A 52819-nucleotide genomic window follows, 5' to 3' on the forward strand; every position below is an offset into this window, starting at 1 on the left:
AGCGCCGGCACCACGCGCAACTACCTCTCGTCCGCGATGGCGAAACTGGGAACCGCGAACCGCTACGAGGCGGCCGTGCGGGCCCGCGAACTCGGCTGGATCCTGTAACCCTCGTCACGGTGTAACGTTCCCGGCGCCCGCGCCGATGGACCTCGGTGCGCGTATTACTCGAAAGCATCACTTTCCGCAGCGGACGTTGAGTCCGCGGTCCGAAGTGCGTAGACTTTCGGGATAATCTGGAACCGATCCAAACGTCGAAAGAGGAATGATGTCGACCCGCCAACTGACCCAGCTGGAGCTCCTGCAGGAGCTCTCCGGTGTCGCCGAGGACAACGTCAACCGCCATCTCTCGATGACGAAGGACTGGAGCCCCCACGACTACATCCCGTGGTCGGACGGTAAGAACTACGCGGCACTCGGCGGGACGGACTACGACCCCGAGGAGAGCCGGCTCGACGAGGTGGCCAAGGCCGCCATGATCACGAACCTCCTCACGGAGGACAACCTCCCGACGTACCACCGCGAGATCGCGGCGAACTTCTCCATGGACGACGCCTGGGGCCACTGGGTCGGCCGCTGGACCTCCGAGGAGAACCGCCACGGCATCGCGATGCGCGACTACCTCGTGGTGACCCGCGGCGTGGATCCGGTCAAGCTGGAGCAGGCCCGCATGATCCACATGACCAACGGCTGGGACCCGCAGGGCAAGGTGGCGCAGCACACCGAGCAGAAGATGACGATGCTCCACTCGGTGGCGTACGTGACCTTCCAGGAGCTCGCCACCCGCGTGAGCCACCGCAACACCGGCAAGGTCTGCCAGGATCCGATCGCCGACAAGATGCTGCAGCGCATCGCGGCCGACGAGAACCTGCACATGATCTTCTACCGCAACATCTCGGCCGCCGGCCTGGACCTGGTCCCGGACCAGGCGATCCGGTCGATCACCGACACCATCAAGCACTTCGAGATGCCCGGCGCCGGCATGCCCGACTTCCGCCGCAACGGCGTGCTCATGGCCAAGCACGGCATCTACGACCTGCGCCAGCACAAGGACGAGGTCGTCATGCCCGTCCTGCGCAAGTGGAAGATCTTCGAGCGCGAGGACTTCAGCGCCGAGGGCGAGCAGACCCGCGAGGAGCTCGCGAACTTCCTCGACGAGCTCGAGGCCGCGGCCGTGAAGTTCGAGGAGATGCGCGACCGCTCGCTGGCCCGCGAGGCCGCGAAGCGCGAGAAGGCCGGCCTGGCCGTCTAGTACCGACGCAACCGGAACCCGTCGTGCCCCGCCGAGGCACGACGGGTTCTTCTCGTTCGGGGCCGCCGCGGTTTGCCGGAACCGGCCGCCGCCAGCGATCATGGATACGACCACGGGAGGAGACCTCGGATGACCACAGCCGCCGCCACGCAGCCGAAGCTGCGCATCGGCCGGTTCGAGCTGGACTCCCCCGTCGTGCTCGCGCCGATGGCCGGCGTCACCAACGTGGCGTTCCGCAGCCTGTGCCGCGAGCTGGAGCGTGCCCGGACGGGCACCGTCGCCGGGCTGTACGTGTGCGAGATGGTGACGGCCCGCGCCCTCGTCGAGCGGCACCCGGTCACGATGCACATGACCACCTTCGCGCCCGACGAGGACCCGCGCAGCCTGCAGCTGTACACCGTCGACGCGAAGTGGACGTACGAGGCGGCGCGGATGATCGCGGAGGAGGGCCTCGCCGATCACCTCGACATGAACTTCGGCTGCCCCGTGCCCAAGGTCACGCGCCGCGGCGGCGGCTCCGCGCTGCCCTACAAGCGGAACCTGTTCGCGAGCATCGTCGACGCCGCGGTCCGCGGCATCGCCGACGGTTCGCCCGTGGGCGCCCCCGAGATCCCCGTCACCGTGAAGTTCCGCGTGGGCATCGACGACGAGCACCACACCCACCTCGACGCCGGCCGGATCGCGGCCGAGCAGGGCGCGGTCGCGGTCGCGCTGCACGCCCGCACCGCCGCGCAGCGCTACTCGGGCCAGGCCGACTGGGACGAGATCACGCGGCTCAAGGAGCACGTGCACCACCACTTCGGCGACGCCGTCCCGGTGCTCGGCAACGGTGATGTCTTCGCCGCCGAGGACGCCGTGACGATGATGGAGCGCACCGGTTGCGACGGCGTCGTCGTGGGCCGCGGCTGCCTCGGGCGCCCGTGGCTGTTCTCCGAGCTCTCGGCGGCGATCAACGGCACCCCGATGCCGACGCCGCCGCACCTGGGCGAGGTCACCGACATCATGTACCGGCACGGCGAGCTGCTGGCCGCGCACCACGGCGAGGACAAGGGCATGCGGGAGATCCGCAAGCACGTCGCCTGGTACCTGCGCGGCTTCCCCGCCGGCGGCGAGCTGCGCACCCGTCTCGCGACCGTGAAGACCCTCGCCGACCTGCGCGCGCTCCTCGACACGCTGCCGCAGGACGTACCCTTCCCCAAGGACGCCGAGGGCCCCCGCGGCCGGCAGGGCACGCCCGGCAAGGTCGTGCTGCCCGAGGGCTGGCTCGACGATCCGTGGGAGTCCGACGCGGCGGCGATGCCGGGCGCCGAGGAGGAGACCAGCGGCGGTTAACCGTCGTTCACCGGTCGTTCATCCAACGCTGCGGTCGCGTATGAAAAGGCCGATATACTGCGCGCATGCGTAATGCGTACATCCAGCAGATGGCTGCTTTCAACGACATCCTCGGCGACATCTGCGACAAGTCGGGCATCGCCATGGAGAAGGCGACCAACTCGCTGCTCCAGGCCGACCTCGCCCTCGCCGAAGAGGTCATCACCGAGCACGACGAGATCGTCCGGCTGAGCCGCCGCGCCGAGGAGGAGGCGTTCTCGCTCCTCGCGCTGCAGGCGCCCGTCGCCAGCGATCTGCGCGTCGTGGTCTCCGGCTTCCAGATCGTGGCCGACGTCGACCGGATGGGCGCGCTCGCCCTGCACGTCGCGAAGGTGACCCGCCGCCGCTTCCCGAACAAGACCCTCCCCGAGGAGGTCAACGGCTACTTCGCCGAGATGGGCCGCCTCGCGGTCGAGCTCGCGAACTCCGCCCGCGAGGTCCTGCTCACGCAGGATCCGAAGCAGGCCGCGGAGATCGAGGAGCAGGACGACGCGATGGACGACCTGCACCGTCACCTGTTCACCGTGCTCATGGACCGCGAGTGGAAGCACGGCGTCGCCGCGGCCGTCGACGTGACGCTGCTGGGCCGCTACTACGAGCGCTTCGCCGACCACGCCGTCGAGATCGGCCGCCGCGTGATCTTCCAGGCCACCGGCAGCCCCGAGCCCACCGCGGACGTCTCCAAGTAGGACCACCCGCACGAACGGCCGCCCTCCGGGGCGGCCGTTCCGCTGTCCGGGGCCGGGCCGAGCCGGCCGGGAATCAGGAACCCACGCCGTCCTGCAGCTGCAGGATCCGGCCGCCGAGGTGCAGGTCGGAGCCCACGCCGAGCGGCACCGGCTGCCCCGGCGGCAGGCGCAGGGGCTGCGCCGCGCCCGGGGGGCGCACCCACGTGCCGTTCGCCGAGCCCACGTCCACGGCGAGCACCTGCCAGCCGTCGATGCGGATCTCCAGGTGTGCGCGCGACAGCGCCCCCGTCCGGTCCGGCAGGACGACGGGCGCGAGCCTCCCCACGCCGCCCTGTGAACGCCCCGCGCGCTGCGCGACGAAGGCGGCGGGGTCGCGGCCGATCACCATGTCGTTCTCCACGACGAAGGCGGTGCCGTCGTCGGCGACGAGCAGGCCCAGCGGGGGCCGCGGGCCGCTCTCCAGCGGCAGCCGCCGGTCGACGAGGGCGCCGCACCGCGTGCAGTAGGCCGCGACCGGGGCGTTGAGGTGCCCGAACGCGCACCGCCGGCCCTCGACCATCGGCCCCGCCGCCACGGCCGCGCTCACGTCGCCGACCTCCACGTCGTAGTCGGTGGCGGCGAACAGCGGGCTCACGCCGGTCGGTTCCTCGTTGGTGGGCGCATCGGCGGGGAAGACGTCGGTCGCGATGTCGCCCTCGGGCGCGACGGAGGCTTCGGACCACAGCACGACGCCCGCGCCGGGCACCGCCCCGTCGGCGAGGCGCAGAGCGGTGGGCCCGCAGACGGGCGCGGGCGGGGGCGGCGGCCCGAGGGTGACGGTGACCACCGAGCCCGGCGCCAGGGGCGCGACGCGCTCCGCGAAGTCCGCGCCGGCGTGCAGCACGTGACCGGGGGAGGCCGCTGCGGCGGACGGGAAGATCGCGACGGTGACGGCGAGCTCGGCATCCGCACCGGCGACGCCGCGCAACAGCGCCCGTGCCGTGCCGCTCTGCAGCTCGACCACGGCGAACGCCGGGCCCGCGGCGACGCCCCGCAGGACGGGGGCGATGTCACCGTCGACGTCCAGCGCAGCACGCAGGTCCGCCACCGCGGCCGGGGCGCCCACGGCCGGCGCATCCACGAACAGGAACCGCCCGTGCGCGCGGGCCACGACGCGGTCGCCCGGCAGCACCGTGCTGTACCGGTCGCCGGTCGGGGTCTGCGATGTCATCCCCATAGGATACGGCTGATATCCGACAACACCGTGCCGGTGTGACCCGTCAGCCGAAGCGGCCGGAGATGTAGTCCTCGGTGGCCTGCTCCTCCGGGTTGGAGAACATCTTCTCCGTCGGGTTGATCTCGATGAGCTTGCCGGGCTTACCGGTGGCCTCGAGGTTGAAGAAGGCCGTCTGGTCGGAGACGCGCGCGGCCTGCTGCATGTTGTGCGTGACGATGACGATCGTGTACTTCTGCTTGAGCTCGCCGATCAGGTCCTCTATCGCGAGCGTCGAGATCGGGTCGAGCGCCGAGCAGGGCTCGTCCATGAGCAGCACGTCGGGGCTCACGGCGATCGCCCGGGCGATGCAGAGGCGCTGCTGCTGGCCGCCGGAGAGGCCGCCGCCCGGCTTGTTCAAGCGGTCCTTGACCTCGCCCCACAGGTTCGCGCCGCGCAGGGACTGCTCGGCCACCTCATCGAGCTTGGCCTTGCTGCGGATGCCCTGCAGCCGGAGCCCGGCCACCACGTTGTCGCGGATCGACATGGTGGGGAACGGGTTGGGCCGCTGGAAGACCATGCCGATGGTCTTGCGGACGCCGACGGGGTCGACGCCGGCGCCGTAGATGTCGGCACCGTCGAGGGTGATGTGCCCGTCGACGCGGGCGCCCGGAGTCACCTCGTGCATGCGGTTGATCGACCGGAGCACCGTCGACTTACCGCAGCCGGACGGCCCGATGAACGCCGTCACGGAGTTCGGCGGCACCGTCAGCGAGACGTCCTGCACCGCGTGGAACGCGCCGTAGTAGATGTTCAGGTCCTTGATGTCCAGGCGCTTCGCCATGACAGTTCTCCTTGTTACTTCGTCTTGGGGGCGAGCAGCCGGGACATGAGGGCGGCGAGGCCGCTCGCGATGCCCACCAGGATCACCAGGGTGAGGGCGGCGCCCCACGCCCGGTACTCGCCGACGGCGCCGGGGTTGTTGCGGTACTGGTCGTAGATGAACAGCGGCAGCGACGACATGTTGCCGTTGAAGAGGTCGTAGTTCATCCGGTCGCTGATGCCGACGAGCAGCAGCACGGGTGCGGTCTCGCCGACCACGCGGGCGATGGCGAGGAAGACGCCGGAGACCATGCCGGACGCGGCCGTCGGCAGCACGATCCGCACGATGGTCTTCCACTTGGGCACGCCGAGCGCGTAGGACGCCTCGCGCAGCTCGTTCGGCACGAGTTTGAGCATCTCCTCGGTGGAGCGCACGACGACCGGCACCATGAGCAGGATCAGGGCGAGGCTGACCGCGAACGCGGACTGCGGCATGCCGAAGGTGGTGATCCACACGCCGAAGATGAACAGCGTGGCCACGATCGACGGGATGCCGGCGAGCACGTCGACCATGAAGGTGGTGATCCTGCCGAGCCGGGTGCCCTCGGCGTACTCGACGAGGTAGATGCCGACCATGACGCCGATCGGCACGGAGAACAGCGCCGCGATGCCGGCCTGCACGAGCGTGCCGTACAGGGCGTGACGGATGCCGCCGGCGTAGGAGTCGGGCGCGACGCGGACCATCGACTTGGTCCACCACTCGGGATCGAGGATCGCCGGCAGGCCGTTGGCGATCACCATGTACAGCAGCGAGACCAGCGGCGCGAGGGCCAACAGGAAGCAGGCGCCGAACAGGAACGCGGCGGCGTTGTTCTTGATCCGCCGCGTGGTCGACGTGCGGTGGAAGACGGTGCCGCTCTTGGCGACGTCGTCGAGTTCGGTGGCGGTCATCCGTTCACCCGTCCCCCGCCGATCCAGCGGGCGACCGCGTTCACCACGAAGGTGAGCACGAACAGCACGAGGCCGGCGGCGATGTAGGCGCCGCGCTGGTCGACGTTGTCGAACTCAGCGGCGGCGGAGGCGATCTTCGAAGCGAAGGTGTAGCCGCTGTCGAACAGCGACCAGATGGAGGTCTTGGTGGCGGCGAACAGGATGATCAGCACCGCGATGGTCTCGCCGAGCGCGCGCCCGAGGGCCAGCATGGAACCGGCGACGATGCCGGACCGGCCGTAGGGGAAGACGGTGAGGCGGATGACCTCCCACTTGGTGGCGCCCAGGGCCAGCGCGGCCTCCTGGTGCGCGACGGGGGTCTGCCGCAGGGCCTCGCGCGTGATCGAGGTGATGATCGGCAGGATCATGATCGCGAGCACGATGCCGGCGGTGAACACGGTGGAGCCGAGGGAGAGCTCCACGTTGCCCGTCTTGAACAGGAAGAACCAGCCGAGGTTCTCGTTGAGCCACTTCTGCAGGGGCACCAGGAAGGGCGCCAGCACGAAGATGCCCCACAGGCCGTAGATGATCGACGGGACCGCGGCCAGCAGGTCGATCACCGCGCTGAGCGGCCGCGAGAGGCGCTGCGGCACGTACTGCACCAGGAAGGTCGCGATGCCCACGGCCACCGGCACGGCGAGGATCAGCGCCATGATCGAGGAGAGGACCGTGATCTTGAGCATCTCGAGGATGCCGAACCGCATGTCGGACGGGTTCGTCTGCCACTCGGAGCTGGTGAGGAAGTTCGCGTTGTTCTTGGTGAGCGCCGGGATCGCCTGGATCACGAGCTGCAGGAAGATCAGCGCGATCACGACGACCAGCAGCATGCCCGAGGCGTACGCCGCCCACTTGAAGATCTTCTCCATGCGGTCGTGACCGCCGGCGAAGGTCGTGCGGGTCGCCCCGTCGGTGGCTGCGGCGGCGCCCGCGACGCCGTCGGCGTCGTGGTCCGTCGAATCCTCAGTCGCCATGTTTCCCCGTTGTTCGGCCACGGATGCGTCGTCCTTCCGGCTGAGCCGGACGTCGTGCGAGTGCCATTGTGCCTGGCCGCCCGCACGACGCCCGGTGGTTCAGCAGTGTCTTACTGGATCGAGTCGATCGACTCGGTGAGCGTGGTGCGGAAGGACTCGGGGATCGGGGCGTAGCCCTGGCCCGCGAGCTGGTCCTGCGCAGGCTTGCCGGCGGCGACCTTGAGGAAGGTCTTCAGGCCCTTGCCGACCTCGGCGTCCGCGTACTTCGAGCACACGATCTCGTAGGTCGCGAGCACGATCGGGTAGGCGCCCGCCGCCGACGGCTTGTAGAAGCCCTCGGTGTCGATGACGAGGTCCTTGCTGCCGGGGGTCTTGAACTTGGCCGACTCGATGGTCTTGGCGACCGACTCGCTCGACAGCTTCACGGCCTCGGGGCCGGCGGAGGTGATGATGTTCGCGACCTGCAGCTTCTGCGCCTTGGCGAAGCTCCACTCGGCGTAGGTGATGGTGCCCTCGGCCTTGTTCACGGTCGCGGCGACGGCGGCGTTGCCGCTCGCGCCCTGGCCGGTGCCGCCCTTGAAGGCCTTGCCCTTCTTGTCGGCGGCCCACTCGGCCGGCGCGGCCGAGCCGAGGTACTTCTGGAAGTTCTCGGTGGTGCCCGACTCGTCGGAGCGGAAGACGACCGTGATCGGAGTGGAGGGCAGGGTCTTGCCCGGGTTCTCAGCAGCGATCTCCGGCGCGTTCCAGTCCTTGACGACACCGCTGAAGATCTTCGCGAGCGTCGGGGCCGACAGGTTCAGCTCGAGCCCGTTCAGCTTGTACGCGACCGCGATCGGGCCGAAGACGAGCGGGAGGTTCAGGGCGGGGGCGCCGCACTTCTCCTCGGCCTTCTTGGCCTGGTCGGCGTTGAGCGGCGAGTCGGAGCCGCCGAAGTTGGTCAGGCCCGAGGTGAACTCGGTGATGCCCTGGCCCGAGCCGTTGCCGCTGTAGTCGACGTTCGCGCCGTCGCAGTCCTGGGCGAAGGAGTTCTTGAAGACGGTCATGGCGTTCGCCTGCGCCGTCGAGCCGCTGCCCTTGAGCTGCAGCTTGCCGTCGCACTGCACGCCGGAGCCGCCCGCCGACGAGCTGCCGGCGGCGTCGCTCGACTCCTCGCCGCCGCACGCGGTCAGGGTCAGGGACAGGGCGGCCGCCAGGGCCAGGGCCGATACGGATCCACGCTTGAAGTTCACCGAGATTCCTCCGGGTCGAGTCAGGACTGATCACCCCGGCACTGCGGGTGTCATCCAGCAACATAGGGAGGCCGGGTGTCCGAATCGGGTGTCCCGGATGAACAACGGGGAAACACGCCCGGTCGAGTGGATTACCGTAGCGCGTACGCGACGTGTCTTTCGCGTTCCTCAAAACCCAGGCCGGTATAGGTGCGCAGCGCGGCGGCGTTGTCGCCCTCCACGTACAGCTCCACCTCGGCGAGGCCCCGTCCGGCGAGGTACTCCAGCCCGACCGCGGTCAGCAGCCGCCCCAGCCCGCGGCCCTGACCGGCGGGCGCGACCGCCACGATGTACACCTCGCCCAGGCCGGCGGCCGGGTCGGCGACCTTCGTCCAGTGGAAGCCCAGCAGTTCGCCGGCCTCGTCGACGGCGAGGAACAGCCCCGCGGGATCGAACCAGTCGGCGCCGGTCCGCTCGTCGACCTGCTCGCCGGCCCAGCCGCCCTGCTCGGGGTGCCAGGCGAAAGCGGCGTTGTTCACGGCGAGGATCGCGGCGTCGTCGGCCGACCCCGCGTAGGTCCGCACGGTCACGCCGTCCGGGGCCGACGGTGCCGGGTCCAGGCCCGCCAGCGGCCGCCGCAGGTTGAGCAGGGTGCGCACGGGGGTCAGGCCCAGGTCCGCGGCGAGCGCGCGGGCGCCGGGCAGGTCACCGTGCGCCCAGACGGTGCCGCCCTCCCCCACGAGGTCGAGCGCCCCGGTCACCAGGGCGCGGCCCAGGCCCCGTCGACGCCGGTCCGGTGCCACGACCACCTCGGCCGCGCCGGGCCCGCCGGCGGGCGGCACGACGATCCCCGCGTAGCCCGACGGTGCGCCGTCGGCGTCCCGTGCGAGCAGGTGCGGGCCGGGGCCCGTGACGCCGAGTCGGAACTGCTCCGAGAGCGCGCCGATGCCGTCGGCGGCCTCCGCGGCCGCGGCGATCGCCGCCACCGCTTCCGGATCGGCGACCGGACCGCGCACCACGTCGACCATCTACAGCTCCTCGAGATCCTCGTCCGTCGGTTCCATGTCCTCGACGGGCCGCTCGCCCTTGCCGCGCACCGGCCGCACCGCCTTGTAGCCCACGTTACGGACGGTGCCGATCATGCCCTCGTGTTCGGCGCCCAGCTTCGCGCGCAGGCGCCGGACGTGCACGTCGACGGTGCGGGTGCCGCCGAAGAAGTCGTAGCCCCACACCTCCTGCAGCAGCTGGGCGCGGGTGAACACGCGGCCCACGTTCTGCGCGAGGAACTTGAGGAGCTCGAACTCCTTGTAGGTGAGGTCGAGCGGCTTGCCGCGCAGCCGGGCGGTGTAGGTGCCCTCGTCGATCACGAGCTCGCCGAGCGTGACCTTGTCCGCCACCTCGTCCTCGCCGCCGGCGTCGCGGCGCGCGACGACGAGCCGCAGCCGGGCGTCGATCTCGGCCGGGCCGATCGTCGGCAGGAGGAAGTCGTCGAGTCCCCAGTCGGCACTGGCCGCGACGAGCCCGCCCTCGGTGAGCACCGCGACCACGGCCATCCGCCCCCCGCCCGTGCTGCCCAGCAACCGGCACAGCCCGCGCGCGGTCACCAGGTCGGTGCGGGCGTCCACGAGCGCGACCTCGGCCGGGCCGACGTCCAGCAGGGAGGACACGTCGGCGGGCAGGGTCCGCACCGTGTGCGGCAGCAACGACAGCGAGGGCAGCACCGTGTCCGGCTCCCGGTCGGACGTGAGCAGGATCAGATCCACATGCCCTCCCCACAGTGCGCGGCGGTCTCGAAGAAAACGTCGAATGTCACAATAGCGGTGGTCAGAACGCCGCGCGTGACGGCGTCGGTGTCGACGAAGGGGTACGGGCGTGGCGGAAGGGCAGGGACGGGCGTGGATCAGGCGGGTTCTGATCGCCCTGGCGACGCTCCTCGTGGTCGCGCTCCTCGCCGAACTCGGCTCCGCCGCAACCGCGGAGTACCGCCTGTCGCGCGAGCTGCGCGCGGCCGCCGGCCTGTCCGATGACCCCGAGGTGACCATCGGCGGCTTCCCGTATCTGACCTCGGGCGGGGAGCACCCGAAGCTGACGATCGCCGCGCCCGCGAAGGTGCACGACCGCAGCGCCCGCATCGAGGCCGAGATGGCCGACGTGCGCATCCCCGGCGGCCTGCTCCCGACGTTCGCGCCGGACACGCCGATCACCGCGGGGCACGTGGAGGCGCGGGTGCGGCTGGACCAGAAGGCCGTGGGCCGGTTCATGGACATCGTGGACCTGCGGGTGCACACGCCCGCCCCGAAACGGCCCGGCGCCGGCAGCCCCGCCGACGGCTACGTGAAGGCCGCGCAGGGCATCGTCCTCACCGGCACCGTCCCGCTGCCCACGCCCGCCGAGCCGACGCGCACCGTGCTGATCTCCGTGGCGGCGGACTTCGGATACGAGGGCGACGCGATCTCGGTCCGCGCCACCGGGATCTACTCAGGCCCCGAGGATCACGAGAAGGCCGACCTGCTGCCGGGCGAGGACCGCACCGTCCTGGCCGCGTTCACCCGGGTGCTGCCGCGGATGGCGCTGCCCTTCGGCATCGCGCCCACCGGGGCGCGGGCGGAGAACGCCGACGTCGTGCTGCTCGGGGAGGCCGACGGGGTCACCGTCACCCCCGGCGCCTTCTACCGGCCCCTGGCCTGAACCTGCCCGGGCCGAGGGTCCCGCGCCCCTCCCGTGACGCGACCGCGCGGGTTGGGTATTCTCGGTCCCATGCGCAACCGCTGTGAGCTGCTGCTCACCCGCCGTCTGGCGGTCGACCTGTGCCGTATGGCCGGTTGTCGCTGTCTGGGCTAGTCCCGCCTCTCCCCGGGCCGGGTGCCCGAATCCCCGTGCATCCCCATGCCCTCCCAGCGCATCCGCGCACCCTTCGAAGTGGCGTTTCCGCCTCTCACTTCACGTCCATAGGTATCAACGAAAGGGATCCTCATGGCTCGCTCCGACGTCCTGGTCTCCGCAGACTGGGCTGAGCAGAACCTCGACACCCCGGGTGTCGTCTTCGTCGAGGTCGACGAGGACACGTCGATCTACGACGACAACCACATCCAGGGCGCCGTCCGCCTCGACTGGCGCAAGGACCTGCAGGACCCGATCCGCCGCGACTTCCTCGACCAGGAGGGCTTCAGCGCGCTGCTCTCCGAGCGCGGCATCGGCAACGACGACACCGTCGTGCTGTACGGCGGCAACAACAACTGGTTCGCCGCGTACGCGTACTGGTACTTCAAGCTGTACGGCCACCAGGACGTCAAGCTGCTCGACGGCGGCCGCAAGAAGTGGGAGCTCGACGGCCGCCCGCTGTCGACCGACGCGGTGACCCGCCCGGCCACGAGCTACCAGGCCAAGCCCGTCGACCTGTCGCTGCGCGCCTTCCGCGACGAGGTGATCGACTCGATCGGCAAGAAGAACCTCATCGACGTACGTTCGCCCGACGAGTTCACCGGCAAGATCGCGGCTCCCGCGCACCTCCCCCAGGAGCAGGCGCAGCAGCGCGGCCACGTGCCCGGCGCGATCAACATCCCGTGGTCGACCACCGCGAACGAGGACGGCACCTTCAAGTCGGACGACGACCTCGCCGCGCTGTACGCGGAGAAGGGCTTCGACGATTCCAAGGAGACCATCGCGTACTGCCGCATCGGCGAGCGCAGCTCGCACACGTGGTTCGTGCTGCAGGAGATCCTCGGTAAGAAGAACGTCAAGAACTACGACGGCTCGTGGGTCGAGTACGGCTCCCTCGTGGGCGCCCCGATCGAGAAGTAAGGAAGACCAACATGTGTGGAGCACCGAAGCAGGGCCAGGTCCTGCCCGCAGGCGTCGACGTCGAGAAGGAGACGGTCCTGACCGGCTCCGTCCTCGACGGTGCCGGTAACCCCGTCGCGGGCGCGTTCGTGCGCCTGCTCGACGGCACCGGCGAGTTCACCGCCGAGGTCGTGGCCTCGGGCACCGGCGACTACCGCTTCTTCGCGGCGCCGGGCACCTGGACGCTGCGCGCGCTGTCCTCCGTGGGCAACGGCGACATCCAGGTCTCGCCCGAGTCGAACGGCGTCTACAACCAGGACATCACCGTCTCGAAGTAGACACTCGCAGGACGGGGCGCGCATCCGGATGTCCGGGTGCGCGCCCTTTCCGTTTTCCGCTGCCCGGCGGAAAACGGACGGGTAGCGTCGACAAGCAGTACCGAATCGGTATTACGTCGCGCATCCGCTACCCGAGGAGTCCCCGTGCCCGCTCCCACCGACGCCGAGTACTTCGAACTCGGCGACCTCACGCTGCAGTCCGGCCACACCCTGCGCGGCGCCCGCCTCGCCTACAAGACCTTCGGCACGCTCAACGCCGAGAAGTCGAACGTGATCGTGTACCCCACCTGGTACTCGGGCTGGCACTCGGACAACGAATGGCTCGTCGGCACCGACAAGGCGCTGAACCCGGACGAGTACTTCATCGTCATTCCCAACATGCTGGGCAACGGCCTGTCGACGTCCCCCTCGAACGCGGGTGCGCCGTACGACCACGCCCGGTTCCCGCTGGTCACCTTCTACGACCAGGTGCAGGCGCAGCACCGGCTGCTCACCGAGAAGTGGGGCGTCTCGACGATCGCGCTGGTCACCGGCTGGTCGATGGGCGCGGGGCAGACCTACCAGTGGGCCGTGAGCCACCCGGAGATGGTGCAGCGCGCGGCGCCGTTCTGCGGCTCCAGCCGTACCGCCCCGCACAACCAGGTGTTCCTGGAGTCGCTGCGCACGGCACTGGAGGCGGATGCCGCGTGGGCCGACGGCGACTACTACCCCATCCGTCCGCCGATCAAGGGGCTGCGCGCGTTCGCCCGGATCTATGCCGGGTGGGGCTTCTCCCAGGCCTTCTACTGGCACGAGACGTGGCGCGAGCTGGGCTTCACCTCGCTCGACGACTTCCTCTTCGGTTTCTGGGAGAAATTCTTCCGCGACGGCCGCGACCCCAACAACCTCATCGCGATGATCCGCACGTGGCACGCCGGGAACGTCGGCAACACTCCGGGTTTCGACGGTGACCACGAGGCCGCGCTCCGGTCCATCAAGTGCCCCTTGCTGGCGATGCCGGCGGAGAAGGACCTCTACTTCCCGCCGGAGGACGAGGCCTGGGCCTCGCAGTTCATCGAGCACGGCGACGTGCGGGTGATCCCCGGCGTGTGGGGCCACTTCGCGGGTGGTGGCGCCAACCCCGTCGACACGGCCTTCATCGACGCCGGCCTGCGGGACCTCCTCGCCCGCCCCGGCTACACCGGGTAGCCGCACCGCTCCTGACGATCCGCGTCTCACGTTCCGCCCGCCCGCGGCGTCTACAGGGCAGGATCGAGACGAGGAGAGATCATGAGCACCAGGCACATCGTGGCGGAGACCACCCTCGGCGAGCTGACGCTCGTCGCCGTGGGACACGCCGTGACGGGCGTGTACTTCCGCCACCACATCCGCCGGCCCGCGGAATCGACGTTCGGGGAGCGCGTCGCCGGCGACGCCCTGCTCGACGAGGCGGCGCACCGGATCCGCGCCTACCTCGCCGGGGAGCGCCGGGACTTCGACCTGCCGCTCGCCACCACCGGCAGCGAGGTGCAGGAGGCCGTCTGGGCGGCGCTGCGGGAGATCCCGTACGGCACGACGACCACGTACGGCGCGCTCGCGGAGCGGCTCGGCTTCATCACGTCGGCGTGGGGCGTCGGGCAGGCCGTCGGGGCGAATCCGCTGTGCCTGCTCATCCCGTGCCACCGCGTGCTCGGTTCCACCGGCTCACTCACCGGCTACGCGGGCGGCCTGGGGCGCAAGCGGGTCCTGCTCGACCTCGAGGCCGCCGCCGACGGTGCGCCCTGGCTGCCCGGCATGGGGGCCGCGTGAAGCGACCGTTCGAGCGCGTCGTCGACGAGCACGCCGGCACGGTGCTGCGCGTCTGCCGCGCGATCCTCGGCCCGCACGACGCCGAGGACGCGTGGTCGGAGACCTTCCTGTCCGCGCTGCGCGCCTACCCCGAGCTGCCGGAGTCGGCGAACGTCGAGGCCTGGCTCGTGACCATCGCGCACCGCAGGGCCATCGACCAGGTGCGGGCGGCACGGCGGCGGGCCGTGCCCGTCGACGCGGTACCGGAGCGCCCCGTCGCGTCCGCCCTGCCCGACGGTGACCTCTGGGCCGCCGTCGCGGCCCTGCCGGACAAGCAACGACAGGCCGTCGCCTACCGCTACGCGGCGGACCTGCCCTACGCCGAGATCGCCGAGATCCTCGGCGGCACCGNCGACGCCNCGCGCCGCGNNNCCGCCGACGGCCTCAAGAAACTCCGAACCACGCGCACGAGGGAGGAACTCTCATGAGCGAGAAGATCACCGAAACCCTTTCCGCCCCCGCCGATGCCGAGGCCCTGGCGCGGCTCCGCGCCCGCCTCGCGGCGAGTGCCGACGCCGACGGCCTGCTCGACATCGCCTACACCGTGGTCGACTCCCCCGTCGGCGGTCTGCTCCTCGCGGCGACCGCCCGCGGCCTGGTCCGGGTGGCCTACGCCCGCGAGGATCATGACGCGGTCCTGGAGACCCTGGCGCAGAAGGTGAGCCCGCGGGTGCTGCGCGCGCCGCGGCGTCTCGACGCGGCGGCCCGCGAGCTCGACGAGTACTTCGCCGGCACCCGGACCGCCTTCGACCTGCCGCTCGATCACGCCCTCTCGCACGGCTTCCGGCAGGTGGTCCAGAGCCGGCTGCCCGACATCGGCTACGGCACCACGCTGAGCTACAAGCAGGTGGCGGAACTGGTCGGCAGCCCGGCGGCGGTCCGCGCCGTCGGCACCGCCTGCGCCACGAACCCGCTGCCCGTCGTCGTGCCGTGCCACCGCGTGGTGAAGTCCGACGGCGGCATCGGACAGTACGTCGGCGGCGTCGAGGCGAAAACGGCGCTGCTGGAACTGGAGTCGGCGGCATGACCGCGATCGCCGCCGACTGGAACGCGATCGCCGCCGAGCTGGACGCGGTCGGCGGGGCGCTGCTGCCGCGCCTGCTGTCCGACGAGCGCACGACGGAGCTGCGCGAGCTGTACTCGCGGGACGAGCTGTTCCGCAGCACGATCGACATGGAGCGGTACCGGTTCGGCGCGGGCGAGTACCGGTACTTCGACCGCCCCTACCCGGAGCCGATCGACGAGCTCAAGCACGCGCTGTACCCGCATCTACTGCCCATCGCGCGCGACTGGTGGGAGCGGCTGGGCCGGGAGGCGCCGTGGCCCGACGACCTCGACGAGTGGCTCGCGATGTGCCACGACGCGGGCCAGCGGAGATCGACGGCGATCCTGCTCAAGTACCGCGCCGGCGACTGGAACGCGCTGCACCGGGACCTCTACGGCGAGTTGGTCTTCCCCCTGCAGGTGGTGATCGCGCTCAACGATCCCGGCGTGGATCACGAGGGCGGCGAGTTCCTCCTGCTCGAGCAACGGCCCCGCGCGCAGTCCCGCGGCACGTCGTTCACCCTGCCGCGCGGGCACGGCTTCGTCTTCACCACCCGCGACCGCCCGGTCCGCTCCGCGCGCGGCTGGTCGGCGGCGCCGGTGCGGCACGGCGTCTCGACGGTCCGCTCCGGCGACCGGCACACGCTGGCCCTCGTCTTCCACGACGCGGCGTGACATGGGCTCGGAGATGCTGTTCCCGCCGGACCGGTCCGTGGTCGAGCTCGCGCCGGGGGCGTCCCTGATCCGCCGCTGGCTCGACCCGGACCAGCAGGCGTGGATCGTCCGGCGGTTCCGCGAGTGGGCGGCGGGGCCGGTGCCGATCCGCGCCGCCACGGTGCGCGGGCACCCGATGTCGGTGCGCACGGTGTGCCTGGGCTGGCACTGGCAGCCGTACCGGTACACCCGGGACGCCACCGACGTGAACGGCGCACGGGTGCTGCCGTTCCCGGACTGGCTGGTGCGGGCCGGCCGGCGGGCGCTGGCCGATACCGGGCACGACGCCGGCGAGGTGGAGCGGTACACGCCCGACACTGCGCTCGTGAACTTCTACGACGAGCACGCGCGCATGGGCATGCACCAGGACAAGGACGAGGTCTCCCGCGCTCCCGTCGTCTCGCTGTCGATCGGCGACAGCTGCACCTTCCGACTGGGCAATACGGACAACCGCAACCGCCCGTACACCGATGCCACGCTGGAGTCCGGCGACCTCGTGGTCTTCGGCGGCCCGTCCCGGCTCGCCTTCCACGGCGTCACCGCGATCCACCCCGGCACGGCGCCGCCGGGCTGCGGCCTCGACGCCGGCCGGATCAACCTGACCCTGCGGGAGACCGGCATGGCCGGCTGACGGCGCCCACCGCCTCCTGCGGCGTCACGACGCCGCGTCGGGCCCATCCGGCAGGGGCAGGGCGCAGATCCGCTCCGCCTCGGCGGCGTCGACGCCGAAGCCGACCAACAGGGTGCGGGTCATCGCGTCGGCGGCGGCCGCATCGTCGCGGTCGGGATCATCGACGAGGAGCTGCCCGAGCATGAGCATCGCCCCCGCCGTCGCGGCGAGCGCCAGGTCGGGGTCGGCCACCGTGAAGCGGCCCCGCTCGATCGCATCGAGCAGGTCGCGGCGGGGGAACTGCATGAGTTCTCCCCGGACGCTGAGCATCGGGGCGCCCGAGCGGAGCAGGATGCCGCTCAGTTGCGGCAGCCGGCGGTGCATCCGGCCGACCAGGCGCAGACACGCCGCGTAGCGTTCGACCGGATCGGTGATCCCCGCGGTGAGCTCGCCGAGCCCCGCCACGATCTCCCGCGCCGCGGTCTCGCTCGCCGCGGCGAAGAGCTCGTCCTTGGTGGCGAAGTGGTTGTAGAACGACCCCAGCCCCACGTCAGCGAGGTCGGTGATGGCGGACACCGCGACGTCGGTCCGCCCCTCGGCGAGGAGTCGCTGCCCCGCTCCGATCAGCGCCGCGCGCGTCCGCACCTTCCGCTGTTCGAGACGACTGGTCGGCGCCGCCGAACCCGTGCTGGCCATCGGTCCTCCTTCATCCGAGCGCAGTGATGAATACATCACTTCTGAAGCTGCTTCGTCACAAGTCTTGCACACCCGACGACGACTGTGTGATGATTTCTTCAGTTTTGAACAGAACATCAGTCGTTTTCGGAGGTAGCCCGTGACCATCCATTCCCCCGCCGCCGGCGCGCGGCCCGGCGAGCGCGCCGGGACCACCGGCGTCCTGTTCTCCATGTGCCTGGCGCTGGTCCTCGTGGTGGCGTCCGTGTCCGCGATCAATCTGGCGATGCCCGAGCTCGCGGTGACGCTGGGTGCCGACAACGCTCAGCTGACGTGGATCGCCGACGCGTACACCGTGGCGCTCGCCGCTCTCGTGCTGCCGCTCGGCGCGCTCGGCGATCGGCTCGGCCGGCGCAAAGTCCTCGTCGTCGGCACCGTCGTCTTCGCGGTCGGCGCTCTGTTCGCCGGGCTGTCGGACTCCGCCGACCAGCTGATCGCGTGGCGGATCGTGATGGGGCTGGGGGCGGCGATGATCATGCCCGGCACCCTGTCGACCATCACCGCGACCTTCCCCGAGGAGCAGCGGCCCCGCGGCGTCGCGGCGTGGTCCGGCTTCGCCTCGGCAGGAGCGATACTCGGCCTCGTCGGCGCCGGCGCGATGCTCGAGGTGTGGTCGTGGCGCTCGATCTTCTACGTCAGCGCGGCGATGGCCGTGGCCGCGGGGATCGCCGCGCTCCTGCTGGCCCGGAACACCCGCGAGGAGGAGACGCACCGTCCCGATCTGCTGGGCGCCCTCTTCACCACGGTGGGCATCGGAACGCTCGTCTTCGCGATCATCGAGGGCAACGAGACGAGCTGGACCGAACCGGTCGTCCTCGCCTCGCTCGCCGTCTGTGTCGTCGCCTTCGCGGGCTACGCGATCGCGGGGATGCGCACCGAACACCCCCTGCTCGACCCGCGCCTGTTCCGCATCTCCGGCTTCCGGGCCGGGGGCGTGGTCGTCGTGGTGCAGTTCATGGCGCTGTTCGGTTTCCTCTTCGTCGGCCTGCAGTACCTCCAGCTCATCCTCGGATACAGCCCGCTCCACAGCGCCGTGGCGCTGATCCCCGTCGCGGCCGTCGTCGTTCCCGTCTCGCTCGCCACCCCGAGGGTCGTCGACCGCCTCGGGATGAACGTGACGATGGGCCTGGCCCTGGTGCTCCTGGCCGCGGGATTCGTCACCGTCTCGCGGATGGACGCCGGCTCGGGCTACCTCCCGTTCCTGTGCGGCCTGATGATCGCGGGGGTCGGTATCGGACTGGCCAGCTCGACCGGGACCACCGCGATCGTCGGCTCCCTGCCGATCGCGAAGCAGGGCGTGGCCTCCGCCATGAACGACACCACGCGCGAGGTCGGATCGGCCATCGGCATCGCCCTCATGGGCGCGGTGTACAGCTCGACCTACACGGCGAATCTGCCCGACCTCACCGGACTTCCGCCCGAGGCCGCGGAGACCGCGCACGAGTCGGCCGCGGGCGGCCTGGCCGTCGCCGAACGGCTCGGTACCGCCGGCGCCCAGCTCGCCGACGCCGTCCGGACCGCCTTCATGGACGGCCTGTCCGCCTCCATGACCGTGGTCGCCGTCATCGTCGCCGTCGCGGCGGCCACGTCGTTCCTCTTCGCGCCGCGACGTCCGGCCGCCCCGGTCGACGCCGCTGCGGTCGACGCCCCGGCGGCCTCCGCGCCCGCGGAGCGCGCGCCGGCGTGAGCCGGGTGCGGCGGCGTCGTCGCCGGGGCTACGTCCCGTCGACGACGCGGTCGGCGCGCTCCGCCGTGGCCTCGATGAGCCGGGCGTTGGTCTCGTCGGTGCCGTCGGCCCGCGCGCGAGCCTCCTCGGGGCCGCGGCCGAATCGCATGTGCCGCGCGACGAGTCGCTCGCGGCGCAGCGCGGCGTCGATGCGCAGGAACCACACCTCGTCGAGCGCCGCCCGGGCGCGCGGCCAGGCACCGGTCCCGGCGAGCAGGTAGTTGCCCTCGGTGACCACGAGCGGGACGCGCGGCCCCACCTCGATGGCGCCGCCGATCGACGCCTCGAGGCCGCGGTCGAAGCGCGGCGCGTAGACGGTGCCCTCGGCCGCGCGCAGGCGGTGCAGCAGCTCGGCGAAGCCCGCGTCGTCGAAGGTGTCGATGGCTCCCTTGCGCTCCCAGCTGCCGTGCCGGCGCAGCACGGCGTCGTCGAGGTGGAATCCGTCCATGGGCACCAGCACCGCATCGTCGCCGAGCGCGGCCACGAGCCGCTCGGCGAGCGTCGACTTCCCGGACGCGGGAGCCCCCGCGACGCCGAGCAGTGCGCGGCCCGGCCGCGCGATCAGTTCCCGTGCGCGAGCGAGCAGCTCGCCGCTCACAGCGTCTCCAGCCACGCCCTCACCCCCGGATACCGGCACTTCGCGGAGGCGTGTCCCGCCGCGAACCGCAGTGCGTCGGCGACCGCGTCGCCCCGCGCGATCGCGAAGGCGTACGCGCCGTGCAGCACGTCGCCCGCCCCGAGCGTATCGACCACCGGCACCGCCGGTACGTCGACGGTGCCCTCCACTCCGTTGTCCCGGTACCGGATCGGCCCGGCACCGTCGGTCACGGCGACGACCGGAGGCGACGGGACGCCCTCGGGCAGGCGGAAGTCCGCGGAACACACGGCGTGCGCGGCGAGCGGTAGCAGGTCGGCGAAGACGGGGCGCCAGCGGCCGGCGTCGAGGACCGTGGGCACGCCCGCGGCGACGGCGCCGCGCATCGCGGATCGCGCGGCGGCGGGGCCGTGCCCGTCGAGGAGCATCACGTCGATGCCTTCGGCACCGATCGGCGGCACGGCGTCGGGGTATCCGGAGCCGTCGAAGGAGACCACCTGCCGGTCGCCCGTGGGGGCGTGGACCGTGACGGCCGAGACCGGCGGCGCGAAACCCGGCGGCGCGAAGTCGATGAGCTCGACGCCGCACGCGGCGAGGTCCTCGCGCACCAGCCGCCCGAGGGCGGTGTCGCCGACCGGGGCGGCGAGCACGGCGCGCCCGCCGAGCGCGGCGAAGACCGCCGCGGCGTTGAGCGCCGGGCCGCCGCCGGAGACGTCCTGCCGGAGCGCGGTCGCCTTGCCGTTGCGGGGCGGCGACTGGGCGACGCGGGAGATGACGTCGACGGTGGCGAGCCCGACGAACAGTCCCCGAGGCCCGTTACGGCCCACCGGCCGCCTCCTCGTCGGTGGGGGCCAGCGCGCCCGTCATCAGCGCTACCACCTCGGACATGCTGCGCTGCTTCGGATCCACGACCGCGGCGCGCCGACCGAGCCGGTGCACGTGGATGCGATCGGCCACCTCGAAGACGTGCGGCATGTCGTGGCTGATGAGGATCACCGGCGTGCCCCGGTCGCGGATCTGCCGGATGAGGTCGATGACCTGGCCGGACTCGCGCACACCGAGGGCCGCGGTGGGCTCGTCCATGATGATCACCTTCTTGCCGAAGGCGGCCGCCCGCACCACCGCGACGCCCTGCCGCTGCCCGCCGGACAGGGTCTCGACCGTCTGCGTCGGGGACGTGATGCCGATCTTGAGGTCCGCGAGGTGGCCGGCGGCGGCATCGCGCATCGCCCGGCGGTCGAGCTGGCGGAACACCGAGCCGAGGACCCCGGGCTTGCGGAGCTCGCGCCCCAGGTAGACGTTCGCGGCGATGTCGAGGGCGGGGATCACGGCGAGGTCCTGGTAGACGGTCTCGATGCCGGCGTTGCGGGCGTCGAGGGTGCTCCGGAAGTGCACGGGCGCACCGTCGAGCAGGATCTCGCCCTCGTTCGGGATCACCGCTCCCGACAGGGCTTTGATGAGACTCGACTTCCCCGCGCCGTTGTCCCCGATCACCGCCAGCACCTCGCCCGCGCGCAGGTCGAAATCGGCGCCCGCGATGGCCCGGACCTGCCCGTAGTTCTTGACCAGGCCGCGCGCCTGGAGCACCGGAACCCGCTCGCTCATTGCAGCCTCCTGCGGGAGATCTGGTCCAGCGCAACGGCGGCGATCACGAGGACGCCGGTTGCGATGTTCTGGTACAGGTTATCGATCCCCACCAGCGTGAGGCCGTTGCGCAGCACGCCGACGATGAGCGCGCCGACCAGCGTGCCCAGCACCGAACCGCGGCCGCCGAAGAGGCTGATGCCGCCGATGACGACCGCCGTGATGGTGTCGAGGTTGGCGGTCTGGAAGGCGTTCGGGTCCGCCGTGGGGATGCGGCCGAGCGCGGCCCACGCCGCGATCATCGCGATGAGCCCCGACGCCAGGTACACGCCGAAGACGGTCTTGGCGGTCTTGATGCCCGCGAGCGACGCCGAGACCGGGTTACCGCCCACGGCGTAGACGTGCCGTCCGGTGGCGGTGCGGTTGAGCACGTACCAGGCCGCGGCGTACACCACGAGGAGCACGAGTAGGCCCAGCGTGAGGGGGAAGCCCGCGACGTCGAAGCCCTTGCCCAGGAAGGTGAGCGGGCCGTCGGCCACGCGGTAGGTCTGCGAGCCCGCGTACAGCTGCGTCGCGGCCGCCACGATGGTGAACATGCCGAGCGTGACGATGAACGGCGGCAGCTTGAGCAGCGTCACGAGGGCGCCGTTGACGGCGCCGATCAGGAGGCAGACGCCGAGCGCGGCCGCCATCGCGAGAACGGGGTCGGTGCCCGCGACCTTCGCCAGGACGACGGTGCCGAGCACGCACGTCGCGCCGATGGACAGGTCGATGCCCGCCGTCAGGATGATGAGCGACTGTGCGACGGCGAGGATCCCGATCACCATGGACTGCTGCAGGATCAGCGAGATGTTGTACCCCGTCGCGAACTGCGGCGTGAGGATGAAGAAGACCACGCAGGCGACGACGAGGGCGGCGAGCGGTCCTGCGAGAGGTTCTCGCAGGACGCTCGCCAGGGAGGGCCGGGCCAGGCTCACGCCTGCCCCCAGCAGTTCTGCGCGCCCCACGCGGTGTCCTTCGATTCCACACCCGCGACCGGCTTGTCCGTCACCAGCTGGGAACCCGTGTTGGTGAAGCCGGTGGGCTTGGTGCCGTCCTTGGCGAAGGCGACCACGGCGTCCACCCCCTGCTCGGCCATCTTCGCCGGGAACTGCAGCACGGTGGCGCCGATGACGCCCTTCTTCACGTTGTCGACGCCCGTGCAGCTGCCGTCGATCGAGCCGATCGCCAGTTGCGCGGCCTTGCCCGCCTTCTTCGCCGCCTCGTAGCCGCCGGCCGCGGCGGGCTCGTTGATCGTGTACAGCGCGTTGGCGTCCGGGACGCGTTGCAGCAGGTTCTCCATCGCCGTCTGCGCCTTGGTCTGGTCACCGTTCGTGGTCTCCGTGCCCGCCACCTCGGGCGCGTTCTCCGCGAGCCCGATGCCCTGCAGGAAGCCCTGGTGGCGGAACTCGGAGACGGTGCTGCCCGGGGTCCCGTCGAGCATGAGCAGCTTCGCCGGCTTGCCGGCGAGCGCGCCCTTGACCCACGCGCCCTGCAGCCGGCCCGCCTCCTTGTTGTCGGTGGCGAAGGTCGCGTCGACGGCGCTCTCGGGATCGGTCGCGGTGTCGAGGGCGATGACGACGACGCCCGCGTCGCGGGCCTTCTTGATCGCCGCGAGGATGCCGGTGGACGAGTTCGGGGTGATGAGGATGCCCTTGACGCCCTGGCTGACCAGGTTCTCGATCGCGGCGACCTGCCCCTCGTTGTCCCCGTCGAACTTGCCGGCGAGCGCGACCAGGCTCGCGCCCTTCGCGTCGGCCTGCTTCTTCGCGGCCTCGCGGATCTTGACGAAGAACGGGTTCGTGTCGGTCTTCGTGATCAGGCCGACCTTGACGCCGCCCGACGAGCCGCCGTCGCGGTTGCAGGCGGCCACCGAGGTCAGGCTGACCGTGAGGGCGCAGCACGCCGCCGCGATGCGCAGGGTCTTCCGATTCGACATGGGGGACTCCGTTCGACTGTGTTGCGGATCACATGGCTCCGAGTGAGTGCGACGCTATACCCGCAGTTGAGAACCCCGCAAGGGTTTGCGCAAACGCTTGCGCGCCCGATTCGGGGGCGGGCAGACTGGGCGGATGGGAAACATGGCCGACGTCGCCGCCGCCGCCGGCGTGTCGATCAGCACGGTCTCCCACGTGATCAACGAGACGCGGCGCGTGGACCCGCGCACCCGGGACGCGGTCCTCGCGGCGATCGAGGCCACCGGCTACCGGCGCAACGCCCTGGCGGCCGCGCTCGCCACGTCGCGGTCGGGGGTCCTCGCGCTGAGCATCGCGGCGGGACGCAATCCGTACTTCGGCCCGCTCATGCGCGCGATCGAGTCCCGCTCCGGCGAGCTCGGCTACACGCTGATGATGGGCGACTCCCACGACGACACCGACATCGAGCACCGACTCGTCGGCTCGCTCCTCGACCGCCGGGTGGACGGGCTCATCATGGCCCCCGCTCCGGGGTCCGAGCAGCGGACCATCCCGACCGTCCAGGCGGCCGGGACGCCGCTGGTGCTCATCGACCGGCTCTCCCCCGCCGATGTCGACCAGGTGGCGTCCGAGGGCGCCGAGCCCGTCGTCCGGCTGACCACGCACCTCGCCGAGCTGGGGCACCGGCACATCGGCGTCCTCACCGGACGGCCCGGCATCCAGTCCACCGAGGAGCGGACCGAGGGGTTCACCCGCGCCATGGCCGCCGCGGGCCTGCGCGCCGCGCCCCGGCACGTGCGCTGCGGGGACTCGCGCGCCGACGAGGCCCGGGCCCAGACCCTGGCCATGTTCCGCAGCCGCGCCCCGCGCCCCACGGGGCTCGTCGTGCTCAACAACGAGATGACGGTCGGCGCGATGCGCGGCCTTCGGGAGCTGGACCTGCGCGTTCCCGACGACGTCGCCCTCGTCGCCTACGACGACTTCGAGTGGTCCGACCTGTTCTCCCCGGGCCTCACCGCCGCGGCGCAGGACGTCGAGGCCATCGGGCGGCGATGCGTCGATCTGCTCGTCGAACGGATCGAGGGATTCGACGGTGCGCGGCGCGTCGAGAGATTGCCCACAGCCTTCCACCACCGGGACTCGTGCGGTTGCGAGCGCCCGCGAGCCGGGGGTTAGTATCGAGGCCATGGTCATCTTCTTCGAGATCCTCATGGCGGTGGCGTCGGTCGCGATCTTCGCGTTCGCGATCTTCGTGATGTACCGCGTCCTCACCGACGGGCAGTAGTCCGCCGTGAGCGACGAGAGCACCCCGCCGGCTGAGGCCGCTCAGGCGCCCGAGACCGCAGCGCCCGTCGGCGCCGGTCAGGAGGCGCTCGACGCCGCCATCGAGCGTGCCGAGACCACCTCGTCGCGCAACGTCTCGAACCTTCCCGGGCTCCCGCTCGCCGATGACACGGCGAACCTCCGGCAGGGCCCGAACCTCCACGACGGCCTCCTCGGCCTGCTCCCCCTCGTCGGCATCTGGCGCGGCGAGGGCGAGGGTCACGACGCCTCGGGCGACTACCACTTCGGCCAGCAGATCATCGTCAGCCACGACGGCCAGAACTTCCTCTCGTGGGAAGCACGGTCGTGGAAGCTGGACGAGCAGGGCGAGTTCTCCGAGCCGGATCTCCGTGAGGCCGGCTTCTGGCGCATCGGCGAGGACGACGAGATCGAGTTCGTCGTCACCCACGCCAGCGGCATCGTCGAGCTGTACTACGGCAAGCCCGTCTCCCAGACCGCATGGGAGCTGGAGGCCGACGTGGTGATCCGCTCCAAGACCTCGCCGCTGGCCGGCGCCGCGAAGCGCCTGTACGGCCTCGTCGAGCAGGGCGGCGCCCTCGCCTACGTCGAGGAGCGCGTCGACGCCGACGGCGAGCTCGTCCCCCGCCTGAGCGCCAAGCTGGGCCGCTACGCGGGCTGACCCTCGACCGCCGCGGGCGGGGTCGGGTGCGGGACCCCATCCGCACCCTGTCCGCGCGGCCGCACCCGGCGTACCGGGTGCGCTCGGGTGAAACGGGTGCGGGAGCCCCTGCGCCACGGCCCGCCCGGCAAGGCGACCCATCGAACGCAACAGGCCCCGGGGGCGTGAACATCACGCGCTCCCGGGGCCTGCCGTATTCCAGGTGGGCGACCGCCGTCAGGCGGCGGCCACCTCCTCAGTCCTGAAATTCACCACTTCCATCCCAGCGGAAATCATATCCACTCCTCCAATGCACATCGGCGTGACTTCTACCGCTTGACCAGGCCAGTAGAGCGTTCGCACGGCATCCATGGCTGTATACTGGCGTCCACAGTTGTCAGTCGGTGTAGCACTTCCGCTGCTACACCGAGCGCTACACTTCCGGCATGGGGGCGCAGAAGACGACGACGGGGCGCTACAGGGGCCTCTACCGGGACGCTGACGGCCGCACCCGCTCGGCGGGCACCTTCGATCGGAAGAAGACCGCCGAGCTCGCAAAGAGCACTGCAAGGAGTCGTCGCGGACCACGGGCGGAAATCAGACTATCCTTGGCCGCCGCTGAAGACGGGGCACCCCCAGTAGGGTCGCTTATAACACGTGATAGCCGTTGGGTCAACCATTCCTCGTGCTCTGTAGAAATCTGCACGAGCCGATATCGTAAGCTCCGACAATTGCTCTCGAGCTATCCGTACACCTAATCGTTCACGCCATTCGCACCAATCGAACCGTGTGCAAATCACGCTCTTGTGCGTCTACATTCCTGGGCGTACAACTGTGTTCAAAACATGAGCGGAAGGACACGGATCATGAATGGCTTTTTCGACGTTCGGCGCGAGCGTGGCAACGTCGGCGCGATGAGGTACCCCCTCCTACAGTCTGCGAGCTACGTTGCGGCGGTCGTCGCATGGAGGACCGAGGACACGCCTGTGCGCCTGCGGGCTGTCGCGGGCTGCGTGGAGCGACGAGCCGACGCGATGCTGTCGGACCGTGCACGAGCGGCGCTGTGGGCCGAGTAATGAACGACGTCCTCACGGTAGCGCAGGTGGCTGAGAAGCTGCAGTGCAGCACACGCCACATGTACAACTTCATGAACCATGGGCTCAAAAGCTTCAAGATCGGGCTCTCGCCGGATCCGGCGCTCCGCGCGCGAGGTGTTCATCGAGAAGCAGGAAAGGCGCGCTAGCCCCGCTTGCGACCAATCAGAACCTCTACGACGGAGGCGGAGAATCCTCCACCTATTCCGCCTATGAGGGCATCGCCTATGGTCCGCAGTGATTCAGTGAAAATCTGGAGAATCCCGCCAATTCGTTCGTTTCTCGCGTCTGTGATGTCAGTGTCGAGAAGCGGGCTGTTTTCGAGTTCAATCTTCGGGACTCCATCTACCAGGAATCGGGTCTGAATCTCTTCGCGCACTGCGATCTTCCTAGGGTGTACCAGGATCTTCCCTGCCTCCTTGTCTGTGACAATTTTGCTCGGGAGATCCGAGTTCGGGAGGTCTGCCACGATTGGGGCGCTCACCGTGAATGTAACTGGGTCATCGCCGTCGAAGTCCTTGCTCGAAACGTCCTTGTGACCAGTGTTTCGAATTGTTATCTCAACTATGTGCGGGTCGGTCACTAGCGTGTCATTGAATGTCATTCGGAGGTTGTCGTCATGCTTTCGGGCAGCTGGTTGCATGAGAGCCTGTGTGCGCACCTCGAGCGAGATCTTCTTTCGCTTCTTGTTGTGGATGAAGTAGTACAAACTAGCTAGAACTGCAACTATTGCAATAATCGGACCCATGCCAAATTTCAGGAACTCTAACATTTGCCACTCCGCCGCTCGCTCGACCGAAACTGTCGGACGACCATAGCCGAAGCCAGGTTGCGACCGACGGCAGGCCGGTCGGGCGATACCTTCCGCCGCGTTTCGGGGGTGCCCGACTTGGCGCGGCCTATGATCCCCTGCATGAGCACTGCACCTTGGTGGGTACCGCTCGCTACCGCGGGGATTACGGCGTTCGTAGGCGCCCTGGGCATCATCGGTACGGTCATCGGCCATCGCACGACTCGCCGAGTCGCGGCGGAGAACAGACAGAGCGCTCTGGAGCAGGCGATTGCGGACGCTGCGGTTGATCTTCTCAGCGCGGTGAAGAGGTCCAGCTCACTCGTTGAAGACCTGCGCACCCGGCAGGAGCACGCTGAGCGCGGTCTGGTGTCAAAGACACTCACAGACGCCGAGTTCGACAGCTACATGGAGCGTGGAGGCGAAATGGCGAACCTTGTGCTCACCGCGCTTGCCCACGTCCAAATCGTGGCTCCCGCGAGTGTCGCGATCGCCGCGGGCAACCTACGCGATGAGCACGTCGCGTATCTCGATGCCGTGATGCGAAGCGCGCGAATCCGGCCCGCGGATGCTGAAGAGGCTGATTGGGCATGGGCAGATGAGAGGGATAGCGCCCGTGAGGCATTCGACGATGCCCTCACCACTTTCGTAACCGCGGTGAGGGCGGCCCGAGCATAACGATGCGACTTGGTCGTTTGCGCGTCCTCAGTCGTCGTAGACAATGACCAGCGTGCCCGACGGGATCAGCTCAAGGCTTACGTCGCGGCCGTCAATATCGCGGCCGGAAAACTTGGCGGTGCCCCGGCCTTCCAACGACTTGAGGTGCGTAGGACAACGAACGTGTGCCCTTCGGCAGAGATGGTCTGGCCTGTGACGACGTGGCCCGCGGGGATCATTCTGGATATGTCTGTGAGCGTAGCGGGCGCGGCGAGCCAGACGCAGCGAGAACTGCAAACGCGAGAGCCCCCGGAGCCCACTGACCTAGTGGACACCCGGGGGCTCTTTCGGCTATCTCGGCGAGCCGCAGAGGATGCGATGCGCCGTGATGTAGCAACGGTCTGCTACACCTACTGCGCTACTCGCAGGTCACGGCGACCCGCCTTGAAATTCACCATTTCTCGGACCACCTCCTTTCCGTTGACGCCTTCGACGCTACGCCCGCTCCGAGGCGTCGGCAACGGAATTATCCGGAGGGCGAACACACAGGTCAGGAGGCGTTCTCGCCGTACCACTCCGCGAACTGCTTCGAGGACGCCCAGCGCGAGTAGGTCGGGCCCTGCGGCCAGCCGTCGGGCACCTGCTGCCACTCCTCCTGCCGCCCGTACGGCAGCACGTCGAGCAGGCCGAAGGTGTAGGAGACCTGCTCCGCGCCGCGAGAGGTCGTGTGCCACTGCCGGTACACGGTGTCGCCGTCGCGCACGAAGGTGTTGTAGGCGAAGCCCTCGCCCGGGCCGGCTCCCATGTCGGCGCCGAAATCGGAGCCGGCGGACGAGTACCACGTCATCGTGTTCCCGACGCGCTTCTTGTAGGCGAGGACCTCGTCCATCGGACCGTTGGTGATGACGACCATCCGGGCGTCCCAGTTCGCGAGGAAGTCGGTACGGGCGTAATGCGCGGTGACGCCGGTGCACCCGGGGCACTGCCACTCGTTCCCGTCGGTCCACATGTGGTGGTAGGTGATGAGCTGGCTCTTGCCGTCGAAGACCTCGGCCAGCGTGACGGTGCTGCCATCCTCGGCGGTGAGGCGGTACTCCGGCAACTCGACGGCGGGCAGCGCGCGCCGCTGCGCGGCGATGGCGTCCAGCTCGCGGGTGGCGGCCTTCTCGCGGATCCGCAGCGCGTCCACCTCCTTCTGCCAGGTCTCGCGATCGACGACGGGCGGAATGGCGGGCATGACGACTCCTCACATGTTCACAGCGTCCACATCTGTTATGTTCACACCGTACACTTGACGGACGGAGGACACAAGGGCATGGCGTATCACCACGGGGACCTGGCGCAGGCGCTGGTCGACGCGGGCCTGGAGGTCACCCGCGCCGGCGGACCGTCGGCGCTGACCATCCGCGAGGTCACCCGCCGGGTCGGCGTGAGCCCCAACGCCGCGTACCGCCACTTCCCCGACCGGCTGGCCCTGCTGCGGGCCGTGAGCGCCGCCATCGAGCAGCGCATGGCCGACGCCATGCCCGTGAGCCCCGACCACGGCCCCGTCGAGCGCCTGCGGGCCGTGGGCCTCGGCTACATCGCTTTCGCCCTCGCGGAACCCGGCTGGTTCTCGGTGTGCTTCTTCGGCGACGAGGTGCCGGACCCGGAGTCGCTCAACGGCATTCCGCCCTACCTCGCGCTGTCGGACGCCCTGGACCTCATGGTGCACGCGGGCCTGCTGCGCCCCGCGGCCCGACGGTCCGCCACCTGGTCCTGCTGGTCGATGGTGCACGGCTTCGCCGAGATGGCGCTGCGCGGCCCGCTGCACCACCTCCCCGGCGATCAGCAGTGGCCGCTCGCGGAGGCGGCGGTCGACGCGGCGATCGCGGGAATCCTGCGCGACTGAGCCACCGGGAGCACCATGGAGTCATGACCGACCCCCCCGTGTGGCTGGTGACCGGCGCGTCCAAGGGCATCGGCCTGGAAGTGGTGAAGGCCGCGCTCGCGAGCGGCGCGCGCGTCGCGGCCACCACCCGCAGCCCCGAGAGACTCTCCGCCGAGCTCCGGGATCCGAACCTGCTCGCCCTCGCCGTCGATCTCACCGACGAGCGCGACGTGCGGCGCGCGGTCGCGCAGGTGCAGACCGAGTTCGGGCACATCGACGTGCTGGTCAACAACGCCGGGTATTCGCTGCTCGGCGCGGTGGAGGAGGTCTCCCTCGAGGACGTGCGGGCCAACTTCGACGTCAACGTGTTCGGCGTGCTGACGGTGACGCAGGCCGTCCTGCCGGGCATGCGCGATCGCCGCTCCGGCCGCATCCTCAACCTCGCGTCGATCTCCGCGAGCGTCACGGGCCCCGCGCAGGGGATCTACAGCGCCTCCAAGGCGGCGGTGCTGATGCTCACGGAGGCCCTCGACGCCGAGGTCGCGCCGCTCGGCCTGCACGCGGTCGCCATCTGCCCCGGCGGCGTGCGCACCGATTTCCTCGACGCGTCATCCAGCCGCCGGCCGGCCGCCGCCATCGACGACTACGCCGCCGTCGCCGGGACGCTGGGCGCGCTGGACCGGCTCAATCACAATCAGGGCGGCGACCCCGCGCTGCTCGCCCGGGCCCTGGTGACCGTCTCGACGATGCCCGACCCGCCGACGCGCCTGTACCTGGGCGAGGACGCGCTGCACGCGATCCTGCGTGCGACCGACGCGGAGCGCGCCGACGCCGAGCGCTACGCCGACCTGAGCCGCTCCATCTCCCACTGACGCACGTCCGTGCCCGGGTCCGCGTGCCCCGCGACCACGACCGTGCGGCCGGGGAACAGCCCGCCGGGGTCGAGGATCTCGGCGAGCAGCCGCTGCGCGTCGGCGTCGTCGAGGTGCTCGGTGGGTTCGTCGAGCAGGATCACGGCGGCGGGGCTGAGTAGCGCCCGCGCCAGCAGCAGCCGGCGCCGCTGCCCGCCCGACAGCGACGCGGCGCCGTCCTCGAGCGGGGTGAGCACGCCGCCGGGGAGCCCGTCGAGCCAGTGCCCCAGCCCCACCCGGCGCAGCGCGGCGTCGATCTCGCCGTCGGTCGCGTCGCCCCGCGCCACGCGGCAGTTCTCGGCCACCGTCGTCGCGAAGACGTGCGCCGCCTCGCCGAAGAAGCCCACCGCCGCGGGCAGGTCCGCGTACTCGCGCGCGGGCGCCCCGTCGACGAGCACCTCGCCGCCGCGGTCGTCGAGGCCCGCCAGGGCGAGCAGCAGCGTCGTCTTGCCGGACCCGGAGGCGCCGCGCACCGCGAGGCGGTCGCCGGGTTCGAGGACCAATGCGCCCAGCCGCAGCGTCGGGTGCGGCGCCGAAGGCCTCGCTCCCGGCGGCCTCCGCGGCCGCGCGGTCGCGGGTGGCGCGGGCGGTCAGCCACGGCGCGACGAACCCCGCGAGCAGCAGGCACACCGCGAGCGCGAGGCCGGCGCGGGGATCGAGGAACCACATCCAGGCGCTCGCCGCGACCGAGACCGTCGCGGCCACCGCGGCGGGGATCACGGTGCGCACCAACGCATCACCGACCGCGTCGACGTCGGCGCCGGTGCGGGCGAGGAGCTCGCCGTCGGAGAGCCGGACGGATTCGGCGGGCGCGGCGCCGGCCAGGCGCAGGTACAGCGCTGCCCGCAGCTCGGTGAGCCCGCGCAGCGCGACCCGGTGGCTCGCGAGCCGCTCGACGTAGCGCATCAGCCCGCGGGTGATGCCGAGCCCGCGCACCGACGTCACGGCCAGCGAGAGCGCGAGCACGGGCGGCATCGTCCACGCCTTGGTGATGAGCCAGGCGGAGAGCCCCGCCAGGGCCAGCGCGCTGCCCGCCGTGAGGACGCCGGCGCCCACGGCGCCGAGCGCGGCGAGGGGCCGGGTCCGCATGGCCCGCAGGCAGATCACGACGTCACGCACGCGACACCTCCAGCACGTCGTCGGCGGCGGCGAGCACCTGCGGGTCGTGCGCCGCGATCACGACGGTCGCGCCGGCGTCCGCGCGGGCCCGCACTGCGGCGAGGACGCGGGCGGCGAGCTCGTCGTCGAGGTGCGCGGTGGGCTCGTCGAGGAGCAGGACCGCGCGCCCGAGCGCGAGGGTGCGGGCCAGCGCGAGCCGCTGCCGCTGCCCGGCGGACAGCCCGGCCCCGCCGGTGCCGACGGGCCGCTCCCATCCGCGCTCGGCGACCACCTCGTCCAGGCCGGTCGCGGCGAGCACCCCGGGCACGGAATCCGGTGCGGGGGCGCCCAGCAGCGTGAAGTTGTGTTCCAGGGTGCCCGGCTCCAGGTAGGGGTGCTGCGGGCACCAGGCCACGTGGGCCCACCAGTCCGGGCCGCCGGCCAGCGGCGCACCGTCGACGGTCACCGCGCCCGCGTCCGGCACGGCGAGGCCCGCCAGCACGGTGAGCAGCGTGGACTTGCCCGCGCCGTTGGGGCCGGTGACCACCGTGACCCGCCCGGGCCGGAAGGTCCCGTGGAAGCCCGACGGTGCCGCCCCGTCCCGCCCGTCGACGGTGACGCCGCGCGCCACGAGGACGCCGGGCCGCGCGGTGCCGCNGGCCGGCGCCGGCGCGTCGAGCAGCGCGAACACCCTTCCGGTGGCCTCGATCCCCTGCTCGGCGGCGTGGAACCCCGCGCCGACCGCGCGCAGCGGCCGGTAGACCTCCGGGGCGAGGATGAGCGCGAAGACGCCCGCGAACAGCGTCATCTCGCCGTAGACGAGCCTCAGGCCGATGCTCACCGCGACGAGGGCCACGCACAGCGTGGCGAGCAGTTCGAGCGCGAAGGACGAGAGGAAGGCGATCCGCAGCGCGCCCATGGTCTCGGTCTCGTTGCGCGCCCCGAGCTCGCGTACCGTGCGCTCGGGGCCGCGTTCCCGGCCGAGGGCCCGCAGGGTGGGCAGGCCGGCGACCAGGTCCAGCAGCCGCGCGGAGAGCCGGGACATCGCCTGCAGACGGCGCCGGGTCCGATCGCGGGTGAGCAGGCCGATGAGCACCATGAAGATCGGCAGCAGCGGCAGGGTGCCCAGCGCGATCGCGCCCGAGACCCAGTCCGCGATGAACATCGCGAGGATCAGGACCGGCGTCGCGATGGCGCTCAGCGCGAGGGCGGGAACGTAGCCCGTGAGGTAGGGCGGCAGGTCGTCGAGGCCGCGGGTCAGCGCGGTGCGCAGCTCCTCCCGGTCCACGGGCGTGCGTCCGGGCCCGACGGCCGCCAGTGCGGCGGAGCGCAGCTCGGAGACCACGCGGTCGGCGGCGCGGCGCTCGATCCGGGCGCGCAGGTGGCTCACCGCGACCCGGGCGGCCAACGCACCGACGGCGAGCGCCACCGGCTCCGTCACGTCGGCGTTCCCGGTCACCAGGCGCGCGAGCGCCGTCGCGAGGGCGAAGGCCAGCACGATCACCGCGGCGGTCTCCGCGACGCCGCAGGCGATCACCGTGACCATCAGCCCGCGGGAGCTGCGCGCGTACCGCAGCAGCCGCGGGTCGACGGGGGCGCGGGTCTCAGGCACGGGGGCTGAGGCCGATCGACGGCGGGATCTGGGCGACGGAGATCCGCTTGCGGAACACCCAGTACGTCCATGCCTGGTAGATCATCACCAGCGGGAGGAGCGCGACCAGGCACCAGGACATCACGACCAGCGTGTAGTGCGAGGAGGCGGCGGCCTCGATCGTGATCGAGCGGGCCGGGTCGGTCGCGTTCAGCACGTTGGGGAAGAGCGCACCGAAGAGCAGCACGCTCACGCCGATCACGGTCAGCGAGGTCGCGAAGAACGCTGCGAGTTCGCGCCCCACGCGGACCAGCGGACCCACGGCGAGCAGCCCGACGGCGGCCAGCGCCACCATCGCCCACGTCCACGGCCTGCCGTGCTCGAGCTGCGTCCACACCGCGAAGACGCCACCGATCGCGGTGACGGGCAGCCACATCCGCACGGCGAGGCGCCGGGCGTCGGTCCGGACGGCACCGTCGGACTTGAGCGCGACGAAGATCGCGCCGTGCAGGAGGAACAGGCCGAGGGTGGCGATCCCGCCGAGCAGTCCGTACGGGTTGAGCAGATCCCAGACCTCGCTGGTCATGCCGCCGCGCTCGTCGAGGTCGACGCCGTGCACGATGTTCGCGAAGACCAGGCCCCACGCGAACGCGGGGATCCACGAGCCGAGGCCGATGCCGAAGTCCGCCCAGCCGCGCCAGCGCGGCTCGTCGATCTTGCCGCGCCACTCGATCGCGCAGACGCGGGTGATGAGCCCCACCAGGATCGCGAGCAGCACGAGGTAGAACCCGGAGAAGACCTCGGCGTACCAGACCGGGAACGCCGCGAACATCGCGGCTCCGGCGGTGATCAGCCACACCTCGTTGCCGTCCCAGACGGGTCCGATGGTGTTGAGCAGGACGCGGCGCCGCTGCTCGGCGTCGGCGTGGGAGCGCTTGCGGCCCAGGATCGGCATGAGCATGCCGACGCCGAAGTCGAAGCCCTCCAGCACGAAGTAGCCGGTGAACAGGAAGCCGATGGCGAGGAACCAGTAGTCGGGCAGAGTCATGGCGGCCTCCTAGTACGCGAACGAGAGGTGGTCCGACGGGGCCTTCCGGCCCGGTTCCGCCCCCTCGGGGTGGTCGGTGTCGGCGGGCGGATCCTCGTCGTCGTGCGGCGGGTCCAGCGGGCTGTGCAGGTTCGGCCCCTTGATCACGTACCGCCGGAGCAGGAAGAACCACAGCAGGTACAGCGTGCCGTAGACCGCGGCGAAGGTGAGGAGGGAGAACGCCATCATGGTGACCGAATGGCCGGAGACGGCCTGGCCCACCGTGAGCCGGATCGTCGGGTCGCCGTTCGGGTTGGGCACGACCACCCAGGGCTGGCGGCCCATCTCGGTGAACACCCAGCCGGAGGTGTTGGCGAGGAAGGGCGTGGGCAGCGCGATGAGGCAGATCCGGCTGAACCACTTCTGGTTCGGGACGCGGCCGCGGCGGGTGACCCACAGGCCGGCCAGCGCCAGCACGCCCGAGCCGATCGACCAGCCCATCATGGCGCGGAAGGCCCAGTAGGAGACGAAGAGGTTGGGGCGGTAGTCGCCGGGGCCGAACTTCTCGACGGCCTCGGCCTGCAGCTCGGTGACGCCCTTGAGCGTCGAGTTGGGGTCGCCGTTCGCGAGGAAGGAGGTCACGTAGGGCACCTGCAGCACGTGGGTCACCGATTCGCAGTTGTTGTGCGTACCGATGGTGAGCAGCGAGAAGCTGGCGCCGGTCTCGGTGTGGCAGAGGGATTCCGCCGAAGCCATCTTCATGGGTTGCTGCTCGAACATGAGCTTGGCCTGCGCGTCGCCGGTGATGCCGAGGCCCACGGCGGAGGCGATCATGACCCCGAGGCCGAACCGCGTGACGGGGCGCATCGACTGCGCCAGCTCGATCGCGTCCGGATCGCCCTTGCGCATGCCGCGCACCATCCACCAGCCGCCGATCGCGGCGACGAAGGTGCCTGCGGTGAGCCACGCGCCGAACACGGTGTGCGGGAAGGCCGCGAGGGTGGTCGAGTTGGTGAGCACCTCCCAGATGCTCGTGAGCTCGGCGCGGTTCTTCTCCGGATTGAAGGTGGCGCCCACCGGGTGCTGCATCCACGAGTTGGCGGCGATGATGAAGAAGGCGGAGGCGTTCACGCCGAGCGCCACCAGCCAGATGCAGCCCAGGTGCACGATCTTCGGCAGCCTCGTCCAGCCGAAGATCCACAGGCCGAGGAAGGTCGACTCCATGAAGAAGGCGACGAGGCCCTCGAGCGCGAGCGGCGCGCCGAAGACGTCGCCGACGAACTTGCTGTACTCGCTCCAGGCCATGCCGAACTGGAACTCCTGCACGATGCCGGTGGCCACGCCCAGGGCGAAGTTGATGAGGAAGAGCTTGCCGAAGAAGTTGGTGGCCTTGAGCCAGGCCTGCTTCCCGGTCACGAGCCAGATGGTCTGCATCGTGGCGACCATCGGCGCGAGGCCGATGGTCAACGGCACCAGGATGAAGTGCATCACCGTGGTCATGCCGAACTGCCACCGCGCGATGTCCAATGCGGTCATAGGTGCTCCCTGGGCCGAGGGGTCGGGGCGGCGTCGTCGCCACCCCTCCTACTACGGTCAGTAGTAATTACTACCGATGGTAGTAGATAGCCCGGTCGATCCCAAGTGTTGAGACGCAGCACACGTCGCACCGGGGGCCGACCCGGCGTGTCCACCGTAGGCCGGTGCGCCGCGTCCGGGGCGGCTCGCCACGAATCCGTCGCCGCTCCGCGCTCACTCGAGGGCGACCGCGGACCGTCGTTCGACGCGACGCTGATGCGCGACGCTGGCGGCGACCACGATCACCGCGAGCGCGGTGGAGAGCCCGACGGCGCTGCGCTGGTCCGGATCGACGATCATCGCGACGATGACGAAGACGATGAAGGCGATCACCGCGTAGGTGGCCCACGGGAAGAACCACATGCGCAGCGGCGACGGGGTGGTGGCCCGCCGGCGCAGCGCGATCTGACTGACGGCGATCACCAGGTAGACGAAGAGCGCGACCGCGCCGGTGGTGGCCAGGAGATAGCCGAAGAGCTTCTCCGGCAGCACGTAGTTGCCGATCACCGCGAGGAAGCCGAGCAGCATGGACGCCAGCACCGAGACGGCGGGGACCCCGCGCTTCGTGGTGCGGCCCGCGCGGCGCGGGGCGTCGCCGCGCTGCGCCAGCGAGTACAGCATCCGGGACGCGGTGTAGAGCGCGCTGTTGAGGCAGGACGCGACGGCCACCAGCACCACCACGTCCATGATCCCCGCGGCGGCCGGGATGTTCATCGCCTGCAGCACCGCCTGATACGAGCCCGTCGCCGAGTCGAGCGTGTTCCACGGCACCAGGGCGACGACCACGAAGATCGACCCGATGTAGAACAGGCAGATCCGCCAGACCACCGAGTTCACGGCCTTGGTGATGCCCTTCGCCGGCTCCGGCGACTCGGCCGCCGCGATCGTCACGATCTCCGAGCCCATGAACGTGAACATGGTGGTGAGCATCGCGGCGATCACCGCCGACACCCCGTTCGGCAGGAAGCCGCCGGTGTCCCACAGGTGATGGATGCCCGACACCCCCGATCCGGGCAGCAGCCCGAAGATCGCGAGCGCGCCCAGAACCAGGAAGGCCGCGATCGCGAGCACCTTGACCAGCGCGAACCAGAACTCGAACTCGCCGTAGTTGCCCACCGAGAACAGGTTGGTCACCGTCAGCAGGACCACCACAAGCAGCGCCCACGACCACTGCGGCCCGCCCACCGTCTTCGACAGGATCACGGCGGCGGCGGTCGCCTCGACCGGGATCACCAGGACCCAGAACAGCCAGTACAGCCACCCGATGCTGCACCCCGCCCAGCGGCCCAGCGCCCGGTCCGCGTACGTGGAGAACGAGCCGGTATCGGGGTGCGCCGTGGCCATCTCGCCGAGCATGCGCATCACGAGGATCACCAGGAGGCCGGCGAGGCTGTAGGAGATCAGCACCGCCGGGCCCGCGAGTTTGATCGCGTTCGCCGAGCCGACGAAGAGTCCGGCGCCGATGACGCCGGCGATCGAGATCATCGTGATGTGCCGGGGTTTGAGGCTGGTGCCGAGCTGATCGCCCTCGGTGCCCGGATCTGCTTGCGTGCTCATCCTCGGACGCTATGCCCGTCGGGGCGCCGCCGCAGCCCGTGCCCGGATTGTCCGGAAGGACTAGGGGGTGTTCGCGATCCCCGCCTCGATGAGGGACCGCACGGTCGCATCCATGGGCGCGTCGGGCAGCGCGCGACCGTCGAGCGTGTGCACCCGCGCGCACAGCGTGATCGACGAGACCAGCCACACCCCGTCGTTCATGACCAGGTCCACCGGGAAGATCGGCTCGATCGCGGTCTTGACGCCCTTGTCCTCCGCGGCGTCGAACAGGGCCCGCGCGGTGGTGCCGGGCAGGATGCCCTGCTCCGCCGGCGGCGTGACCAGCGTGCGCCCGCGCGCGATCACGACGGTGGCGCGCGGCGCCTCGAGGATCCGCCCCTCGCTGGAGGTGAAGATGACGTCGTCGACGCCCTGCTCGGCGGCGTACCGCGCGGCGGCCATGTTCACCGCGTAGGAGAGGGTCTTGGCGCCGAGCAGCAGCCACGGCGCTTCGGTCCCGAGGCGGGCCGAGTAGCCACGGTTGAGGGTGATCGCCGAGATGCCCTCGGCGCGCGCGGTGCGAGCGCGCTCGGGCACCGGGCCGACGGTGACGTACGCCGTGGGCGTTCCCGGATCGGACTCGCGGCCGCGGGTGTAGACCAGCCGCAGCGCGCCCTCGGCGCCGCCCGCCTCCTCCCCGTAGAGCATCGCGGCGCGCTGCATCGCGGCCCACCACGCGCCGTCGTTCGGGGCGGGCAGGCCGAGCGCGGCGGCCGAGCGGGCGAGGCGGTCCAGGTGAGCGCGCCCCTTGAGTGGCGCACCGTCGCGCACCAGGACGGTCTCGAAACAGCCGTCGCCGCGCACGGCGCCGAGGTCGTCGGCGTACAGCAGGGGCGCGTCGGACGCGCGCACGGAACCGTCCAGGGTGACCACCACGGAAGCCATGGCGGCAACAGTATTCGACGCCCCGGAGCGCCGCGAGCGGGGCGGGCGTAAGCTCGGGGCGTGCCGATTGAAGAACATTCCACGTCCGGCATCATGAATCCCGAGGGCACGCCGGATACCGGTGTGACCTGGCATTTCGGGGATCCCTTCGGGGAGCAGCGGGCGGCCGAACGGGGCGCGGCGGTGATCGATCGCTCGCATCGCCGCGTCATCACCCTCACCGGTTCCGAACGCCTGTCCTGGCTGCACTCGATCACCAGCCAGCACCTCACGCACCTGCCGGACCGCACCGCCACCCAGAACCTCAACCTGGACGGCAGCGGCCGGGTGCTCGATCACTTCCACCTCATCGACGTCGACGGCACCACCTACCTCGACACCGAGCCCGCCGCGCTCGCGCCGAAGGAGGCGCCGCTCAGCCCGGACCTCGGGACCTACCTGCAGCGCATGGTCTTCCGGTCCGACGTGCAGGTGCAGGCGCGCGACGATCTGGCCGTGCTCACCGTGATCGGACCCGACGCCGAGACCGTCGCCGCGCAGGTCGACGGCGTCCGCCGCACCGAGCCGGGCGAGGTCAACCTGATCGTGCCGCGGGCGGGTCTGCGCGCCGCCTTCGACGCGATCGTGGCCGCGGGCGCCCGCCCGGCGGGCACGTGGGCCTACGAGGCCCGACGGGTCGCCGCCGCCCGCGCCCGGCAGGGCGTCGACACCGACGTCAAGACCATCCCGCACGAGGTGGACTGGATCGACACGGCCGTGCACCTGGACAAGGGCTGCTACCGCGGGCAGGAGACCGTCGCGCGGGTGCACAACCTGGGGCGGCCCCCGCGCCGCCTGGTGCTGCTGCACCTCGACGGCTCCGCCGATGCCCGGCCCGCGACGGGCGACCCGGTGACGCTGGACGGGCGCACCGTCGGGCGGCTCGGCACCGTCGTCGAGCACGCCGACTACGGCCCCATCGCCCTGGCCCTGATCAAGCGGTCGATCCCCGACGACGCGAAGCTCGACGCCGGCGGCGCGGCCGCCGCGATCGACACCGAGGTCACGCCGTCGGCGGACGGCGGGGAACAGGCCGGACGGTCCGCGGTCGACCGGCTGCGCGGTCGGTGACGCCGACCAGGGTCGTCGCCGTCTGCGTCGTCGGCGAGGAGCGGCGGCTCGATCCGCGCAAGCCGGAACAGCGCACCGCCATCGACAAGCGGCCCGCCGAGGGCCCCGTCGCCGTGGGCCCGCTGGGCCCGGTGACCGATCACGTCTGCGACACCCGGCACCACGGCGGCGAGGAGCAGGCCGTCTACGCCTACTCCGAGCACGAGGCGCGGCGCTGGGCGGAGGAACTCGGCCGCGACCTCCCGCCGGGCTGGTTCGGCGAGAACCTGCGCCTCGACGGCGACACGACCGACCTCGTGGTCGGCACCCGGCTGCGGGTCGGTGCCACGCTCGAGCTCGAGGTGACGATCCCCCGCACCCCGTGCCGCACCTTCGCGCTGTGGTCCGGCGAGGACGACTGGCTGGCGCGGTTCCTGGCCCGCGGTGATTCGGGCGCCTACTTCCGCGTCGTGACCCCCGGCCCCGTGGCCGCGGGCGACCCGGTCGCCGTGGCGGCGGTCCCGGAGCACGGCGCGACCGTGCGAGACCTGTTCCGCGCGACGCGGCCGGACCGGCTGCGGGCCCTCCTCACGGCCGATGACCTGCCCCCGAAGGTCGAACGGGACGCGACGAAGGCCCTCAAACGCGCCGTCTGACACCCGGGCGGCAGCACTCTCGGCGAGAGCACGCTAAACTGGACGGCAGGAAGAATTACTACACGGAGAAAGGGGCCGCCACCCACCGGTTGATCCGGTAGCTGGCCGCCCCTTCATTGCGCAAGGGGGTCCCCCATGGGCCGCGGCCGGGCAAAGGCGAAGCAGACCAAGGTTGCACGGGAGCTGAAGTACAGCACCCCGAGTACCGACCTGAAGAGGCTGCAGGACGAGCTGGCGGGTGGCGTGACCGACGAGGCCGACGTTCTCGCCACACACCCCGAATGGAGCGACATCGCGAGCGACCCGTACCGCGAGGATGAGTGGCGCCGCGCCTGACGCGGCCGCACCTCCCCGCTCGCACCCGCCGTTGGGCACCGTGACCCCCGGGTCACGGTGCCTACGGCGTTCCTAGAACTTCGGGTGCGAGCCGCTCAGCACCGCACCGGCAGAGGCACCGTCGGACTTCTTGATCGTCCCCAGGACCCAGCTGTCGATGTGGCGCGCGGTGAGCACGGCCAGCGCGCGGTCCACGTCCTCGGGCGCGACGATCGCGACCATGCCGACGCCCATGTTGAAGGTCTTCTCCATCTCGGCCTGCTCCACGCGGCCGCGCTGGGCGATGAGCGCGAAGACGGCCGACGGGCTCCACGTGTTGCGGTCCAGCTCGGCGACGAGGCCCTCGGGGATCACGCGACCCAGGTTGGCGGCGAGCCCGCCCCCGGTGACGTGGCAGAAGGTGCGTACCTGCGTCTCCTGCGCGAGCCGCAGGCAGTCGAGGGCGTAGATGGCGGTGGGCTCGAGCAGCTCCTCGCCGAGGGTGCGGCCGAACTCCTCGACGTAGCCGCCGAGGTCCATGTGGCCCCAGTCGAGCAGCACCTTGCGGGCCAGGCTGTAGCCGTTGCTGTGCAGGCCGGAGCTCTTCATGGCGATCACCACGTCGCCGGCCCGCACGTTGTCCGGGCCGAGCACCTCGTCGGCCTCGACGACGCCGACGCCGGTCGCGGAGAGGTCGTACTCCCCCTCGGCCATGAGGCCGGGGTGCTCCGCGGTCTCGCCGCCCAGCAGGGCGCAGCCCGCGCGGACGCAGCCCTCGGCGATGCCGCCGACCAGTTCGGCGACGGTCTCCGGGACCACCTTGCCGACGGCGATGTAGTCCTGCAGGAACAGCGGCTCGGCGCCCGTCACGACGAGGTCGTCGACGACCATCGCGACCAGGTCGATGCCCACGGTGTCGTGCTTGCCCAGGGCCTGCGCCACGGCGATCTTGGTGCCGACGCCGTCGGTCGACGCGGCGAGCACGGGCTCGCGGTACTTCTTCAGCGCGAACAGGCCGGCGAAGCCGCCGAGGCCGCCGAGGACCTCGGGGCGGGTCGCGCGCTTGGCGTGCGGCTTGAAGAGCTCGACGGCCCGGTCACCGGCCTCGATGTCGACTCCTGCAGCGGCGTACGAGGCACCCTGCGGCGGGTGGGTGTTGGAATCCGTCACGGATCCATAGGCTACCGGACCGGGAGCCCGCGGGCGTCCGGCGGAGTCGACGACCCCGCCGGGACGCGCGCGCTCAGGGGCGGCGCAGCGCCGAGGCGTTGGCGTTCTCGGCCTGCAGCGGGTCGCCCTGCGTGCCCGCCTTGAGCACGTTCTCCAGGACCGCCTTGCCCATCGACGTCGACTCGGGCAGCGGGATGGGGTAGACCCCGTCGAAGCAGGCCCGGCACATGGACTCCCCGGCGTGCTCGGTGGCCGCGGTCATCTCGTCGAGCGAGATGTAGCCCAGCGAGTCGGCGCCGATCGCGGCGCGCACCGACTCGACCATGGCCTCCATGGAATCGGCGCCGCCGCCGTTCGCGATGAGCTCGGCCGGGGAGGCGAAGTCGATGCCGTAGAAGCAGGGCCACTTCACCGGCGACGAGGCGATGCGCACGTGGATCTCGGCGGCGCCGGCCTCGCGGAGCATCCGGATGAGCGCGCGCTGGGTGTTGCCGCGCACGATCGAGTCGTCGACCACCACGAGCCGCTTGCCGCGGATCACCTCGCGCAGCGGGTTCAGCTTGAGGCGGATGCCCAGCTGGCGGATGGTCTGGGAGGGCTGGATGAAGGTGCGGCCGACGTAGGCGTTCTTCATCAGGCCCTGGCCGTAGGGGATGCCCGATTCCTGGGCGTAGCCGACGGCCGCGGGCGTGCCCGACTCGGGCACCGGGATCACCAGGTCGCCCGCCGCGGGGTGCTCCCGGGCCAGGCGGCGGCCGATGTCGACGCGGGTGGAGTGGACGGAGCGGCCCTGGATCACCGAATCCGGCCGGGCCAGGTAGACGTACTCGAAGATGCAGGTCTTGGGGGTGGGCTCGGCGAACCGGGTGGACCGCACGCCGTCCTCGTCGATGGCGAGCAGCTCGCCCGGCTCGATGTCGCGCACGAAGGAGGCGCCGACGATGTCGAACGCGGCGGTCTCGGAGGCGACGACCCAGCCGCGGTCGAGGCGGCCGAGGGACAGCGGGCGCACCCCGTGCGGGTCGCGCGCCGCGTACAGCGTGTGCTCGTCCATGAAGGTGAGGCAGAAGGCGCCCTTGACGGTGGGCAGCAGCTCCATCGCCGCCTGCTCCAGCGTGCGGTCGGCGGCGGCGTGCGCGAGCAGCGCCGTGAGGATGTCGGAGTCGGAGGTGGCGCTGCCCGCCCGGCGCGTGCCCGCGACACCGAGTTCGGCGGCGCGCTCCGCCAGCTCCGCGGTGTTGACCAGGTTGCCGTTGTGGCCGAGCGCCACGCCGTTGCCGGCGCTGGTGGTGCGGAAGATCGGCTGGCTGTTCTCCCAGGTGGTGGAGCCGGTGGTCGAGTAGCGGCAGTGGCCGATGGCCACGTGGCCGGGCATCGAGCTCAGCGTCTGCTCGTCGAACACCTGGCTGACCAGCCCGAGGTCCTTGAAGACCAGCACCTGCTGGCCGTCGCCGACCGCGATGCCGGCGGCCTCCTGGCCGCGGTGCTGCAGGGCGTAGAGGCCGTAGTAGGAGAGCTTGGCGACGTCCTCCCCGGTGGCCCAGACGCCGAAGACGCCGCACTCCTCCCGGGGCTCCTGCTCCTCACCGTCGTCGAGCGGGGCGCTGGTGTTGACGACGCTGAGCGGAAGCTGCTGCACGGCTGACTCCTGGGGCTGGGGGCGTGGCCTGATCCGATTGTAGGACCGATCCGCCAGCGGAAACGAATCGCCGAGTAGGTTTCTTCCCGAACGTGACGGGAGGCGCGGGCCCTCCGCCGAGGAGGGGAAGCACATGAACGGACCATCGGGGCGCCGGCCGGCGCTGCTCGTCGCGGCCGTCGCGGTCGCGACCGTCGCCTCCGGCTGCGCCACGACGGTGGCCGGAACGCCCGTGGCCGGCGAGGCGGCCATCAGCTCGCCCGCGTACTCCCCCGGTCCGGACGCCCCGGTGGAGGCACCGTCGAACGGCGCCCCGAACCTGGCCCAACTCGCGGGCACGTGGACCGGTACGTACGTGTGCAACCAGGGCGAGACCGCGCTGACGCTGACCCTCGTCGACCCCGCCGCCGGCGCGTCGCGGTTCGACTTCGGCGCGTCGCCGAGCAACCCCGGCGTGCCCACGGGCTCGTACTCGGTGACGATGTCGCTCGACGGTGCCGACCTCATCCTCACGCCGACGGCCTGGATCGACCGGCCCGGCGCCTACGAGATGGTGGGCCTCCGGGCGACCGGCCCGATCAACTCGGCGACGGCGGTCCTCACCGGCACCGTCGCCTACCAGGGGTGCACGACCTTCGAGGTGCGCAAGCGGGTGACGCCCTGATGGCGAAGCCGATCGATCCGGCGCAGATGCGGGCGGCGGTGCTCGCGGTCCGGGAGTGGATCACCGACGACGACGCGCCCGATCCCCCGCGGGCCGCGATCGCCGCCGCGGTCCGGTCCACGGCCCGCACCCTCGCGCAGGACGCGCCGGGCGGGTCCGTCGAGGTGCGGGTGCCGCCGTTCGTCGCCGTGCAGTGCATCGAGGGCCTGCGACACACCCGGGGGACGCCCCCGAACGTCGTGGAGTGCGCGCCCCGCGTGTGGCTGCGGCTCGCGACCGGCCTGCTCACCGTCGACGCGGCGACGGAGGCCGCCGACCTCGCGGCCAGCGGCTCCCGCGCGGGCGAGATCGCCCGCTACCTGCCGATCCTGCGGCTGTAGCAGCCCCGGGCGGGCTACTTCGCCGCGCGCACCTTGTCGACGGCCCTGGTCAGGGTCTGCGCGAAGGCGGCGCGGTCGAGGCGCCCGCCCTGCGAACCGGACGCGGTGACGACGACCGTGAGGCCGCGCACCTGCGAGACGCCCTCGACCTGGTTGACCACGACCTTGCGCTCCTTGCCGGGCTTCCCGTCCTTGCCGCGCACGGTGACGGTGCCCGAGCCCTGCGTGGCGATCACCATCGCGCCGGCGGGCACGCCCGGCACGGACGCGCGGGTGACCTTGATGGTGATGTGCGCCTCGGCCGGAACCTGCTCGTTCGGCTCCAGCTCGACGGTGACGTCGCTGCACGCGTTCAGCATGTCGGCGTTCGTGCCGACGGCGCGCGGCGAGATCACCTCGACGAGGCCCGTGGTGGTGCGGTCGCTGAAGGCGCTGACCATCGGGAGGTCGCCGGCCTTCTGCTGCAGCGCGGGCGTGATCTTCGGGGCGCACTCCGCCGGCGTGACCTTGAGGTTCTTCGCGAACTGGTTCAGCGGGGCGATCATCTCGAGCCGCTCGGCCACCGACAGCGGCATGACCTCGTACCCGGCGGGGAACTCGCCGTCGGCGAGCAGCAGCTGATCGACGGAGGTCGACGGTGCGCCGGGATCGGCCTGGGCGACGGCCGTGGGGACGACGAGGGCGGCGACGGCCGCACCGACGGCCAGGGTGTTGCGGAGGGTACGCACGTGGGAGCTCCTAGCTCTGGATCTGCAGTGTCGAAGACACTGTTCGCGATCACACTCTAGACAGCCGATGTTGCGATCGCGAAGCCGGTCCCGATGCCCTGAATCGGCCCCGCGCGTCGCGCCGCTTCTGCAAAGCTGCGAGCCATGGGTGCCGATGTCGATGCCAGGGTGTTCACGCGCGAGGACCGCATGCGGTTCCGGCGCCAGGTCCAGCGGGGTACGGACGCCATCGCCCGGATGCTGGCCGAGGGGCTGTTCACGGACGACGGCGCGCCGCCGGAGCCGCTGCTCGGCATGGAGGTGGAGCTGAACCTCGTCGACGACGAGATGGCGCCGGCGATGGCGAACGCGGAGGCGCTGGACGCCATCGCCGACCCGGACTTCCAGACCGAGCTGGGCCAGTTCAACATCGAGATCAACGTGGCGCCGAGGCCGTTCGTCGATCAGAGCACCGAGAACCTCGAAGACTCCCTGCGCGAGTCGCTGAACCGGGCCGACGAGCGCGCCCGCGCCGCCGGCTCGAACCTGGTCATGATCGGGATGCTGCCGACGCTCGAGGAGGAGCACTTCGGCAAGCAGTGGTTCTCGGCGAACCCGCGCTACGACCTGCTCAACGAGCAGGTGTTCGCCGCCCGCGGCGAGGACATCGAGATCGACATCGAGGGCGCACCGCTGCCCGGCGCGATGGTCGGCGAGCGGCTCGACATCACGTCGGACACGATCCTCCCCGAGGCCGCGTGCACGTCGCTGCAGCTGCACCTGCGGGTGGCCCCGGAGGACTTCGCGGCGCACTGGAACGCGGCGCAGGCCATCGCGGGCGTGCAGGTGGCGATCGCCGCGAACTCGCCCTTCCTCGCCGGGAAGGCGCTGTGGCACGAGACCCGCATCCCGCTGTTCGAGCAGGCCACCGACACCCGGCCCATCGAGCTGCGCAATCAGGGTGTGCGCCCGCGGGTGTGGTTCGGCGAGCGGTGGATCACCTCGACGTTCGACCTGTTCGAGGAGAACACCCGCTACTTCCCGGCGCTGCTACCGGTGTGCAGCGACGTCGACCCGCTCGAGGTGGTCTCCCGCGGCGAGTCGCCGGAGCTGCCCGAGCTGCGCATGCACAACGGCACCGTCTACCGCTGGAACCGGCCCGTCTACGACGTGGTCGACGGGCACGCCCACCTGCGTGTGGAGAACCGGGTGCTGCCCGCGGGCCCGACGGTGGTGGACACCATGGCGAACGCCGCCTTCTACTACGGCGTGGTCCGCGCGCTGGTCGAGGCCGACCGCCCCATCTGGACCCGGATGAGCTTCGACGCGGCCACCGAGAACCTGCACTCCGGAGCCCGCGACGCCTTCGACGCCGGCCTGTACTGGCCGAACGTGGGCTGGATCCGGCCCGACGAGCTGGTGCTGCGCCGCCTGCTCCCGCTCATGGACTCCGGCCTCAAGGCCTACGGCGTGGGCTCGAAGTCGCGCGAACGGTACATGCAGGTGCTCGAGGGCCGGTGCATCCAGCGCCAGACCGGCTCGTCGTGGCAGCGGCAGGCCGTCGCGAACCGCGAGGCCGCGGGCGAGTCCCGCGAGCAGGCGCTACGCGGCATGCTGGCGGACTACGTGCAGCTCATGCACGAGGGGAACCCGGTGCACACCTGGGAGGTGTGAGCGCCCGGCGGGCGGCACGAGCGATCAGCGGCGCAGCACGAAGAAGAACGGCGGCACGTCGCGCAGGTCCATGACGCCCAGCAGGGTCGCCTCGTCGACGCGACGGAAGTGGTCGTTGATGGGCAGGGCGTCGTAGCTCATCGTCGCGGTGACGACGCCGCGGTGCTCCATCATCCGCAGCCGCGCACGGGGTTTCGCCGTCCGCACCAGCCGCAGGCCGCGGCGGGCCAGGGGCGCGGTCGCGGTGAGCAGGCCCCGCGGCAGCCGCATCGACGGACCGAGCGGCATCGCGGCGGGGTTCACCGGATACGGGCCGCGCGGACCGTCGAAGACGAGCGGCTGCACGTCGTCGGCGGAGGCGAACCGCTTGCCGTGCCAGCCGTAGAGCTCGAGCAGCCCGTCCATGGGATGGCCCGTGCCGAGGCCCTCGCCGCGCCAATCGCCGAGGATGTCGGCCACCTGCACCGCGGGGAGCGCGTCGTAGAGCGCGAAGGCCTCGGTCGCGGTACCCGCGGACTGCAGTCGGGCCAGCTCCGCCGCAGGCGCTCCGGGTGTCGTGGTCATCGATCCTCCTCGTCGGTGCCGCCGCCCCGACGGCCGTCGCCCCGACGGTACGCGCTCAGCCTCCGAGCAGGTGCACCAGCGCGTCGTCGATCGCCGGATAGCGGAAGGAGTGGCCCCGCTGCTCCAGGACGGCGGGCCGCACCCGCTGGGAGGCGAAGGCGAGGTCGTCGGCGCCCTCCCGGCCCAGGAGGAGCGCCGGACCGAACGCGGGAACGGGCAGCAGGGTCGGCCGGTGCACCGCCCGGCCGAGGGCCCGGGTGTACGCCGCGTTGCGGACCACGCCGGGCGCCACGGCGTTGACGGGGCCCGCCAGCTCCGTGTCCCACAGCGCGCGGTGGTAGACGTCCACGAGGTCGTCGATGCTCACCCACGGCTGCCACTGCCGGCCGTCGCCGAGCCTGCCGCCGAGGCCGGCCCGGAACAACGGCAGCAACAGCTTCAGCGTCCCGCCCTGCGGCGCCTGCACGATCCCCGTGCGCACCGTGACGACGCGGGTGTCCTCCCCTGCGCCGTCGTGCGCGGCGGCCTCCCACCGCTGCACCAGGTCCGAGAGGAAGTCGCCCCGCGCGGGCGCGGCCGACTCCTCGGTCAGCACCTCGTCGCCGCGGTCGCGACCGTAATGCCCGACGGCGGAGGCGCTCACGAACACCGGCACCCCGGCCCGCGCGGCGGCGCGGGCGAGCAACCGGGTCGGCTCGATCCTGCTCGCCGCGATCCGCTCCTTGTGCGCCGCCGTGAAACGGCCCGCGATGCTCGCCCCCGCGAGGTGGACGACGGCGTCCACGCCCTCCAGGACGGCGGGATCCGGCGACTCCGGATCCCAACGGCGTTCGTCGTCCGACTGCGGCGCACCGCGGACGAGCCGCAGCACCCGGTGCCCGCCGGTGCTGAGGAAGGCGGCGAGGTCGGTCCCCACCAGCCCCGACGCGCCCGTGACGGCGATCGTGGAGGGCTCCAGCCCCGCGTCGGCCGCCCGACGGTGCGCGGCGAGGTCCCCGGCCAGGCGTCGGTACCGGAAGGCGATCACCTCGGAGAGCAGCCGCTCGGGCACGGGGGTGTGCACCTCGTCGGTCACCCGGGTCCGGTGCGCGTCGACGGGCTCGAAGCCGTGGACATGCCGCCACGGGAACAGGCCGGCGGGCAGCGAGCGCACGCCGTCCGCGGCCACCTCGTCGACGAACCGCCGCCCGGGCACGTACTCCGCCGGATCGTGCGCGGCGTGCCACTGCAGCCCCCCGGGCAGGTCGATCACGGTCACCCCGTCGGCGAGGGAGGTCGCCTGGGAGCGGAGCCGCATCGGCAGCCAGGGCGCCTGGAGGCGAGCGAACGCCCCGGGGCGGGAGAACCAGTCGAAGACCTGGTCGACGGGTGCATCGACGACGGCGGATCCGTGTATTCCCATGGCTCCACGCTAACCCCGCCGCGCCGCGGACACACCGTGGGAAATCTCTCCGCCTCCGTTCCCATCCGCCCGCGCCGCGGCTCCGAATGACGGATATGAACGATGCGAACAGACGCTTCGCCGTGATCGGGAGCGGGGTCAGCGGGCTCGTGGCCGCGCACGAGCTCAGCAGGTCCGCCCGGGTCACGCTCTACGAGCGCGACCCGCGCCTGGGCGGCCACGCGCACACGCACACCGTGGACCTCGGTCTCGGGACGCCGGTCCAGGTGGACTCGGCCTTCCTCGTGCACAACGACCGCACGTACCCCGTCCTGCGCCGCCTGTTCGACGAGCTCGGGGTCGCGACCCGCGACGCGGAGATGAGCATGTCGATCCGCGACGACGTGCGCGGCATCGAATTCGCCGGCGGCAAGGGGATCCGCGGCCTCCTGCCCACGAAGCGGCACGTCACCGACGCCGGCCACGTGCGGCTCCTCGCCGAGGTGCCGCGCTTCCACCGCCGCGCCCGGCGCCACCTGCGCGACGGCGGGCCGGAGCTGACGCTCGGCGAGTTCGTCGTCCGCGAGGGCTTCAGCGACCGCCTCGTCGAGGGCTTCCTCCGCCCGCTGGTCGCGGCGGTGTGGTCGTGCCCGCCCGACGGTGTCGACGCCTACCCCGCCCGCTACCTGTTCCGGTTCCTCGCGAACCACGGCATGCTCTCGGTCGGGCACTCGCTGCAGTGGCGCACGGTCGTCGGCGGTTCCGCGCGGTACGTCGAGAAGATCGCGGCGGGCATCGCCGACGTGCGGGTCGGGACCGGGGTCCGCGGTCTGGCGCGGACGGACCGGGGCGTGCGGATCGTCGACGAGACCGGGGCGACGGAGGAGTTCGACGGTGCCGTGGTGGCCGTGCACCCGCACCAGGCACTCGCGCTCCTCGACGCACCGACCGCGCGCGAACGCGAGCTCCTGGGCGCGATCGGCTACACGCCGAACCCCGCTCTGCTGCACACGGACACCTCGCTGCTGCCGCGCACCGAGAACGCCCGCGGGTCGTGGAACTACCTGGCCGCGCAGGACGGGCGGCGGGTCTGCGTGACCTACGACCTGAACCGGCTCATGGGCCTGCCCCGCGGCGGGGAGACCGCCCTGGTGACGCTCGGCGGCGCGGACCTGGTCGATCCGCGCCGCGTGCTCGCCGAGTTGGATTACGAGCACCCCGCGTTCACCACGGACTCGGTGACGGCGGCGGAGCGGTTGGGCGAGATCTCGGGCCCGGTGGTCGCGTTCGCCGGCGCCTACCACGGCTGGGGCTTCCACGAGGACGGCGCGGCGTCGGGCCTGCGGGCGGCCGGCCGGCTGGCAGGAGGCGCCCCGTGACCGCGCCCGCGATGTACGACACCGAGATCGGCCACTTGCGCCGCTCCCCCGTCGAGTACGGGTTCCGCCACCGGAGCGCGAGCTGGTTCATCGACGTCGACGCGCCGCCGCGGGTCCCGCGGTGGCTGCGCCCGCTGGTCTCGTTCCGGGCCGCCGATCACCTGTCCCCCGTCGCCGACGGCGCCGATACGCTCCGGGGCCGCGTCGAGCAGACGCTCCGCGCGCACGGCGCCGAAGTCCCCGGAGGGTCGATCACGGCGCTCCTCAACGCGCGGTGCCTGGGCTACGTCTTCGACCCGCTGACGGTCTTCTGGTGCCACGACGCCGCGGGCGAGGTGCGCGCGATCGTCGCCGAGGTGCACAACACCTACAGCGGACGCCACGCCTACGTGCTGGGGCCCGCGGCGCAGTCCGGCGCGTCGGCGGCCAAGGCCTTCTACGTCTCCCCGTTCCATCCGGTGGACGGCGTGTACCGGCTCCGGATGCCCGAGCCCGGGGCGGAGCTGTCCATCGACGTGGTGCTCGAGCGACCCGGCAAGGCGCCCTTCACCGCCCAGTGGCGGGGCACCCGTAGAGCCGCCACCCCGGCGCGCGTGCTCCTGGCGCAGCTGCGCGCCCCGCTCGTGCCGCTGCTCGTCGCCGTCCGGATCCGCCGGCACGGCATCCGATTGTGGGCCTCCGGCCTGCCGCTCGTCCCCCGCCCCGGATCCACCGACCAGAAGGCGCACCCGTGACCGTCGAACTCGCACCCCGCAGCTCCCGCGTCGGCCACCTCGACGTCCCCGTCCCCACCGGGCTGCGCGCCCGAGTCCTCGGCCNCCGCGCTCGCGACCGCCGGCGCCCCCGTCCCCGCGGGCCCGGCGATCGTGCTCCACGACCCGGATGCCGTGCACCGCAGGATCGGCACGTCCCGGCTCATCGGTTTCGGCGAGGCCTACGTGGCCGGCGAGTGGGACTCGCCGGACCTGGTGGCGGCGCTCACCGCCCTCGCGGAGCGGATGCCCGACCTGGTGCCGCAGTGGCTGCAGGCGGTACGACGGGTCGCCGCGACCGCCCGGCCCGGCACCGAGGTCGGCACGCCCGATCACGTGCAGGACAACGTCTCCCACCACTACGACCTCTCCAACGAGTTGTTCGCGCGGTTCCTCGACGAGACCCTCACCTACTCGAGCGCGCTGTTCTCCCCGGTGGAGATCCCGGACGGCGCGCCCGGCGTGACCCGCGCCGGAGACCCCGGCCGGCCGCATTGGCCCGCGCTGGCGGATGCGCAGCGCGCCAAGATCGATCGCCTCCTCGATGCGGCGGGAGTCGGCCCCGGCACCCGCCTGCTCGAGATCGGAACCGGCTGGGGCGAGCTCTGCCTGCGCGCCGCGGCCCGGGGCGCCGTCGTGCGCTCGGTGACCCTGTCGACGGAGCAGCGCACCCTCGCGCTGGAGCGGATCGCCGCGGCCGGGCTCGCCGATCGGGTGCAGGTCGACCTGCTCGACTACCGCCGCATCGACGGCGTGTACGACGCGGTCGTCTCCGTCGAGATGATCGAGGCCGTCGGCGCCGCGCACTGGAACGAGTACTTCGGGACGCTGGCGCGGCTCGTCGCTCCGCACGGCCGGATCGCGGTGCAGGCGATCACGATGCCGCACGACCGCATGCTCGCCTCGCTGCGCACGTACACGTGGATCCAGAAGTACGTCTTCCCCGGCGGGATGCTGCCGTCCACGGAGGCCGTTGCCGGGTCCGCCCGCACGGCGGGCCTCGCCGTTCGCTCCCGGCACCGGTTCGGCGCGCACTACGCCCACACCCTGCGCCTGTGGCGCGAACGCTTCCTCGCGGATCCGGACAGCTTTCCGCCGCCCGCGGACTCGCCGGAGTTCCGGCGACTGTGGGAGTTCTATCTCGCCTACAGCGAGGCCGGTTTCGCGTCGGGCTACATCGACGTGCAGCAGATCGTGCTCGCGCCGGAGGCCTCCCGATGAGCGGCTTCCTCCTGGTCACCGTCGTCTCGCTGGCGGCCCTGGCCGCGGTCCAGGCGATCACCTTCCTCGTGGGGCGCCGCATCGGGCGCTACAACGTGGTCGACGTGGCGTGGGGCGCGGGCATCGTCGCGGTCGCGTGGATCGCGCTCGCGCTCGGCGGCGGGGATCGCCTGCGCGCCCTGATCATCGCCGCGATCGTCACGGTGTGGGGCGTGCGCCTGTCCTGGCACATGTGGGTGAAATCCGCCGGCAAGGGCGAGGATCCGCGCTACACCGAGATGCTCGATCGGGCCGGCGGCGGGACCGCGACCGTGATCCGCAAGGTCTTCGTGGTGCAGGGCGCCGCGCAGTGGTTCGTCTCGCTGCCGGTGCAGGTGTCGGCCGTGACCGGCGCGACGACCGCACCGTGGACCTGGGTGCTCGGCGCCGGTGTCCTCCTGGCCGCGATCGGCATCGGTTTCGAGGCCGTCGGCGACCACCAGCTGCGCGCCTTCAAGGCCGATCCGGCGCACCGCGGTCGCATCATGGACCGCGGTCTGTGGGCCTGGACCCGCCATCCCAACTACTTCGGCGACGCCTGCACGTGGTGGGGTATCTGGCTGATCGCGGCCAGCGCCTGGCCGGGCGTGCTCACCGTCCTCTCCCCCGTCCTGATGACCTACTTCCTCGTGTTCGCGACCGGTGCCCGGCTGCTGGAGCGGTTCATGGCCGACCGTCCCGGCTGGGCCGAGTACGCCGCGCGCACATCCTTCTTCGTCCCNCGNNGTACGTTACCGGCTCCCGGCGATC

Annotated in this window: 57 protein-coding genes and 2 pseudogenes (1 of these 59 cut by a window edge); 32 read left to right on the forward strand and 27 right to left on the reverse strand. The window is 71.4% G+C overall.

Annotated elements, in window-relative coordinates; genetic code table 11:
* The 4 genes from ACNAYW_RS06295 to phoU form a co-directional block, all read left to right on the forward strand.
* Positions 1-108 carry the 3' portion of a response regulator gene (locus ACNAYW_RS06295; protein WP_415848861.1) on the forward strand. Its footprint begins 531 nt before the window's first position, so only the last 108 of its 639 coding nucleotides appear in the window; its start codon lies beyond the left edge, outside the window; its stop codon occupies positions 106-108.
* 157 nt (positions 109-265) lie between these two features.
* Positions 266-1252 carry an acyl-ACP desaturase gene (locus ACNAYW_RS06300; protein ID WP_415848862.1) on the forward strand — a complete coding sequence of 329 codons (987 nt, stop codon included), beginning with the start codon at positions 266-268 and terminating at the stop codon, positions 1250-1252.
* Between the two features lie 129 nt (positions 1253-1381).
* Complete coding sequence (gene dusB, locus ACNAYW_RS06305; protein ID WP_415848863.1) at positions 1382-2584, forward strand: tRNA dihydrouridine synthase DusB; 1203 nt, start codon at positions 1382-1384, stop codon at positions 2582-2584.
* Positions 2585-2649: 65 nt separating this feature from the next.
* Positions 2650-3312: a phosphate signaling complex protein PhoU gene (gene phoU, locus ACNAYW_RS06310; RefSeq protein WP_415848864.1), complete on the forward strand. Its 663-nt coding sequence runs from the start codon at positions 2650-2652 to the stop codon at positions 3310-3312.
* Between the two features lie 73 nt (positions 3313-3385).
* Here phoU and ACNAYW_RS06315 read toward each other — a convergent pair whose 3' ends face one another.
* The 7 genes from ACNAYW_RS06315 to ACNAYW_RS06345 all read right to left on the reverse strand — a co-directional run bounded on the left by ACNAYW_RS06315 (position 3386) and on the right by ACNAYW_RS06345 (position 10258).
* Positions 3386-4522, reverse strand: coding sequence for an FHA domain-containing protein (locus ACNAYW_RS06315; protein WP_415848865.1), 1137 nt, complete (start codon positions 4520-4522; stop codon positions 3386-3388).
* A gap of 49 nt (positions 4523-4571) precedes the next feature.
* Positions 4572-5348, reverse strand: a complete 777-nt coding sequence (gene pstB / locus ACNAYW_RS06320; protein WP_415848866.1) for a phosphate ABC transporter ATP-binding protein PstB — start codon at positions 5346-5348, stop codon at positions 4572-4574.
* A gap of 14 nt (positions 5349-5362) precedes the next feature.
* Complete coding sequence (gene pstA, locus ACNAYW_RS06325; RefSeq protein ID WP_415848867.1) at positions 5363-6277, reverse strand: phosphate ABC transporter permease PstA; 915 nt, start codon at positions 6275-6277, stop codon at positions 5363-5365.
* Positions 6274-7287, reverse strand: a complete 1014-nt coding sequence (pstC, locus tag ACNAYW_RS06330) for a phosphate ABC transporter permease subunit PstC (protein ID WP_415848868.1) — start codon at positions 7285-7287, stop codon at positions 6274-6276. Before pstC ends, pstA begins: the two co-directional genes overlap by 4 nt.
* A 110-nt stretch (positions 7288-7397) precedes the next feature.
* Positions 7398-8522: a phosphate ABC transporter substrate-binding protein PstS gene (gene pstS / locus ACNAYW_RS06335; protein WP_415848920.1), complete on the reverse strand. Its 1125-nt coding sequence runs from the start codon at positions 8520-8522 to the stop codon at positions 7398-7400.
* Between the two features lie 125 nt (positions 8523-8647).
* Entirely contained in the window at positions 8648-9523 is an 876-nt protein-coding gene (gene mshD, locus ACNAYW_RS06340) for a mycothiol synthase (protein WP_415848869.1), read from the reverse strand.
* The gene (locus tag ACNAYW_RS06345; protein ID WP_415848870.1) at positions 9524-10258 is read right to left on the reverse strand and encodes a winged helix-turn-helix domain-containing protein; all 735 of its coding nucleotides are present in this window, start codon (positions 10256-10258) and stop codon (positions 9524-9526) included.
* 109 nt (positions 10259-10367) lie between these two features.
* Here ACNAYW_RS06345 and ACNAYW_RS06350 point away from each other — a divergent pair, with 109 nt between their 5' ends.
* The 10 genes and pseudogenes from ACNAYW_RS06350 to ACNAYW_RS06395 all read left to right on the forward strand — a co-directional run bounded on the left by ACNAYW_RS06350 (position 10368) and on the right by ACNAYW_RS06395 (position 16829).
* On the forward strand, positions 10368-11183 hold the full coding sequence (locus ACNAYW_RS06350) for an LmeA family phospholipid-binding protein (RefSeq protein WP_415848871.1): 816 nt from the start codon (positions 10368-10370) through the stop codon (positions 11181-11183).
* 285 nt (positions 11184-11468) lie between these two features.
* On the forward strand, positions 11469-12296 hold the full coding sequence (locus tag ACNAYW_RS06355; protein ID WP_415848872.1) for a sulfurtransferase: 828 nt from the start codon (positions 11469-11471) through the stop codon (positions 12294-12296).
* A gap of 11 nt (positions 12297-12307) precedes the next feature.
* Entirely contained in the window at positions 12308-12613 is a 306-nt protein-coding gene (locus ACNAYW_RS06360) for a DUF1416 domain-containing protein (protein WP_238219316.1), read from the forward strand.
* Between the two features lie 144 nt (positions 12614-12757).
* The gene (locus ACNAYW_RS06365; protein ID WP_415848873.1) at positions 12758-13801 is read left to right on the forward strand and encodes an alpha/beta fold hydrolase; all 1044 of its coding nucleotides are present in this window, start codon (positions 12758-12760) and stop codon (positions 13799-13801) included.
* Between the two features lie 81 nt (positions 13802-13882).
* On the forward strand, positions 13883-14401 hold the full coding sequence (locus ACNAYW_RS06370; protein WP_415848874.1) for a methylated-DNA--[protein]-cysteine S-methyltransferase: 519 nt from the start codon (positions 13883-13885) through the stop codon (positions 14399-14401).
* On the forward strand, positions 14398-14791 hold a 394-nt coding region (locus ACNAYW_RS06375; RefSeq protein WP_415848875.1), incomplete at its 3' end, for an RNA polymerase sigma factor. The genes ACNAYW_RS06370 and ACNAYW_RS06375, both read left to right, overlap by 4 nt.
* Positions 14792-14812: 21 nt before the next feature.
* A pseudogene (locus tag ACNAYW_RS06380) lies at positions 14813-14868 on the forward strand (hypothetical protein); the annotation flags it as partial.
* Positions 14865-15467 (forward strand): methylated-DNA--[protein]-cysteine S-methyltransferase, encoded by a 603-nt coding sequence (locus tag ACNAYW_RS06385; RefSeq protein WP_415848876.1) that lies wholly within the window; start codon positions 14865-14867, stop codon positions 15465-15467. The pseudogene ACNAYW_RS06380 and the gene ACNAYW_RS06385, both read left to right, overlap by 4 nt.
* Positions 15464-16159: a 2OG-Fe(II) oxygenase gene (locus ACNAYW_RS06390; protein ID WP_415848877.1), complete on the forward strand. Its 696-nt coding sequence runs from the start codon at positions 15464-15466 to the stop codon at positions 16157-16159. The genes ACNAYW_RS06385 and ACNAYW_RS06390 overlap by 4 nt, the downstream gene beginning before the upstream one ends.
* 1 nt (position 16160) lies before the next feature.
* Complete coding sequence (locus tag ACNAYW_RS06395) at positions 16161-16829, forward strand: alpha-ketoglutarate-dependent dioxygenase AlkB family protein (RefSeq protein ID WP_415848878.1); 669 nt, start codon at positions 16161-16163, stop codon at positions 16827-16829.
* Between the two features lie 24 nt (positions 16830-16853).
* On the opposite strand, the gene ACNAYW_RS06400 is transcribed toward ACNAYW_RS06395, so the two are convergent.
* Positions 16854-17504, reverse strand: a complete 651-nt coding sequence (locus ACNAYW_RS06400) for a TetR/AcrR family transcriptional regulator (RefSeq protein WP_415848879.1) — start codon at positions 17502-17504, stop codon at positions 16854-16856.
* 139 nt (positions 17505-17643) lie between these two features.
* Here ACNAYW_RS06400 and ACNAYW_RS06405 point away from each other — a divergent pair, with 139 nt between their 5' ends.
* Complete coding sequence (locus ACNAYW_RS06405) at positions 17644-19230, forward strand: MFS transporter (protein ID WP_415848880.1); 1587 nt, start codon at positions 17644-17646, stop codon at positions 19228-19230.
* A 28-nt stretch (positions 19231-19258) separates the two neighbouring features.
* Here ACNAYW_RS06405 and ACNAYW_RS06410 read toward each other — a convergent pair whose 3' ends face one another.
* The 5 genes from ACNAYW_RS06410 to ACNAYW_RS06430 are packed head-to-tail and all read right to left on the reverse strand — an operon-like array spanning position 19259 to position 23426.
* Positions 19259-19882, reverse strand: coding sequence for a nucleoside/nucleotide kinase family protein (locus ACNAYW_RS06410; protein ID WP_415848881.1), 624 nt, complete (start codon positions 19880-19882; stop codon positions 19259-19261).
* On the reverse strand, positions 19864-20691 hold the full coding sequence (locus tag ACNAYW_RS06415; RefSeq protein WP_415848882.1) for a PfkB family carbohydrate kinase: 828 nt from the start codon (positions 20689-20691) through the stop codon (positions 19864-19866). Before ACNAYW_RS06415 ends, ACNAYW_RS06410 begins: the two co-directional genes overlap by 19 nt.
* Positions 20681-21469: an ATP-binding cassette domain-containing protein gene (locus tag ACNAYW_RS06420; RefSeq protein ID WP_415848883.1), complete on the reverse strand. Its 789-nt coding sequence runs from the start codon at positions 21467-21469 to the stop codon at positions 20681-20683. The genes ACNAYW_RS06415 and ACNAYW_RS06420 overlap by 11 nt, the downstream gene beginning before the upstream one ends.
* Positions 21466-22455: an ABC transporter permease gene (locus ACNAYW_RS06425; RefSeq protein ID WP_415848884.1), complete on the reverse strand. Its 990-nt coding sequence runs from the start codon at positions 22453-22455 to the stop codon at positions 21466-21468. The genes ACNAYW_RS06420 and ACNAYW_RS06425 overlap by 4 nt, the downstream gene beginning before the upstream one ends.
* Positions 22422-23426: a substrate-binding domain-containing protein gene (locus ACNAYW_RS06430; RefSeq protein ID WP_415848885.1), complete on the reverse strand. Its 1005-nt coding sequence runs from the start codon at positions 23424-23426 to the stop codon at positions 22422-22424. Before ACNAYW_RS06430 ends, ACNAYW_RS06425 begins: the two co-directional genes overlap by 34 nt.
* A gap of 133 nt (positions 23427-23559) precedes the next feature.
* Between ACNAYW_RS06430 and ACNAYW_RS06435 the strand changes: the two genes are divergently transcribed.
* The 3 genes from ACNAYW_RS06435 to ACNAYW_RS06445 all read left to right on the forward strand — a co-directional run bounded on the left by ACNAYW_RS06435 (position 23560) and on the right by ACNAYW_RS06445 (position 26588).
* Positions 23560-24579, forward strand: a complete 1020-nt coding sequence (locus tag ACNAYW_RS06435; RefSeq protein WP_415848886.1) for a LacI family DNA-binding transcriptional regulator — start codon at positions 23560-23562, stop codon at positions 24577-24579.
* Between the two features lie 115 nt (positions 24580-24694).
* Complete coding sequence (locus tag ACNAYW_RS06440) at positions 24695-25366, forward strand: heme-binding beta-barrel domain-containing protein (RefSeq protein ID WP_415848887.1); 672 nt, start codon at positions 24695-24697, stop codon at positions 25364-25366.
* 1081 nt (positions 25367-26447) lie between these two features.
* A complete protein-coding gene (locus tag ACNAYW_RS06445; protein WP_415848888.1) occupies positions 26448-26588 on the forward strand; it encodes a hypothetical protein in 141 nt (46 codons plus the stop codon).
* Here the strand turns inward: ACNAYW_RS06445 and ACNAYW_RS06450 are convergent.
* Positions 26585-27211 (reverse strand): hypothetical protein, encoded by a 627-nt coding sequence (locus ACNAYW_RS06450; protein ID WP_415848889.1) that lies wholly within the window; start codon positions 27209-27211, stop codon positions 26585-26587. The genes ACNAYW_RS06445 and ACNAYW_RS06450 overlap by 4 nt on opposite strands.
* A 141-nt stretch (positions 27212-27352) precedes the next feature.
* Here ACNAYW_RS06450 and ACNAYW_RS06455 point away from each other — a divergent pair, with 141 nt between their 5' ends.
* Positions 27353-27907: a hypothetical protein gene (locus ACNAYW_RS06455; RefSeq protein WP_415848890.1), complete on the forward strand. Its 555-nt coding sequence runs from the start codon at positions 27353-27355 to the stop codon at positions 27905-27907.
* Between the two features lie 529 nt (positions 27908-28436).
* Here ACNAYW_RS06455 and ACNAYW_RS06460 read toward each other — a convergent pair.
* Entirely contained in the window at positions 28437-29123 is a 687-nt protein-coding gene (locus tag ACNAYW_RS06460) for a DUF899 family protein (RefSeq protein ID WP_415848891.1), read from the reverse strand.
* Between the two features lie 54 nt (positions 29124-29177).
* Here ACNAYW_RS06460 and ACNAYW_RS06465 point away from each other — a divergent pair, with 54 nt between their 5' ends.
* Complete coding sequence (locus ACNAYW_RS06465) at positions 29178-29777, forward strand: TetR/AcrR family transcriptional regulator (RefSeq protein WP_415848892.1); 600 nt, start codon at positions 29178-29180, stop codon at positions 29775-29777.
* A 23-nt stretch (positions 29778-29800) separates the two neighbouring features.
* Entirely contained in the window at positions 29801-30628 is an 828-nt protein-coding gene (locus tag ACNAYW_RS06470; RefSeq protein ID WP_415848893.1) for an SDR family oxidoreductase, read from the forward strand.
* On the opposite strand, the gene ACNAYW_RS06475 is transcribed toward ACNAYW_RS06470, so the two are convergent.
* Entirely contained in the window at positions 30595-31170 is a 576-nt protein-coding gene (locus tag ACNAYW_RS06475; protein ID WP_415848894.1) for an ATP-binding cassette domain-containing protein, read from the reverse strand. The two genes, ACNAYW_RS06470 and ACNAYW_RS06475, sit on opposite strands and share 34 nt — an antisense overlap.
* On the opposite strand from ACNAYW_RS06475, the gene ACNAYW_RS06480 reads away from it, so the two are divergent.
* On the forward strand, positions 31170-31568 hold the full coding sequence (locus ACNAYW_RS06480; protein ID WP_415848895.1) for a hypothetical protein: 399 nt from the start codon (positions 31170-31172) through the stop codon (positions 31566-31568). The two genes, ACNAYW_RS06475 and ACNAYW_RS06480, sit on opposite strands and share 1 nt — an antisense overlap.
* Positions 31569-31778: 210 nt before the next feature.
* On the opposite strand, the gene ACNAYW_RS06485 is transcribed toward ACNAYW_RS06480, so the two are convergent.
* The 6 genes and pseudogenes from ACNAYW_RS06485 to ACNAYW_RS06510 all read right to left on the reverse strand — a co-directional run.
* Positions 31779-32422: ATP-binding cassette domain-containing protein (locus ACNAYW_RS06485; RefSeq protein ID WP_415848896.1), on the reverse strand; the 644-nt coding region annotated here is incomplete at its 5' end.
* Between the two features lies 1 nt (position 32423).
* Positions 32424-33377: pseudogene (locus ACNAYW_RS06490) on the reverse strand (ABC transporter transmembrane domain-containing protein); the annotation flags it as partial.
* Positions 33370-34404, reverse strand: a complete 1035-nt coding sequence (gene cydB / locus ACNAYW_RS06495; RefSeq protein ID WP_415848897.1) for a cytochrome d ubiquinol oxidase subunit II — start codon at positions 34402-34404, stop codon at positions 33370-33372. The pseudogene ACNAYW_RS06490 and the gene cydB, both read right to left, overlap by 8 nt.
* Before the next feature lie 9 nt (positions 34405-34413).
* A complete protein-coding gene (locus ACNAYW_RS06500; protein WP_415848898.1) occupies positions 34414-35919 on the reverse strand; it encodes a cytochrome ubiquinol oxidase subunit I in 1506 nt (501 codons plus the stop codon).
* A gap of 213 nt (positions 35920-36132) precedes the next feature.
* Positions 36133-37515 (reverse strand): amino acid permease, encoded by a 1383-nt coding sequence (locus tag ACNAYW_RS06505; RefSeq protein WP_415848899.1) that lies wholly within the window; start codon positions 37513-37515, stop codon positions 36133-36135.
* A gap of 60 nt (positions 37516-37575) precedes the next feature.
* Positions 37576-38439 (reverse strand): aminodeoxychorismate lyase, encoded by an 864-nt coding sequence (locus tag ACNAYW_RS06510; RefSeq protein WP_415848900.1) that lies wholly within the window; start codon positions 38437-38439, stop codon positions 37576-37578.
* 93 nt (positions 38440-38532) lie between these two features.
* Between ACNAYW_RS06510 and ygfZ the strand changes: the two genes are divergently transcribed.
* The 3 genes from ygfZ (at position 38533) to ACNAYW_RS06525 (ending at position 40520) form a co-directional block, all read left to right on the forward strand.
* A complete protein-coding gene (ygfZ, locus tag ACNAYW_RS06515) occupies positions 38533-39549 on the forward strand; it encodes a CAF17-like 4Fe-4S cluster assembly/insertion protein YgfZ (RefSeq protein WP_415848921.1) in 1017 nt (338 codons plus the stop codon).
* A complete protein-coding gene (locus ACNAYW_RS06520) occupies positions 39546-40184 on the forward strand; it encodes an MOSC domain-containing protein (protein WP_415848901.1) in 639 nt (212 codons plus the stop codon). The genes ygfZ and ACNAYW_RS06520 overlap by 4 nt, the downstream gene beginning before the upstream one ends.
* A 135-nt stretch (positions 40185-40319) precedes the next feature.
* Positions 40320-40520 carry a DUF3073 domain-containing protein gene (locus ACNAYW_RS06525; RefSeq protein WP_415848902.1) on the forward strand — a complete coding sequence of 67 codons (201 nt, stop codon included), beginning with the start codon at positions 40320-40322 and terminating at the stop codon, positions 40518-40520.
* A 72-nt stretch (positions 40521-40592) separates the two neighbouring features.
* Here the strand turns inward: ACNAYW_RS06525 and purM are convergent, their stop codons facing one another.
* The gene (purM, locus tag ACNAYW_RS06530; RefSeq protein WP_415848903.1) at positions 40593-41669 is read right to left on the reverse strand and encodes a phosphoribosylformylglycinamidine cyclo-ligase; all 1077 of its coding nucleotides are present in this window, start codon (positions 41667-41669) and stop codon (positions 40593-40595) included.
* A gap of 73 nt (positions 41670-41742) precedes the next feature.
* Complete coding sequence (purF, locus tag ACNAYW_RS06535; protein WP_415848904.1) at positions 41743-43308, reverse strand: amidophosphoribosyltransferase; 1566 nt, start codon at positions 43306-43308, stop codon at positions 41743-41745.
* A gap of 133 nt (positions 43309-43441) precedes the next feature.
* Here purF and ACNAYW_RS06540 point away from each other — a divergent pair, with 133 nt between their 5' ends.
* Positions 43442-43972, forward strand: coding sequence for a hypothetical protein (locus ACNAYW_RS06540; protein WP_415848905.1), 531 nt, complete (start codon positions 43442-43444; stop codon positions 43970-43972).
* Positions 43972-44352, forward strand: a complete 381-nt coding sequence (locus ACNAYW_RS06545) for a sterol carrier family protein (RefSeq protein ID WP_415848906.1) — start codon at positions 43972-43974, stop codon at positions 44350-44352. The genes ACNAYW_RS06540 and ACNAYW_RS06545 overlap by 1 nt, the downstream gene beginning before the upstream one ends.
* 14 nt (positions 44353-44366) lie before the next feature.
* Here ACNAYW_RS06545 and ACNAYW_RS06550 read toward each other — a convergent pair whose 3' ends face one another.
* On the reverse strand, positions 44367-45080 hold the full coding sequence (locus ACNAYW_RS06550; RefSeq protein WP_415848907.1) for a hypothetical protein: 714 nt from the start codon (positions 45078-45080) through the stop codon (positions 44367-44369).
* A 144-nt stretch (positions 45081-45224) separates the two neighbouring features.
* On the opposite strand from ACNAYW_RS06550, the gene ACNAYW_RS06555 reads away from it, so the two are divergent.
* Complete coding sequence (locus tag ACNAYW_RS06555) at positions 45225-46733, forward strand: glutamate-cysteine ligase family protein (protein ID WP_415848908.1); 1509 nt, start codon at positions 45225-45227, stop codon at positions 46731-46733.
* Between the two features lie 24 nt (positions 46734-46757).
* Here ACNAYW_RS06555 and ACNAYW_RS06560 read toward each other — a convergent pair whose 3' ends face one another.
* Entirely contained in the window at positions 46758-47297 is a 540-nt protein-coding gene (locus tag ACNAYW_RS06560; protein ID WP_415848909.1) for a DUF4334 domain-containing protein, read from the reverse strand.
* Between the two features lie 55 nt (positions 47298-47352).
* Complete coding sequence (locus ACNAYW_RS06565; RefSeq protein WP_415848910.1) at positions 47353-48699, reverse strand: TIGR01777 family oxidoreductase; 1347 nt, start codon at positions 48697-48699, stop codon at positions 47353-47355.
* A gap of 95 nt (positions 48700-48794) precedes the next feature.
* Here ACNAYW_RS06565 and ACNAYW_RS06570 point away from each other — a divergent pair, with 95 nt between their 5' ends.
* From ACNAYW_RS06570 to ACNAYW_RS06585, 4 genes are all read left to right on the forward strand, one after another.
* A complete protein-coding gene (locus ACNAYW_RS06570; RefSeq protein ID WP_415848911.1) occupies positions 48795-50057 on the forward strand; it encodes an NAD(P)/FAD-dependent oxidoreductase in 1263 nt (420 codons plus the stop codon).
* Positions 50054-50791 (forward strand): DUF1365 domain-containing protein, encoded by a 738-nt coding sequence (locus tag ACNAYW_RS06575; RefSeq protein WP_415848912.1) that lies wholly within the window; start codon positions 50054-50056, stop codon positions 50789-50791. The genes ACNAYW_RS06570 and ACNAYW_RS06575 overlap by 4 nt, the downstream gene beginning before the upstream one ends.
* 264 nt (positions 50792-51055) lie before the next feature.
* Positions 51056-52030: a class I SAM-dependent methyltransferase gene (locus tag ACNAYW_RS06580; RefSeq protein ID WP_415848922.1), complete on the forward strand. Its 975-nt coding sequence runs from the start codon at positions 51056-51058 to the stop codon at positions 52028-52030.
* Positions 52027-52790, forward strand: a 764-nt coding sequence (locus ACNAYW_RS06585) for a DUF1295 domain-containing protein (RefSeq protein ID WP_415848913.1), incomplete at its 3' end; no start/stop codon positions are given. The genes ACNAYW_RS06580 and ACNAYW_RS06585, both read left to right, overlap by 4 nt.
* Positions 52791-52819 lie beyond the last annotated feature (29 nt).

It is taken from the genome of Tsukamurella ocularis, assembly GCF_965138335.1.
GTDB lineage: Bacteria > Actinomycetota > Actinomycetes > Mycobacteriales > Mycobacteriaceae > Tsukamurella > Tsukamurella ocularis_A.

Excerpts from the sequence above, each read along its gene's own strand:
- ACNAYW_RS06565 (WP_415848910.1), bottom strand. The coding sequence starts at position 48,699 with ATGGGAATACACGGATCCGCCGTCGTCGATGCACCCGTCGACCAGGTC.
- cydB (WP_415848897.1), bottom strand. The coding sequence starts at position 34,404 with ATGACTCTGCCCGACTACTGGTTCCTCGCCATCGGCTTCCTGTTCACC.
- ACNAYW_RS06555 (WP_415848908.1), top strand. The coding sequence starts at position 45,225 with ATGGGTGCCGATGTCGATGCCAGGGTGTTCACGCGCGAGGACCGCATG.
- mshD (WP_415848869.1), bottom strand. The coding sequence starts at position 9,523 with ATGGTCGACGTGGTGCGCGGTCCGGTCGCCGATCCGGAAGCGGTGGCG.
- ACNAYW_RS06560 (WP_415848909.1), bottom strand. The coding sequence starts at position 47,297 with ATGACCACGACACCCGGAGCGCCTGCGGCGGAGCTGGCCCGACTGCAG.
- ACNAYW_RS06390 (WP_415848877.1), top strand. The coding sequence starts at position 15,464 with ATGACCGCGATCGCCGCCGACTGGAACGCGATCGCCGCCGAGCTGGAC.
- phoU (WP_415848864.1), top strand. The coding sequence starts at position 2,650 with ATGCGTAATGCGTACATCCAGCAGATGGCTGCTTTCAACGACATCCTC.
- ACNAYW_RS06385 (WP_415848876.1), top strand. The coding sequence starts at position 14,865 with ATGAGCGAGAAGATCACCGAAACCCTTTCCGCCCCCGCCGATGCCGAG.
- ACNAYW_RS06400 (WP_415848879.1), bottom strand. The coding sequence starts at position 17,504 with ATGGCCAGCACGGGTTCGGCGGCGCCGACCAGTCGTCTCGAACAGCGG.
- pstA (WP_415848867.1), bottom strand. The coding sequence starts at position 6,277 with ATGACCGCCACCGAACTCGACGACGTCGCCAAGAGCGGCACCGTCTTC.
- ACNAYW_RS06525 (WP_415848902.1), top strand. The coding sequence starts at position 40,320 with ATGGGCCGCGGCCGGGCAAAGGCGAAGCAGACCAAGGTTGCACGGGAG.
- ACNAYW_RS06360 (WP_238219316.1), top strand. The coding sequence starts at position 12,308 with ATGTGTGGAGCACCGAAGCAGGGCCAGGTCCTGCCCGCAGGCGTCGAC.
- ygfZ (WP_415848921.1), top strand. The coding sequence starts at position 38,533 with ATGAATCCCGAGGGCACGCCGGATACCGGTGTGACCTGGCATTTCGGG.
- ACNAYW_RS06370 (WP_415848874.1), top strand. The coding sequence starts at position 13,883 with ATGAGCACCAGGCACATCGTGGCGGAGACCACCCTCGGCGAGCTGACG.
- ACNAYW_RS06460 (WP_415848891.1), bottom strand. The coding sequence starts at position 29,123 with ATGCCCGCCATTCCGCCCGTCGTCGATCGCGAGACCTGGCAGAAGGAG.
- pstB (WP_415848866.1), bottom strand. The coding sequence starts at position 5,348 with ATGGCGAAGCGCCTGGACATCAAGGACCTGAACATCTACTACGGCGCG.
- ACNAYW_RS06315 (WP_415848865.1), bottom strand. The coding sequence starts at position 4,522 with ATGACATCGCAGACCCCGACCGGCGACCGGTACAGCACGGTGCTGCCG.
- pstC (WP_415848868.1), bottom strand. The coding sequence starts at position 7,287 with ATGGCGACTGAGGATTCGACGGACCACGACGCCGACGGCGTCGCGGGC.
- ACNAYW_RS06355 (WP_415848872.1), top strand. The coding sequence starts at position 11,469 with ATGGCTCGCTCCGACGTCCTGGTCTCCGCAGACTGGGCTGAGCAGAAC.
- ACNAYW_RS06500 (WP_415848898.1), bottom strand. The coding sequence starts at position 35,919 with ATGACCGCATTGGACATCGCGCGGTGGCAGTTCGGCATGACCACGGTG.
- dusB (WP_415848863.1), top strand. The coding sequence starts at position 1,382 with ATGACCACAGCCGCCGCCACGCAGCCGAAGCTGCGCATCGGCCGGTTC.
- ACNAYW_RS06435 (WP_415848886.1), top strand. The coding sequence starts at position 23,560 with ATGGGAAACATGGCCGACGTCGCCGCCGCCGCCGGCGTGTCGATCAGC.
- ACNAYW_RS06455 (WP_415848890.1), top strand. The coding sequence starts at position 27,353 with ATGAGCACTGCACCTTGGTGGGTACCGCTCGCTACCGCGGGGATTACG.
- ACNAYW_RS06420 (WP_415848883.1), bottom strand. The coding sequence starts at position 21,469 with ATGAGCGAGCGGGTTCCGGTGCTCCAGGCGCGCGGCCTGGTCAAGAAC.
- ACNAYW_RS06480 (WP_415848895.1), top strand. The coding sequence starts at position 31,170 with ATGCGCCCAGCCGCAGCGTCGGGTGCGGCGCCGAAGGCCTCGCTCCCG.
- ACNAYW_RS06510 (WP_415848900.1), bottom strand. The coding sequence starts at position 38,439 with ATGGCTTCCGTGGTGGTCACCCTGGACGGTTCCGTGCGCGCGTCCGAC.
- ACNAYW_RS06545 (WP_415848906.1), top strand. The coding sequence starts at position 43,972 with ATGGCGAAGCCGATCGATCCGGCGCAGATGCGGGCGGCGGTGCTCGCG.
- ACNAYW_RS06430 (WP_415848885.1), bottom strand. The coding sequence starts at position 23,426 with ATGTCGAATCGGAAGACCCTGCGCATCGCGGCGGCGTGCTGCGCCCTC.
- ACNAYW_RS06300 (WP_415848862.1), top strand. The coding sequence starts at position 266 with ATGATGTCGACCCGCCAACTGACCCAGCTGGAGCTCCTGCAGGAGCTC.
- ACNAYW_RS06580 (WP_415848922.1), top strand. The coding sequence starts at position 51,056 with ATGCCCGACCTGGTGCCGCAGTGGCTGCAGGCGGTACGACGGGTCGCC.
- ACNAYW_RS06540 (WP_415848905.1), top strand. The coding sequence starts at position 43,442 with ATGAACGGACCATCGGGGCGCCGGCCGGCGCTGCTCGTCGCGGCCGTC.
- ACNAYW_RS06505 (WP_415848899.1), bottom strand. The coding sequence starts at position 37,515 with ATGAGCACGCAAGCAGATCCGGGCACCGAGGGCGATCAGCTCGGCACC.
- ACNAYW_RS06395 (WP_415848878.1), top strand. The coding sequence starts at position 16,161 with ATGGGCTCGGAGATGCTGTTCCCGCCGGACCGGTCCGTGGTCGAGCTC.
- ACNAYW_RS06570 (WP_415848911.1), top strand. The coding sequence starts at position 48,795 with ATGAACGATGCGAACAGACGCTTCGCCGTGATCGGGAGCGGGGTCAGC.
- ACNAYW_RS06450 (WP_415848889.1), bottom strand. The coding sequence starts at position 27,211 with ATGTTAGAGTTCCTGAAATTTGGCATGGGTCCGATTATTGCAATAGTT.
- ACNAYW_RS06470 (WP_415848893.1), top strand. The coding sequence starts at position 29,801 with ATGACCGACCCCCCCGTGTGGCTGGTGACCGGCGCGTCCAAGGGCATC.